Source organism: Corynebacterium sp. HS2168-gen11, from assembly GCF_024834075.1.
Lineage (GTDB): Bacteria > Actinomycetota > Actinomycetes > Mycobacteriales > Mycobacteriaceae > Corynebacterium.
This window is the reverse complement of the sequence record NZ_JANUXR010000007.1, coordinates 115,343-161,369: the sequence shown is the minus strand read 5'-3', so window position 1 is coordinate 161,369 and position 46,027 is coordinate 115,343. Positions and strand designations below refer to the sequence as shown.

At 50.8% G+C, this 46,027-nt stretch carries 35 protein-coding genes and 1 pseudogene; 11 read left to right on the top strand and 25 right to left on the bottom strand.

Going from position 1 to position 46,027, the window contains the following annotated elements:
• Nucleotides 1–705: 705 nt before the first annotated feature.
• The 7 genes from NXS99_RS06715 to NXS99_RS06685 form a co-directional block, all read right to left on the bottom strand.
• Nucleotides 706–3,723, bottom strand: coding sequence for a type I restriction endonuclease subunit R (locus NXS99_RS06715; RefSeq protein WP_259287892.1), 3,018 nt, complete (start codon nucleotides 3,721–3,723; stop codon nucleotides 706–708).
• Nucleotides 3,720–4,961: a restriction endonuclease subunit S gene (locus tag NXS99_RS06710; RefSeq protein WP_259287891.1), complete on the bottom strand. Its 1,242-nt coding sequence runs from the start codon at nucleotides 4,959–4,961 to the stop codon at nucleotides 3,720–3,722. The genes NXS99_RS06715 and NXS99_RS06710 overlap by 4 nt, the downstream gene beginning before the upstream one ends.
• Nucleotides 4,962–7,007, bottom strand: coding sequence for an N-6 DNA methylase (locus NXS99_RS06705; RefSeq protein WP_259287890.1), 2,046 nt, complete (start codon nucleotides 7,005–7,007; stop codon nucleotides 4,962–4,964).
• Nucleotides 6,997–7,248 (bottom strand): type II toxin-antitoxin system Phd/YefM family antitoxin, encoded by a 252-nt coding sequence (locus NXS99_RS06700; protein ID WP_259287889.1) that lies wholly within the window; start codon nucleotides 7,246–7,248, stop codon nucleotides 6,997–6,999. Before NXS99_RS06700 ends, NXS99_RS06705 begins: the two co-directional genes overlap by 11 nt.
• A 396-nt stretch (nucleotides 7,249–7,644) precedes the next feature.
• Nucleotides 7,645–7,971: a hypothetical protein gene (locus tag NXS99_RS06695; RefSeq protein ID WP_259287888.1), complete on the bottom strand. Its 327-nt coding sequence runs from the start codon at nucleotides 7,969–7,971 to the stop codon at nucleotides 7,645–7,647.
• 11 nt (nucleotides 7,972–7,982) lie between these two features.
• On the bottom strand, nucleotides 7,983–8,519 hold the full coding sequence (locus tag NXS99_RS06690; RefSeq protein WP_259287887.1) for a hypothetical protein: 537 nt from the start codon (nucleotides 8,517–8,519) through the stop codon (nucleotides 7,983–7,985).
• A gap of 124 nt (nucleotides 8,520–8,643) precedes the next feature.
• Nucleotides 8,644–8,949 (bottom strand): hypothetical protein, encoded by a 306-nt coding sequence (locus NXS99_RS06685; protein ID WP_259287886.1) that lies wholly within the window; start codon nucleotides 8,947–8,949, stop codon nucleotides 8,644–8,646.
• 599 nt (nucleotides 8,950–9,548) lie between these two features.
• Here NXS99_RS06685 and NXS99_RS06680 point away from each other — a divergent pair.
• A complete protein-coding gene (locus NXS99_RS06680; protein ID WP_259287885.1) occupies nucleotides 9,549–10,451 on the top strand; it encodes a GIY-YIG nuclease family protein in 903 nt (300 codons plus the stop codon).
• 1,587 nt (nucleotides 10,452–12,038) lie between these two features.
• Here the strand turns inward: NXS99_RS06680 and NXS99_RS06675 are convergent.
• Nucleotides 12,039–12,983, bottom strand: coding sequence for an Abi family protein (locus NXS99_RS06675; RefSeq protein ID WP_259287884.1), 945 nt, complete (start codon nucleotides 12,981–12,983; stop codon nucleotides 12,039–12,041).
• A gap of 568 nt (nucleotides 12,984–13,551) precedes the next feature.
• Here NXS99_RS06675 and NXS99_RS06670 point away from each other — a divergent pair.
• The gene (locus tag NXS99_RS06670; RefSeq protein WP_259287883.1) at nucleotides 13,552–13,923 is read left to right on the top strand and encodes a PH domain-containing protein; all 372 of its coding nucleotides are present in this window, start codon (nucleotides 13,552–13,554) and stop codon (nucleotides 13,921–13,923) included.
• Nucleotides 13,924–14,298: 375 nt separating this feature from the next.
• Nucleotides 14,299–14,523: a hypothetical protein gene (locus NXS99_RS06665; RefSeq protein WP_259287882.1), complete on the top strand. Its 225-nt coding sequence runs from the start codon at nucleotides 14,299–14,301 to the stop codon at nucleotides 14,521–14,523.
• Between the two features lie 243 nt (nucleotides 14,524–14,766).
• Here NXS99_RS06665 and NXS99_RS06660 read toward each other — a convergent pair whose 3' ends face one another.
• Nucleotides 14,767–16,056 (bottom strand): adenylosuccinate synthase, encoded by a 1,290-nt coding sequence (locus NXS99_RS06660; protein WP_259287881.1) that lies wholly within the window; start codon nucleotides 16,054–16,056, stop codon nucleotides 14,767–14,769.
• 265 nt (nucleotides 16,057–16,321) lie between these two features.
• Here NXS99_RS06660 and NXS99_RS06655 point away from each other — a divergent pair, with 265 nt between their 5' ends.
• Nucleotides 16,322–16,771, top strand: a complete 450-nt coding sequence (locus NXS99_RS06655; RefSeq protein WP_259287880.1) for a YbjN domain-containing protein — start codon at nucleotides 16,322–16,324, stop codon at nucleotides 16,769–16,771.
• Nucleotides 16,771–17,625 (top strand): hypothetical protein, encoded by an 855-nt coding sequence (locus tag NXS99_RS06650; protein WP_259287879.1) that lies wholly within the window; start codon nucleotides 16,771–16,773, stop codon nucleotides 17,623–17,625. Before NXS99_RS06655 ends, NXS99_RS06650 begins: the two co-directional genes overlap by 1 nt.
• Here the strand turns inward: NXS99_RS06650 and NXS99_RS06645 are convergent.
• A complete protein-coding gene (locus NXS99_RS06645; RefSeq protein WP_259287878.1) occupies nucleotides 17,622–18,788 on the bottom strand; it encodes an aromatic acid exporter family protein in 1,167 nt (388 codons plus the stop codon). The genes NXS99_RS06650 and NXS99_RS06645 overlap by 4 nt on opposite strands.
• Here NXS99_RS06645 and NXS99_RS06640 point away from each other — a divergent pair.
• Nucleotides 18,787–19,266 carry a hypothetical protein gene (locus NXS99_RS06640; protein ID WP_259287877.1) on the top strand — a complete coding sequence of 160 codons (480 nt, stop codon included), beginning with the start codon at nucleotides 18,787–18,789 and terminating at the stop codon, nucleotides 19,264–19,266. The two genes, NXS99_RS06645 and NXS99_RS06640, sit on opposite strands and share 2 nt — an antisense overlap.
• A gap of 3 nt (nucleotides 19,267–19,269) precedes the next feature.
• Here NXS99_RS06640 and fbaA read toward each other — a convergent pair whose 3' ends face one another.
• From fbaA to clpB, 7 genes are all read right to left on the bottom strand, one after another.
• Entirely contained in the window at nucleotides 19,270–20,304 is a 1,035-nt protein-coding gene (fbaA, locus tag NXS99_RS06635; RefSeq protein ID WP_259287876.1) for a class II fructose-bisphosphate aldolase, read from the bottom strand.
• Nucleotides 20,305–20,549: 245 nt separating this feature from the next.
• Nucleotides 20,550–21,704, bottom strand: coding sequence for a glycoside hydrolase family 76 protein (locus NXS99_RS06630; RefSeq protein WP_259287875.1), 1,155 nt, complete (start codon nucleotides 21,702–21,704; stop codon nucleotides 20,550–20,552).
• 137 nt (nucleotides 21,705–21,841) lie between these two features.
• The gene (locus NXS99_RS06625; protein WP_259287874.1) at nucleotides 21,842–22,555 is read right to left on the bottom strand and encodes an RNA methyltransferase; all 714 of its coding nucleotides are present in this window, start codon (nucleotides 22,553–22,555) and stop codon (nucleotides 21,842–21,844) included.
• Nucleotides 22,552–23,094 carry an orotate phosphoribosyltransferase gene (gene pyrE, locus NXS99_RS06620; RefSeq protein ID WP_259287873.1) on the bottom strand — a complete coding sequence of 181 codons (543 nt, stop codon included), beginning with the start codon at nucleotides 23,092–23,094 and terminating at the stop codon, nucleotides 22,552–22,554. Before pyrE ends, NXS99_RS06625 begins: the two co-directional genes overlap by 4 nt.
• A 239-nt stretch (nucleotides 23,095–23,333) precedes the next feature.
• Entirely contained in the window at nucleotides 23,334–24,767 is a 1,434-nt protein-coding gene (locus NXS99_RS06615) for a hypothetical protein (protein WP_259287872.1), read from the bottom strand.
• Nucleotides 24,768–24,776: 9 nt separating this feature from the next.
• Nucleotides 24,777–25,613: a sulfurtransferase gene (locus NXS99_RS06610; RefSeq protein ID WP_259287871.1), complete on the bottom strand. Its 837-nt coding sequence runs from the start codon at nucleotides 25,611–25,613 to the stop codon at nucleotides 24,777–24,779.
• Nucleotides 25,614–26,151: 538 nt separating this feature from the next.
• A complete protein-coding gene (gene clpB, locus NXS99_RS06605; RefSeq protein WP_259287870.1) occupies nucleotides 26,152–28,695 on the bottom strand; it encodes an ATP-dependent chaperone ClpB in 2,544 nt (847 codons plus the stop codon).
• Nucleotides 28,696–29,023: 328 nt separating this feature from the next.
• Here clpB and NXS99_RS06600 point away from each other — a divergent pair, with 328 nt between their 5' ends.
• On the top strand, nucleotides 29,024–30,361 hold the full coding sequence (locus tag NXS99_RS06600) for an oxidoreductase (RefSeq protein WP_259287869.1): 1,338 nt from the start codon (nucleotides 29,024–29,026) through the stop codon (nucleotides 30,359–30,361).
• A gap of 16 nt (nucleotides 30,362–30,377) precedes the next feature.
• Here NXS99_RS06600 and NXS99_RS06595 read toward each other — a convergent pair whose 3' ends face one another.
• Nucleotides 30,378–31,475, bottom strand: coding sequence for a nitrilase-related carbon-nitrogen hydrolase (locus NXS99_RS06595; protein ID WP_259287868.1), 1,098 nt, complete (start codon nucleotides 31,473–31,475; stop codon nucleotides 30,378–30,380).
• Between the two features lie 75 nt (nucleotides 31,476–31,550).
• On the opposite strand from NXS99_RS06595, the gene NXS99_RS06590 reads away from it, so the two are divergent.
• Complete coding sequence (locus NXS99_RS06590; RefSeq protein ID WP_259287867.1) at nucleotides 31,551–31,808, top strand: hypothetical protein; 258 nt, start codon at nucleotides 31,551–31,553, stop codon at nucleotides 31,806–31,808.
• 1 nt (nucleotide 31,809) lies between these two features.
• On the top strand, nucleotides 31,810–33,126 hold the full coding sequence (locus tag NXS99_RS06585) for an alpha/beta hydrolase family protein (RefSeq protein ID WP_259287866.1): 1,317 nt from the start codon (nucleotides 31,810–31,812) through the stop codon (nucleotides 33,124–33,126).
• Nucleotides 33,127–33,136: 10 nt separating this feature from the next.
• Here the strand turns inward: NXS99_RS06585 and NXS99_RS06580 are convergent, their stop codons facing one another.
• The 6 genes and pseudogenes from NXS99_RS06580 to dnaK all read right to left on the bottom strand — a co-directional run bounded on the left by NXS99_RS06580 (nucleotide 33,137) and on the right by dnaK (nucleotide 38,697).
• Nucleotides 33,137–33,553 carry a heat shock protein transcriptional repressor HspR gene (locus tag NXS99_RS06580; RefSeq protein WP_259287865.1) on the bottom strand — a complete coding sequence of 139 codons (417 nt, stop codon included), beginning with the start codon at nucleotides 33,551–33,553 and terminating at the stop codon, nucleotides 33,137–33,139.
• 34 nt (nucleotides 33,554–33,587) lie between these two features.
• Nucleotides 33,588–34,751 (bottom strand): molecular chaperone DnaJ, encoded by a 1,164-nt coding sequence (dnaJ, locus tag NXS99_RS06575; protein WP_259287864.1) that lies wholly within the window; start codon nucleotides 34,749–34,751, stop codon nucleotides 33,588–33,590.
• Between the two features lie 386 nt (nucleotides 34,752–35,137).
• Nucleotides 35,138–35,983, bottom strand: coding sequence for a glycerophosphodiester phosphodiesterase family protein (locus tag NXS99_RS06570; protein WP_259287863.1), 846 nt, complete (start codon nucleotides 35,981–35,983; stop codon nucleotides 35,138–35,140).
• On the bottom strand, nucleotides 35,980–36,141 hold the full coding sequence (locus NXS99_RS06565; RefSeq protein WP_259287862.1) for a hypothetical protein: 162 nt from the start codon (nucleotides 36,139–36,141) through the stop codon (nucleotides 35,980–35,982). Before NXS99_RS06565 ends, NXS99_RS06570 begins: the two co-directional genes overlap by 4 nt.
• A gap of 118 nt (nucleotides 36,142–36,259) precedes the next feature.
• Nucleotides 36,260–36,853 (bottom strand): annotated as a pseudogene (gene grpE / locus NXS99_RS06560) (nucleotide exchange factor GrpE); the annotation flags it as partial.
• Between the two features lie 17 nt (nucleotides 36,854–36,870).
• Complete coding sequence (gene dnaK, locus NXS99_RS06555; protein WP_259287860.1) at nucleotides 36,871–38,697, bottom strand: molecular chaperone DnaK; 1,827 nt, start codon at nucleotides 38,695–38,697, stop codon at nucleotides 36,871–36,873.
• A gap of 551 nt (nucleotides 38,698–39,248) precedes the next feature.
• Here dnaK and NXS99_RS06550 point away from each other — a divergent pair.
• Entirely contained in the window at nucleotides 39,249–40,637 is a 1,389-nt protein-coding gene (locus NXS99_RS06550; RefSeq protein ID WP_259287859.1) for an AI-2E family transporter, read from the top strand.
• 149 nt (nucleotides 40,638–40,786) lie between these two features.
• Here NXS99_RS06550 and NXS99_RS06545 read toward each other — a convergent pair whose 3' ends face one another.
• Nucleotides 40,787–42,388, bottom strand: coding sequence for an inorganic phosphate transporter (locus tag NXS99_RS06545; protein WP_259287858.1), 1,602 nt, complete (start codon nucleotides 42,386–42,388; stop codon nucleotides 40,787–40,789).
• Between the two features lie 659 nt (nucleotides 42,389–43,047).
• On the opposite strand from NXS99_RS06545, the gene NXS99_RS06540 reads away from it, so the two are divergent.
• Entirely contained in the window at nucleotides 43,048–45,987 is a 2,940-nt protein-coding gene (locus tag NXS99_RS06540) for a (Fe-S)-binding protein (RefSeq protein WP_259287857.1), read from the top strand.
• Nucleotides 45,988–46,027: the final 40 nt, after the last annotated feature.

Sequence of the window (46,027 nt, the reverse complement as noted above, 5' to 3'; positions counted from 1 at the left end):
TTACAAGTCGAGCAAGGATTGCGGTAGGATCATAAGTGGTGAAGGTATTTTCATTCTTTTGGTTCACACTCTAAGCATGAATTACCTTCGCCGTTTTGTATAATTCCCCGCTGAAACGCGAAGAGCCGTAAAACTGCTTCGCATATGAGATATGGCCAAGAAGTTGTTTTTTACGATTCCTTGAACTGAAGCAACTTCGTGATAAACCAATAACCCCGGCGGTATATCGATATTTCGCGACATTGACCACTCCGGGGTTTTCTGTGTTCAGGATACCGGTTTCAGGTAGACAAACACTTACGTGTATTGCGGACTCAGCTTCATCGCTGCACAACCAATAGCAGCAAGTCCAGTTTGTGCAGTGAAACTACGCTCAAGACATTGTGAATCTGATTAAATGAGACACGCTTAGATCAAAATGGGAAAATACGCGATCCTACTGCTCGAAGATAACTCTATGAAAACACTACTGATCTCGAGGTTAAACCGCAGGTTGTTGCACCCGAATTGATTAACGTGAAGTGATTACGACAATCGCAGCTTCTTCAGTGTATTCCTAGAATCCAACGCATTCGATGCTTCAGAACCGAGTACGCCCACATACCCACCTATCATTACCTACAACGTTTTGCACCATTTGCTATTAAGAAACAACCTCCTAACAGTGCTAGGAGGTTGTTTGAGCATGACCGATAGTGCGAGAATTTACGCGTCAGTATCCTCGTCACGTCGGTTGAGTCGCTCATGAATGAGTGGCAGTAAGATCGCATCCACATCTCCTCTGAATTCAAGGTCAGAGAGGTACTTCATGGCGAATTCTTGGTTTTGTGTCATCCGTGCGAGCATCACGTCAGGCATTTTCTCATCGTAGATGATCTTGAACAAGTCCAGTGGGTTGTGGGAACGTAGCTGGATTTCATCATCTTGTGCCAGGTCATCGGCGACTTGTTCGAGGACTTTGTCCATGTTAGTGAACTCGGTACCCCACCGTTCGTTCAAACTGTCGAGGATCTTCGAGAGCCGTTCACGCTCGTCTTCGGTAGGCATAGCAAGCTTCGGAGAATTTCCAAGTTCGCCAACCTCGTCAACCAATTTGATCGATCCTTCATAGACAGACTGCAGGCGGTAGTACTGCAAAGTTACCTCGTCGTCCAAGTGTGGCGCTGGGTCTCCGTCGATGTGTAGCTTGCGAGTCAAGAGTTTGGCATAAGCAGCGAACTTGTGCAGCTTCTCGTCATCAAAACGGATGATATGAGTAAGGAACTCGTAGTTTCGGTTGAACTTATTGAACGCCGAGCGTACCTCAAGCTTGTCTCCTTGATCCAACGCGTCAAACCGTGCCACTGCTGGGTCGAGGAAAGAGTTAAGCCTGCCGAAATCCAGATTGGTTTGCTTCGTTTGTGCGCTAAAAAACACTTTCGCGAATCCTTCGATTTCCCCTTCACTCCATAGTTGGAACGAGGCCAGGAAATGGTAGAGGTCATAGACGAGGTTCGGATCAGTTTCCTCACTGATCGTGGTCGACACATAGTAATCCTGAAACGCAGCCTGGATCTCTTCAGCAGTATTCACGAAATCCAACACGAACGTATCCGACTTGCCAGGGCACATCCGATTAATCCGTGACAATGTTTGCACTGCCTTCACACCATGAAGCTTCTTATCCACATACATGGTGTGCAAAAGTGGCTGATCGAACCCGGTTTGATATTTTTCAGCCACCAACAGGATTTGGTACTCACTAGTGCCGAAACGATCTGGCAACTCCACCTCAGGGAACCCGTTGAGACCTGCCTCGCTGTATTCGCTTCCTTGGTCTTCCACGTTGCCAGAGAAGGCCACTAAGACACCAAGATCGGTGTAATTCTTGGTGCGAATGTAGTCTTGGAATGCGAAAAAGTAGCGCACAGCATGCAGTCGAGACCCAGTAACAAGCATTGCCTTGGCATTGCCGCCGATTTTATGCATCACATTAGTGCGGAAATGCTCGATAATGATCTCGGCTTTCTGACGCAGATTATGCGGGTGCAACGCCAAGTATTTGCCGAGCGCTTTGTTTGCTTGCTTTTTCGTATACTCTGGATCGTCAGCCGTTGTCTTACCTACCTTGTAATAGGTCTTATAGGTAGTGTAATTCTCCAGTACATCAAGGATAAAGCCTTCTTCGATCGCCTGCTTCATCGAATAAACATGGAATGGGCGCGGAGTGTCGCCAGCAACCGGGGTACCAAAAATCTCCAAAGTCTTTTGCTTCGGAGTGGCCGTGAAGGCAAAGAACGACAGGTTCGCTTGGCGTCCATGTGCTGCCATATCCGTTGCGATCTGCTCGTCTAGCTCGAGTTCTTCAGCCTCCACCTGTGCTTCTGCACGAGCATAAAGGTCTAATAGCTCAGCTTCAGACTCGCTGCCAGCTTTCCCCGTGTCAGCCAGTACCTGCTTCAATCGTTCCGATGCTTGCCCTGTCTGGGAGGAATGCGCCTCATCAACAATGATCGCAAACCGTTTACCCTCGGTCGCCACTTGGGAAACATCAACGAAAGGGAATTTCTGCAAGGTTGTGATAATGATGCGTGAGCCGCGCCCGAGTGCCTCGGTGAGCTGTCGGGCATTCTTATCTACCTTCACTACAACACCTGCAGTGTGATCCATTGCAAACACCGTATCTTGCAACTGCTGATCAAGCACACGACGATCGGTAATTACGATGATCGAATCAAAAACCACCCGCTGTTCATCATCATGCAGATTCGACAAGTGGTGAGCCAGCCATGCGATCGTATTCGATTTACCCGACCCAGCTGAATGCTGCACCAAATAATTTTGCCCAGCGCCATGATCCTTCGCATCTGCAACAAGCTTGCGTACCGCATCCAACTGATGGAAGCGTGGGAAGATCACCTTGTCTTTCGTCCGAACACGCCGACCACTCCCGTCTTTACCCGGCACTAACTGCACGAAACGGTGCAAAATGTCGAGCAGTGAATCCTTCACCAGAACTTGCTCCCACAAATACGACGTCTTAAACTTGCCCTCCACCAGAGGGTTCCCAGCGCCGTTATTCACGCCACGATTAAACGGCAAGAACACAGTATCCAGCCCGGCAGGCTTCGTTGTCATCCACGCCTCATCGGTATCAACCGCAAAATGCACCACCGCACGCTTCCCCAGAGCGAAAAGCTTTGCTGACGGGGAACGGTCCATCTGGTACTGGCGGATTGCATCACGATACGTCTGGCCCGTGAGCTGGTTCTTCAGCTCCAATGTGACCACGGGAATACCATTCACCAGCAGCACCGTGTCAACAGAGTTCTCATTCTTCGTCGAATACCGCACTTGCCGCACGATGCTCATCTGGTTTTGCCAGTACTTCTCTGCCAGAACCTCATTCAAGTCCGTGCCCGGAGCGAAATAAACCAGCTTGAAGCGGGCACCAACATCCTCAACACCGCGCCGTAACACCTCAATCACGCCACGTTGATCCAACTGGTCAGCCACACGCTTTACAAAACGTTCCTCAGCACGACCGTGGTAAGCACGTTCGAGTTTGGCCCACTGATCAGGCTGAGTTGTCTTCACAAACTGGATCAAATCAGCCGGATACAAACACAGCTCACGATTAAACCCCTTTGGGTCGCGCGACTCAAAGCGGTCAAACTCTCCGCCCTGGGTAGTCAACCAGTACTCGATCTCGGATTCAAATCGACGTTCTGACGTATCCATCATGACTCCTTACTTACACGGACTTTGCCCGTCACCACATCATTAATAATTTGCTTGCGATACCGCCTCAACAACTCAACCTGGCGGTCAATATCAGCCATCAATCCATCGATCTCGGCTGTTTTCGAATCGAGAAAATCTGCTACTTCCGTTTGTATTGCTATAGGCGGGGAAGGTAATCGCATCAACGTAAATGTCCCATATGTGATGTTTTGACCATCACGCAGTTGATTTGTCAACGATGAAAGCTTTGAAATATACGGCGCCGATTTGAGAAGCCATCGGAAGTATCGTTGAGTCTCTGAATCTCTCGGAGTGATAACCGTATAGGCGGCACTGACTTTCCCAACAAAGGAAGACAGCTCTAATCCGCCTTGGAATGAACGCAAATGAATAATGAAATCACCTGGCTCAACGTGACGCATAGAACCTGCTGAAGATAGTTTGAGCATTGGTTTTGACCCGCTGATCTCAATGTATTGTTCTTGAGGAATCACACCAAATTTCTGCGACGGTGTTAAATGAACATCATCTGGTTGTTCGCTCTCTGAACGCTTTGAGAACAAAGCTTTCGCCGGAGCGACTCTCCAATTTTCGGGCACGAGTCCAATCCAATCTTCACCGCTGTCTTTCATTGGAGCATCAGGATTGAGCCCCTTGGTGACAGTGTGTGCAATCAACTCACGCCTATAACGCTCCAACAACTCCCGTTGACGCACCAATCCCTTGATCGCATCATCAATCTCAGAAGTCTTCGAATCAAGAAAGGAAGCAATAATTCGTTGCGTAACAATATCCGGGAAGGTGAGCCGAAACCCCTTGAGCATAGGTAGACGGATAGAGTCAACCGTGGATTTCGCTGATCCAGCGTCTACCTGTGTAGGGAAAAAAGATGAAAGATAGTAATATCCAAAATCTCGGTCGATGCCATCATGAAACTCAATGCAATACACTCTTTGATGACAACCGAACTTGCCATCAACCCTATGAAAAATGCGACCTGCGCCTGCACCATCGCCTGACATTAAGACGGCGTGTGTGTTGAATGTATAGCAATCTGACCGACGAATAATTGGTGATCGAACATATAAAGGATACTTTCCATTAGGCACGGCATCGACCGTGTCCATATTGCCTGTTGCAATATTGGTAAACCGCGCGAGAGAAGCAACGGTCCAGTTGCTCGGCACATTACCAACCCATGGCACGCCACTGCTTTTGTATTGCTCGTAGGTTTCCATTTAGCTCAACTGCTCGTTGAAGAGTTTGGCGATGACTGCTTGAATCTCAGCTCCGAGGGTTTGGATTTCAAGGAGGGTTTGGGTGGGATCACCGAATTCTTCGTATTGATAGAAATAACGGGTGAACGGAATCTCGTAGCCGACCTTCGTTTTTGTTGAGTCGACGTAGGCATCAGCTGCATAAGGGATCACTTCACGTTGAATGTAGGCATCGATATCCTCAGAAAGTGGGATTTGTTCGGTGTCACGCAATGCGGGGTCGGGTTCAACATTGCCTTTAGAGTCATAGCAAATGTCCGCACTTGGATCATTTTCGCCGAGCGCTGCAAAAATTGCTTTGAGCACTGGTGCGCGTACCGTCAAACCATGATCTTTGAATACGGCCTTGAGGAGTTTAGTGAACTCATCCCGGTTCTTCCACACAACTTCACTGTCAAGACTTTCCAGCACGCTGATAATCGCAAATTGGGTCTGCTTACCTGCTTCGATTTCTTCGCTGAGTGCAGGTTCACTGCGCTTCTTCGAGCTAGCGAGATTCTTGAATGCAGTTTCTTCCCATAAGCGCTCGATGCGTTCCGTGCGGGCCTGGAAGTTCAACCGCAGTGGACGCTCCACCGTAACTTCATGGAAGCCAAACTCGGTCGCGTCGAAAATCTTCGAATGCTCCCCCTCAGTGAAACTGCCATAAATCTGTGCTACATCAGCAATGTTTGCCTCAGTAAGGTACTTGCGTTTTTCACCCAGCGGTTTGCGCAACTTGTCATAGAAACTGGTGGCATCAATAAGCTGCACCTTATTCTTACGTCGAGCTTCCTTGCGATTAGAAAGCACCCAAACATAAGTCAAGATTCCAGTGTTATAGAACATCTGGTCAGGGAGCGCAATGATCGCTTCCAGCCAGTCATGTTCAAGGATCCACTGACGAATATTTGATTCACCTGAGCCTGCAGCGCCAGTAAATAGCGGTGAGCCGTTGAAAACAACCGCTATACGCGTGCCTGGAGACTGCTGAATGTCGTTCGGGTTGTAGGGCTTCATTTTCGAAATCATGTGTTGCAAGAACAAAAATGAACCATCAGAAATCCTTGGCAGTCCTGCACCAAAGCGCCCTTTCCAACCCCGCTTCTCAGATTCTTCTTTGATAGGGTCAGCGTACTTCTTCCATTCGACTCCAAACGGTGGATTGCACAGCATATAGTTGAACATCTGCCCGGCAGTCTTATCGTCTGTCAGAGAGTTGCCGAAGTAGATCCGGTCTGCATCCTCACCCTTGATGAGGGTGTCTGATTTCGCTACCGCATAGGTTTGCGGGTTCAGCTCTTGGCCATAGACTTCAATACGAGCACGGTCGTTGAGGTTGTGGGCTTGCTCGATAGCAGCGGACAACATGCCGCCAGTGCCTGCCCCTGGATCGTATAAAGAGGCCATGAATCCTGGCTTACAAATCTCATCCATATCCGGCTCGAACAAGATGTTCACCATAAGGTTGATAACCTCGCGAGGTGTAAAGTGTTCACCAGCAGTTTCGTTCGAAAGTTCGTTAAAACGACGGATGAGTTCTTCGAAGATGGTACCCATGTCGGCGTTTGAGACTGCCTTCGGAGACAGATCAACATCCGGGTCAGTGAACGCATTAAGGACCTGAAATAAGAGCCCAGATCGGTCAAGCCTTTCGATCACATTAAAGAAGTCATAAGACTCCATCACGTCACGCGCGTTCGATGAAAACGCCTGCACATAGGCAGTCAGATTGCCCTCTAGATTATCTGGATCATTCTTAAGCGTGTCGAGCGTGAACTTCGACGTATTCCAAAACGAGTACCCCGTAGCCCTCGCATACTGAAGACACTTTATTTCATCTGCCCCCCCCCCGTCACGAATCTCGGCCACTTTGTCCTTAGTGTCTACAAGAACCGAGTCGAGACGGGTGAGTACAGTGAACGGCAAAATCACGTCTCCATACTCGTGCTCCTTATAGTCTCCACGCAGCAGGTTCGCAATCTTCCAAATAAAGCTGACATAGTTCGTTGTTTTCTCAGTGCTCATTCGAGTCAACTCCATCTTCCATCAATCGCTCGTAACGTTCATGCACCATGACCACTACTCGAAACTTTCCATAACACAACGCGTAGACCACATCGTCACCATCAGCTATTGCTTTGAGTAGCTTCGATGCCTGACCACGTCCAAGGTCACCGATGTCGATGTACTGCATCAACATCTTCACCACGTGTTGCTGCCAGTACCTCATTTTCTCATAGCGGCACGGAACATCAGGTTCCAACATACGCGAGATTATCTGTGTAATTTTGCATGTATTTCTTCGTCTGATGCTTGCTCACACACCTGCCAGTGACTTTTCAGTCGCAAACGCCTGCCAAACTTAGCGAGCACAACAGTGACTGGCATGAGATCGTCAGCTATCCCAATGAACACCCACACATTAAGAGCGACAAATAATATCGATTACAACACCTTTACTTAATTCCAGATGAAGATCCAGCCCTCGGCCAGCTCACTAAATAAAACGCATAACCTCAGATCAGCCGATGCTCCAATGATGCCTACTCTTTTGCTGGCCTAAATTTTCTTCATTCGCTTTCAACCAGGCGATTCATAGAAAGGTTTACGCGAAGTAAACCGAAATCACCACAACAGGATCATTCGCACCTTATTCTCCATGCTATGGCATTAATTCTGCGATCTTAAGACGTATAAGCTCTTTGAGTACTTCATCAGAAAGCGCCCAAGATTTTTGCGTTGACTCAGTGAACTCATTGCTGATGAGTAAGCGTAGAGTCTCAAAAGAAGTTGATTCTAAATCCTTCCATTTGGTAAAGAGAATACGCTCAAGAGCACGAGCCTCTTCTGGTTCTACTCTATTTCGCAGCAAACAAATAGTATAAGAAGAAAGCTTTAGATGATCACTCAATTCTGTTATGGCATTAATAATCCATGACACTTCGACGCGTAACTCACTGACAATCTCTTCTTTAAGAAGTCCACTCATTTAGCTGCCTCCTAGACGGGAGCGATCCACTCGATTACTTTAGTTATCCAATAAGCAAGATCTCTACCTATAACTGGCGATAGTTGGTCTTGCACCGTTTGCCAAACAAGATCCTCATACCGAAGTAATGTATGCAAAGTTGGACTAATATCATAGATAACTTTTTCGACCCGTCGAGCTGGATCTTTACCTACCCATTTTTCGACGCCCTTTACAATGTCACGCTCATGATGCAAAGCCCATTGAAGCGCCTTTTTAATAGCAGCTGTTCCAACACTACGATCCTGTCCGTAGGATTGAGCTTTCTTGCCCCATTCGCTATTTTCGAAGGCTGAAATAAGTTCTGCGTATTCTTGCTCAGTTAATGTATTTGACTCCATTCCCGCCTGAGCAACAATGCTAGTCCTGGAATGAGAGCCAGAATAGGCATAGACTTCCGCAGCTCCAGCAATTGACTGTTCCACAGTAATCGCTTGCGCAACACTTGGGAATGACAGAATGAGAGCCAGTCCCGCGATACCAGACAATATTTTTCGGCAGATTTTCATGGTCTCTCCATGTGTGTCTCACTATCACAGCCCTTGGCGATAACCCTGTTTCGAGGCACTGCTGCATGCCTTAGAGGAATCACGTTATGTAACGCCTACATTATACAACTGACTGTAAATGTCATCACTCCGTGACAAGTGAACTGCTTCCTATTAGCCACGTCATAGATTCCCCACATCCCCAGAACGATGCTCGAAGCTTCAGAACGAGATGATCTTCCTGCCACTGCTGAAGGCATTCATCTCCACCTTCAAGCACTTCATCTGGAAGCTCATCATAATAAGTCAACAATTCATACAACGCTGAGGCTTCACGACGGTCTTCAATATGGTTGTGAACAATTAAAATCAAAGAAAGAATTTCTTTCGAAATTTCACTAACAAATGCCACTTGAGACAAAACTAGAGCCAACGTTAAAGAAGTAAACACACCCGTAGCTGCCTAAAATGGAGGCCTTCTTAACTTCTTTAAACCGCTCAGCTTCGAGAAACAGCATTCCAGGCAACATACGTTTTACAAACCTCACTGCACTGCAGACGAACCCAAAAGTACGAAATCCACACCTTTCAAGCGGATCAACAGTTCCAGTCCTTGGTATAGTTATCGATGAAGTCCCGGTGGAGCGCTATCTGTGAAACAGATATTCTCGCCGGGGCATTGACTTTTCTTCATTAATGAAGCGAAAGTGTCAGCGTGCACAGTTATTCCACATAGGTAAACACATGGTTGTCTACACCTCGGTGGAACTCATATCTTACAGTGGCAAATGACGATGCCATATTGGCACTTGACCCGTATGAATGGAATATACGTGTTATTCAGGCCATCATGGACGATATTTCGTACATCAAGGTTAACGTTCGTAATAGTTACGATCACGCACTCACGTTCACGCTGTCGCACCTAAAACTGCTCAATTACCGAAGCAGAGCCACCTTGTAGATGAATGTGTGAAAGGTGTTTTCGTTCAGCCCTGCTACTAAGATATTCCGTGGATACGAATTTTCTGGTTGTCGAGGAGGTTAATAATGGCTGCTGCGAAAACAGTGACATTGTTCTTAATGGATGGTTCACCTTCTGGCCGGATTAAGTGTTCGTTGACGAACTGGATTGGGCGAGTCTATCTGATTCCGCGCACGGATTTAGCCAAAAGCAAAGATCGCCCTGAGTTGAATCAGACCGGTGTTTATATTCTGCTCGGCACAGATGATGTAACCGGTGAAGAAAAAGCTTATGTTGGACAAGCCAGAGAACGTAAAAATGGTAAAGGTGTGCTGGCACGCACGATTGAACATGTGGGCGAAGAAAAACTGGATTATTTTACCCACGCAATTATGATGATCACCTCAGATGATTCTTTCGGCCCAACCGAGATTTCCTATCTAGAAAATGCGTTCTACCAGCAGGCAAGCGAGGCAGGGCGCGTCCGTACCACAAATAGCAACGACCCATCACCAGGCAAAGTTACCGAAGAAAAGGAAGCAGAACTCAACGAATTCATCAAGTACGCCAAAATCGCGATTCGCTCTCTTGGCTACCGCCTATTCGACCCTATCGATGAAACTAAAACAGCAGCAAAGCTCACAACAAAAGACAGCACACAGGTCGAACCACTGCTGTATCTGGACGGCAGGGGTGCTTCAGGTCAAGGACGCCAGACAGCCGATGGTTTCGTAGTTTTCAGCGGGGCAAAGATACGCAAAGAGATGCTCAATTCTGCACCAGATTCAGCCAAAGCAAACCGCGTGAAATATGCCGAACGCATTAGTGCCGACTTTGAACTTTTGAAGGACACCTTGTTTAGTTCGCCTTCAGCAGCGGCAGCTTTTCTCACTGGAGCGTCATCCAATGGCAAAAAATACTGGAAAAACGAACAAGGCATCACGCTTCGTGATCTTGAACAAAATGAACTTAAAGATGTGATTGGGTGATCCTCTCACCGCGTGTTGGAGCAGGCTGCCAGTACCGGAAGTATCCAAAGAATCGGTAATCATTGGCTCTCGCAAGGCACTCGATTGCACCTGTGGCGGCATCGATACGCATGCTTCGCTGGCTGAGCAATTCCACTTGTTGGCTGTATCTCAACTAATCTTTCGGCGTCAGACATTCGAGTTAAGGGACAATCTGGCAGGTATTCTCGCCGTGGCATTGTCTTTTCTTCATCGATAAAGCGAAAGATGTCGGTGCGCAAAGTTATTCCACATGAGTAAACACGCCGTTGCCTGCGCGTCGGCACAACTCATAGCTCACAACGGCAAATAACAATGCCATACGAGTACTTGAACTGCATGAATGGAATCTACGCTTAGCTCAGGCCATCACACATGATATTTCGCACATTGCAGGTTCGTGTCCGTAATATTTACGATCACACACTCACGACCTGTTAGCGCGGAGAAAACCACTGGTTGTTCGATAGTAACTCGCCAATTGTTATCCCGCTGATTCGTTCGAAGCGAGGAATCCAAATTGACCTCAACAAAAGAAACCAAGAAAGCATCGCCGAAGCAACTCATCACACCCGTTGCAAAAATCCCACGCCAGGGCAAGTGATAGTAGAACTGCCCTTTGGGTTTTGGCGGCACCTCACCGATGCTGCACATGAAAAGACACTATGGGTCCCTTACCTTAACCATGCGTTTCCTAAAGGAACTGACCGCAAACGAATCGCACATAAACTGGCACTGATAAATGTTGTACGCAACCGAGCTGCTCATCACGAGCCTCTATTTACGTCCACCCGGCGCGTACAACTCGTCGAGGTCAGTGAAGCTATCATTGATCTGGCTCCTATGCTTCTTCCAGAACTAGCTGATTACATTCGACACACCAGCACTCTACAAGAAACACTCAACAACCGGCCTGGCTAATCTTTGAAACATTCGTAGAATTCGCATCCACTTGCATTAACCGGATTGCTCAACGTGAAATGCTCGCAACAATCACAGCTTCTTCAACGTCTGTCGAGAGTCCAACCATGTGCGGATGAACAACCCTACCAAGCGTCCACGATCAGCTTCACCTGTCATGACCTAACTGTTTTGTATCACTTGATGTTTCTTGCCCAACATTTTCTGCAGAGAATCTCAACATTCGAGAATTACTTTGAATCCCCTATTGGCAATGTCCAAAGTGTAATATTAACGTCGAAGTTCTTCTTCGCCTGCACGATGCTGCCATCAAGCTTCCGGCAATACGCATGTCTGAATCGACGATTGTCTAAGTCTAAATGAATAACTGTCCAAAGCATCTACTCGAATACGCGCGAAATTAACATATGCTGCCGCCTAGGAGTATTTACGTCGCTAGTATCAGAGATGACTGCTTGCTCTCGGTAATGTGTAAAAGAATCTTTCAACACTCAATAAACCTTTTGACATCGGTTCATGCGCTCAAACCGCAACCAGAGTCGTTGTAACCAACGCGGCCACTTTGAATAAGATCTGCAAGCTGATGTTCACCATGCTCGACTAGACGGTGAGGCTGCCGCTAGCGGCAGCCATGTACGCGTGCGACTTCTACGTGAAGAACTGGTTACCAAGTATAGTAATGGAAACCTGTCCATATTCCGCCGGTTTGGTAATCCCTTGTGCAAGCAACGGATGTTTATTCAAGAACGGCTCGATGGTATCTGCCAGCCAGGCTTTCGAAATCCCTGCAGCGGTAGCGACTTCGTCGAGCATAACTAAGGTACTGTAAATCGAGTCATTCGAGTATTCGCGGTACTCGCCCTCGATATTCTGTGGTGAACTGGGAGCTTCGAACACCCTACGATTCCACAGTTGATCGCGATGGGCTATTTGGTTACGCAAATTCGCGAATGCCTCAACTCGTCCAGGCAGGCATTTGCGCTCCATACCCAATGACTTTTCAATATGCGCAAGTACGCCGGAGCTTTCGGAAGCCCTGATGAAACGAGACAAACTCCCAAATGTGAACACTTCAATGGCAACCCAAACCGGCATGCGATTATAAGCTTCAGGCTTGTATTTCTTACCTTTCTTAATCTCGTCGCGGTAATGAGCAACGAATTCTTCGTCGCTGCGGTTCAGCCCCCCAAGGATAAACTGTGGGATAGGTTTATTATATCTTTGAGGGTCTTCGTCAAACCCGTCACCATATGCAAACTTCCCTCGTTTTTTACCTTCTTCAACACATTTTCCATAGGCATAAGCGAATCGAGTACGGAGAAGAATTTCGACAGAACGCAACATTTTATCGCAAATGCTCAAAAATTCTTGCTCAACCTCATAGAGTGCACGAATAGTCTCGAATGTGGTGCCTTCCAAGAAACCATCGTCACCACCTTTCGGGTTCTTCTGCCAGTGCCGGAAATACCCAGAAAAACGATAATAATTAATCTGCGAAAGAAAATCTCTTGCACTTTCAGTATTATCGATGCGCATACCACGGTCTTTCAGCAGTTTTATTTGATCGTCGTAGCTCTGCCATTTTTTCGCCATTTGAAATTCCTCCGATAAATATGAAAAGAACTCAGATAGTTGCACATTATCCGTACAATAAAAGAGTCTCAACCAAGGATCTATTTGCCATATACCACTCTTATACCACTGCGCTAGCGATGCATAGCTAAAATCTTTTCGCACTAGCCAATTTTGGGGTATTTAGGCAACGTGAATAAAACCCCAACGCAGGCCACACTCACAGCTATTTTGAAATTCGCATCAAACCTAGCCCTCAACTCACGCAGTCATTGGCTGACCCGTATCCTCCAAGAATTCACCATCCCCGCCAACAGTCACTCTTGCACCGTTTCCCAAAAGAGCCGATAAGGTACTTCCGACATTTCAGCTTTTGAGCACTCAAAAACCACACAGCACCGACCGAACCACCATCGCCACACAGCACCACACACCCACCACCCCGGACACCCCCTTCATCGCCTCGCCTCGACCTTTCTCTCTCCCCACAAACACACACCTGCGAAATGCTTGAATTTCACCAAATCATCCTCTTACTATATGAAATCATTGTCATTCGCATTGCTAGTTTCACACGAGGAGAACAACAGTGGAAACCGCTTTTATCACTGAGTGGACATTCGTACAACAAATTCCAATCCCTGACGACGTCGCCGAGCTACTCATCAACGGTGAAGAACCGATCGCCGCATTCAAAACCTTTCGCGATTCCGCCATCTTCACCTCGAAGCGTTTAATCGTCCGCGATGCGCAAGGGATCACCGGCAAGAAGGTAGAGATCTACTCCCTCCCGTACAGCTCGATTAACATGTGGTCGACAGAAAACGCCGGAAAAATCTTTGATCTCTCAGCTGAAGTGGAATTATGGACCCGCGCAGGCCATATTAAGATCAAGATCGGAAGCGCCATCGACATCCGTCAATTCGACTCACTGATCGCCAACGCCATTTTGAATCAATAGATCCCTCCCTCACCACACCCCAAATCACGGACTCCATGCCCGCTGAAATCTGGGTGTAAACCACGCCTGACCTCAAGGCAGCGTCGATACGCTAAACGTGCCATCGCCGATCCTGTATCTGCGATGGCGCTTTGCATACCAGCTATTCGACTCAAGCCACACCGGCACTCACCGCATGAACCGCCCTGCTCAACCACGTAGCGGGCGGTGTACATGAGCGCCCTCCGCATAGCTTTACGACGCATAACTCGTGGAATGCAACCTACCGGTTTACTAAATCCTCGCAGCAAACTTGGCCGTTATTGACAATCTCCATCAATTTCATTACTGTACACTGCCAGCCAGAATACGAAATTTTCCTTAATAGGAGCACGCATGCGTGAATTCTTTCAATCGCACCGCATCCTAGCAGTCGCGCTGAGCATTCTTGCTGGATGCTGGACATATTGCTTGATTATTGCTCCTGTGCTGTCAGATCAACCATATTGGGAAACCGCTTCAGAAAAAGCGGCTGGCATCGGTATGCAATACACCATTGCGGTTCTCATAACTGGAGTTATTTGGCTGATCTTCGCTGAATACCTTGGGCGCAAACAGTAGCAATCAGCACTGAGGTTGCGGTTTGTGCGAGACTTTGCTCGAAACGTCGGCAAGCAGGAACGGCCAGGCGAGCACGGCGAGGCGCACGCAACCAGCCAAGCAGGAACGGCCAGGCGCGCACGGCTCACGCAACCCCACCCCGCAAATCCAAAAAGCTGCACCCACCAACAACGTGGATGCAGCTTTTTTCAAAGATACTACAAGAATCTCCTAGCAACGCTTCAGAGCGCCGCCGGAAAAATCTTAGTTGTCCATCACATCGTGCAAAACGATGGTCTGGTCGCGACCAGGGCCAACACCGATGTAGGAAATGCGGCAATCCGAAAGTTCTTCGAGACGACGCACATAGTTCTGAGCCTTTTCTGGAAGCTCATCAAAGGTCTTGCAGCCGGTGATGTCCTCATCCCACGCCGGCATGGTTTCATAAATTGGCACTGCGTGGTGGAACTCAGATTGGGTCAGCGGCATTTCGTCGTGACGCACACCATCAACATCGTAAGCCACGCAAATTGGGATTTCGCCAATACCAGTAAGCACGTCGAGCTTAGTCAAGAACAAATCGGTGAAACCATTCACGCGAGAGGCATAGCGCGCGATCACGGAATCGTACCAACCGCAGCGACGCTTACGGCCAGTGTTCACACCAACCTCGCCACCGGTGGTCTGGAGGTACTCGCCCCATTTATCAAAGAGCTCCGTTGGGAATGGGCCGGCACCAACGCGGGTGGTATAAGCCTTCATAATGCCCAGTGAGCTGGTGATACGAGTTGGGCCAATACCTGCGCCAACGCATGCGCCGCCAGCGGTTGGGTTCGAGGAGGTCACGAATGGGTAGGTGCCGTGGTCAACGTCAAGCATGGTTGCCTGGCCGCCTTCCATCAACACGTGCTTGCCTTCGCGCAGCGCCTGGTTGAGCACGAGTTCTGCGTCAATCACCATTGGGCGCAGGCGATCTGCATACTGCAAGAAGTACTGCACCATTTCTTCCGCCACAATTGCTTTGCGGTTGTACATCTTCACCAGAATCTGGTTCTTCACCGCAAGTGCAGATTCGATCTTTTGGCGCAGAATCGACTCGTCGAAAATGTCCTGCACGCGCAGGCCCACGCGAGAAACTTTATCCGCATAGGTTGGGCCGATGCCGCGACCAGTGGTACCGATTGCGCGCTTGCCTAAGAAACGCTCTTGTACGCGGTCGAGCACCTGGTGATATGGCGCTACGAGGTGGGCGTTTGCAGAAATCCGCAGACGAGAAGCATCGGCACCGCGCGCTTCGAGGCCATCAATTTCTTCAAACAGGGCTTCGAGGTTAATCACCACGCCATTGCCCAAAATTGGGGTGGCGTTTTCAGAGAGCACACCTGCTGGAAGAAGTTTGAGCTCGTATTTTTCGCCGCCCACAACCACGGTGTGACCAGCGTTATTACCACCATTTGGTTTCACTACATAGTCAACCAAACCGCCGAGGATATCTGTAGCTTTACCTTTACCCTCATCGCCCCACTGGGCGCCGACGATTACGATCGCTGCCATTTTTGCACGTCCTTAAAGACTTATTCGTATAGCTTTACTGCGGTCAGCACAAGACTGACACAAGACGTTTCTTTATTGTACAGGGTTACACACACTTTTCCCCTAATTCGCCTCTCCGAACGGCATCGCCAAACATCGCCTGCCAGTATCGCGCCAACCTTGTATGATTAAGCACAAGTACGCATGCTGTGCACCAAAACCGCAGTTTTGTCATCATCCGTCTCAGTTCACACTTTTGCTCTGAACAGAAAGTAGTCACTTCATCATGAAAGATCTCACACCATTAACAATGGATCGCGTGGCCAAATATTTCGATGCCCGCGGATTTCAGTACACCACCGACGAAGATGGCGATATCTACGCTGCTTTCGAAAACCACAAGTTCATCTTCGTTGCCCAAGGCCCAGAAAAAGAAGTTCTCGCAATCCACAGCGTCTGGCGACTTCCAGCACCTGAAGATGGATTCTTCCCGCTCATGCAGTACTGCAATGAATGGAATAACGAACGGCTGTGGCCAAAAACTTTCGTGAAGAAGACCAAAGAGAACATGGTCGAGGTTCACACCGAGGTCAATACCGATCTTGCGCACGGAGCTACCGATGAGCAGCTCATTCAACTGGTCAACTGCGGTATTGCCACGTCCCTGGCCTTCTACCAAACATTAGAGAATGAATTCATCGAAGCAAGCAAGGCACAACGGGCCGCCGAGCAGTAATGCGCCACGTATTCATCCACGCTGATTCGACACACCGCAGTTTGCTGCCGGATCACGCTGAGGTGATTCCTACCTCGAGCATCCCAACTCGCAAAGAGCTGAAGCTTCTCGACGCAGTCACCACCACGATTCTCCCGAACGATCCCACTCCCAGTTTGGAGGATATCGCCAAACAACCCGATGTCGCTCACTTAAGTACCCCAGTGGTTGCACCACAACGTGAATATCTTGAGGATGTTTTGCGCGTGGTGGTGCTCGGCTCGGATGCCGCCCTTGCCGCAGTTTTAACCCGCCTGATGCGCAGCGACAGCTTGTGGTGTGAGGTTGGCTATGTGCCAACGGATCCACAATCCTATGTGGCCTTAGGGTGGGACCTTCCGAAATCGGCGCAAGAGGCCTTGGACTTTGCCGCCGAAGCCCCCATGCGGCCGTTGCCGCTCATTCGTGACGACGCAGCGCAAGTGGTGGCCGGCCATGCTGAAATTACAGCCTGGGATGCACGCGAAATTACCGGAGAAATTATTGTTGATGATGCACAGCTCTTACTGCATCAAGCCGGACGCCGCACGCCGCGCACGGGAATCTTCGGTGCGCGTTTAGTACCAACCTTGGATGCTCCAGGGCTAGCTGCAGTGGTGCTCAATACCCCGGTCCAACCTGTGACGCACGGTTTCTTCCGTCGCCCAAGCAAGGTTATTGGCAGTGCAGATGCCACAACCCTTCGCACCGGGCGAGCCTTGCAAGCTGGTGGCGTTGAATTGCGCGTCAGCATCGACGGGGTTTCCCGGAAACGGGCGGTCGAACGAGCCACGTTTTATCGACACCTTCGCGACTTGCAAGCCGTGCGTCGTTAAGCAGGATCCTGCGGCTTTTCCCACAGTTCAGGGACTTGCCCAGGATGCGTGGAAGTCGGGCACAGCGCGGCGATGGCGCTGCGCCGACTCCAACCGCAAATCTGCAGCATATCGACAATAATCGAACGCGACTGACCCAAAATGACCTGCGCGGAAAGCACATTTCCAGCAGCCGCTTCCAAACCGGCCTGCACGCCTAGCATGCGCAACCGGCGAACCACATCTGCCGTTGCCTCATTGGTTTCCGCGCCCTTCCCTGCAAAAATAACGTGCAGCTGGTAGGAAATATCGGCGAGTTCCTCGATGATGTGAATCTGAGTTGCCGAGACTTCATCGTGATCTTCCGCTAATACCAGCGAACGACGCGCTAATACGCGAGTGTTGCGCAAGGCGTTATCCACAGGATTCAAAATGCGCAGCAAGGAACGAATCTTGTATTTCTGACGCCACATCAATGGCGAAACATTCAGATTTTCCTTGCCCTGATGAGCAGCGGCAATCATCGCATTAATGGTTGCTTGAGTACCGCGAGCGTTTTGCAAGGCCTGCTTAATGCGGTCTTGATCATGAGTAGGCAAGGCGACTGCTACTTCGTGAAGCACTTGGGAGGTCACCAGCATTAAGCGCGAAACCTCGCGGCGACCTTTCTTTAATGGGGATTCCGGCAAAATCGCCATCGCAAGCATACCGACCAAACCGCCAATTAACGCATCGGTCATGCGATCGGTCGCACCAGAGGTTTCCGGCGGCAGCAAGGTGGCCACCAAAATGGCGGCAAAAGCCGCTTGGTTCGCCACCAGCACACCGCGATCAACAAACGTGCCAAGTGCCACCGCAGCGGCCACGCCAACCGCGATCTGCCAGATACCTGTACCAAACGTCCCTATTAAGAGATCACCAAGACCAACGCCTAGTGCAACACCGGCGATCAGTTCCATTGCGTGTCGATGCCGCTGGCCACCTGTGGTGGAAAGCACGATCACGGTGGACATGGGCGCGAAGAACGGTTGCGCGTGCCCTATTAAGGCCTGTCCGACCCAAAACGACGCGCCTGCCGCCAGCCCCACCTGCAGAATATAAAACCAGGTGTCTTGCAAGCGGTTGATTCCATCACGCACTCGCTTTTCCAAATGCGAACGTGCCGCTCGAGGTGAGGCATTCATGAGTGAAAACTCCCAATTCAGAAATAATCAAATATCGCCCTTGCCAAAAGGACAATACGCGCAACGATGCTGTTTTGTTCCTTCTTGTTCTACACGGTTGGCACGCGGTTGTTCAACATCGAGCGGCTATCTGGCCAGCTATACAGGCAAAATACTGCATGCGATGCGCGTATGCAGCAGCGAGGTGTGCCCAAATCGCAGGCTGGTGTGCGCTTGCGTAGTGGCATCCTGCTTGACGACGCTTCGTTGCCGGCCGCATGTAGCTGCCGCGCTGCCGCGTAGTTTCAAGGTCAGCCGGTGCGCGCTGCTTGTCGCACAACTTCAGCCGGTGCGCGCCCGCGCGCCACACAACTTCAGCCACCGTGCAACCTCAGCGCCTGATAGCCTCAATCACCCAGCAACCAGGCCTGCAAAGCTGCAAAAAAAGTTCCTCTGCAAAGGTTTTGCAAAGGAACTTTTTATTCAAACGTATCTGTGAGGATTACTTCGAAAGAGTGGTTCCAACAGAGTGCAGATCCTGGCAAGCTTCGATAATGCGCTCTGCCATGCCCTGCTCAGCCTTCTTCATGTAGGAGCGTGGGTCGTAGACCTTCTTGTTGCCGACTTCGCCGTCAACCTTCAGCACGCCATCATAGTTCGAGAACATGTGGCCAACGATTGGGCGGGTGAATGCGTACTGGGTGTCGGTATCAACGTTCATCTTGATAACGCCGTAACGCAGTGCTTCTTCGATCTTTTCCTTCTCGGAGCCGGAGCCACCATGGAAGACGAAGTCGAATGGAAGTGCATCATCACCGAGACCGAGCTTCTCACGTGCAACCTTCTGGCCCTCAAGCAGTACCTCTGGGCGAAGCTTCACGTTACCTGGCTTGTACACACCGTGTACGTTACCGAAGGTAGCTGCGAGCAGGTAGCGGCCCTTTTCGCCGGTACCGATTGCGTCGATGGTCTTTGCGAAGTCTTCTGGGGAGGTGTAGAGGTTTGCGCCAGCTTTTGCTTCAACGCCGTCTTCTTCACCGCCGACAACACCAATCTCGACCTCGAGAATGATATTTGCCTTGCGAGCCTTCTCCAACAGTTCTTGTGCAATCACGAGGTTCTCGTCGATGTGAATTGCAGAACCGTCCCACATGTGAGACTGGAACAGTGGCAGTTCGCCGCGGTCGACGCGCTCTTGAGAAACAGCGATCAGTGGGCGAACGTACTCGTCGAGTACTTCCTTCTGGCAGTGGTCGGTGTGCAGTGCAACGTTGATGCCGTAGTGCTTTGCTGCCTCGTGTGCGAATGCTGCAAGAGCCATAGCGCCGGCAACCTTGTTCTTGACGGAAAGACCAGAACCAAACTCAGCACCGCCAGTAGAGAACTGAATGATACCGTCGGACTCTGCCTCAGCGAAACCACGCAGTGCTGCGTTAATGGTTTCAGAAGAGGTGCAGTTGATCGCAGGGAAAGCGAAGCCGCCTTCCTTTGCGCGATTGAGCATCTCGTTGTACACCTCAGGAGTTGCGATTGGCATGTGTCATCCTCCAAGAAAAATTGTTGACGTATAAAATCAGTGATGAAAGTTTCACTATTTTTCATTATGCCAGTTCTGATTGAAAAAGGCAGTGCCCGAGTGACGTGAAAATCCACACATACGGACATTTTCCCAAGATCGCCGCGAATCTCGCCCACATACTCCCAAAAGAATCGCCATCAACAACTGCTCGCTGCCACCGCACGCGAAGCTGCGTCGCCAAGGCCAGTTGCCAACCTGCCGATTTATGACTCCGTCTGTGCTGCTTGCGCAATTCGCGCTGCAGCTTCTAGGAGCATCCAACCAGAAAGTTGCACAGATAAATCGCGCTCATCAATGCGCACAAGCCGAACTAAATCGGAAAGCGTGCTTGAAGCCAGCCCCGAATTATGCGGCAGACGTGCATCTTCTTTCCAGTCGGTTGCAAAGACTGGCAACCCATCAACTTCCAAGCGATGATTCCACACCGACTCCGCCGAAGCGAAAATCATACGTTTCGCAACTTGAATACACTCGCGGTTTGCAGCATTATCAGCCGGCAGCCTGACGACGACTTCCGCAAGGTAGCGCGCCAAAATACCCTTAAATAAGCCACCATCACCGTCACCGGTACGCCAATCAATCACACCTTGACTCGTTGCCATTTCCCGATTCACTGCATGAATCAGTGCTCGCATACGCGCAAGATATGTCACCGCATCCTCAGCGGTTGCTTCAACCTTGCGTAATTGCAAGGCAATTTCCAAGCACGCGCCAATGACTACGCCTTGACAGTACGGATGAATATTCTTCACAACCTCTGGCCCACTCATCGACATGCGAATACCATCCATCACAAGGCCTTGGTCATTGATGAGATTATCGAAAATCCAATCAACTAAGAATCTAGCATCAGTTAAGTTCCCATTGCGCGCAAGCATAATTGCAGCCGGGCCGTTTGTTGGCACATTAAAGAAGTTCTCTCCCACACGCCACGGAAATACCTCTGCGATCTCATCTTTCCCAGCAACAATATTATGCTCGAGTTTCCGCAGGTATTTGCGCTTTTTCTGTCCCAAGACCTCTTGCCCGCGTCGCAAAGCAAGCGCTAACCAAAGTTTGTCATCGTAATACTTATTCCGATTAAACGAACCAAAATTACGGACGCGAATACCACGAATGGTTTCGCGTATATTTTGCTTGCGAATTTTCGTCGGACGGCGTTTGGCAGCATCAATCAAGCAGTCCAGATAATGTGCTTGCCACCAGTAGTGCCACCGATAGAAGAGTCGTTCTTTCGTATGCGGTGGCCATGCCGCAACAGCTAAGTTAGTGCGCGGTAACGCCCAGACTCTTTGGGCATGCCGCTCCTGTATCGCGGATTCCGCAAGGTCGGCGCGGTGAATCCACACTTCATTCACAAGAACAACTCTCCTCAAATGGAAATTGCAATATTTCTTTATGTATCGAGATTATGACAAAAGCGTTACTGCTACAGGCGTGGGCGCACATCGCCTATCCACCAGCAGTTCTTCACTCGTGACATATCCACCAAGTGCTACCAACTCGTGCTGAGATCAGCATGTTGGCGGATCCACGCATGCATCGCAATCCCAGCTGCCACTCCAGCATTAATGGACCGAGTCGAACCAAATTGCGCAATAGAGCAGGTCATCATGGCGTTTTCCTGCGCTTCATCAGTCACACCTGGCCCTTCTTGACCAAAGAGCAACAAGCACTTCTGCGGCAACTGCGCGGTTTCTAATGGCACTGAACCAGGCGTGTTATCAATCGCAACGATTGTCAGCCCCTGATCCTTCGCCCATTCCACAAGCTGTGCTGTGGTCTCGTGATGCATCAAGTGCTGATAGCGATCGGTGACCATCGCACCTCTGCGATTCCAGCGCTTTTTACCAACGATATGTACCGTTGCAACAGCAAAGGCATTCGCAGTTCGCACAACCGTGCCGATATTGGCATCGTTTTCAAAGTTCTCAATGGCAATATGCAGCTCATGTCGCCTGGTATCAATATCTGCCACAATCGCTTCACGAGTCCAGTAGCGATACGCATCAACAACGTTGCGACGATCTCCTTCAGCAAGCAGCGTTGGATCATAACGCTCATCGTCTGGCACAGGCTGATCGGGGTATTCGATTTCCCACGGCCCTACCCCATGCCGACCCGCATTCCATTCAGTTGGCCCTGGTGGATACGGCGAGTTCGGGACATGCGGTAACGGTGACAGTGCGTGACCATGTGTATCGGTCATGACAGGTCAAGATCCTCCAGGCCCAAAACATACCGGTATTCAAGCCCCTCAGCTGCAATCACATCGCCAGCACCGGTTGCGCGATCTACCACAGTTGCCACACCAACGACCTCTGCGCCAAGCTCGCGCAGGGCTGCTACAGCGGTCAATGGTGAATTGCCAGTGGTGGTGGTGTCTTCAACGACAAGCACTTTCTTTCCAACAACATCTGGGCCTTCCACGCGACGCTGCATACCGTGTTTCTTCGCCTCTTTGCGAACAACGAAGGCATCAATATCACGACCATCTGCATGCATAATTGCAGTAGCCACTGGATCAGCACCTAAGGTTAAGCCGCCAACTGCAACATAATCCCAGTCTGCGGTGAGTTCACGCAGAAGTTGACCAATGAGTTTCGATGCCTTGTGGTGCAAGGTTGCGCGCCGCAGATCAACGTAATAATCGGCTTCTTTCCCGGAAGACAATGTGACCTTGCCATGAACAACCGCAAGTTCTTTCACCAATTCTGCTAGTTCTGCTTTAAGAGTCGCATTTACCATTCTGCGCATGCCTTCCTTCATAGCGATGATAGTTAACGATGTGAAAATCACCGAACCTACAAGCCAGCTTCGAGCTGTAAGCACTGCAACCAGCATGCGATGATTTTCAACAACAATACTTCATTATCTTAACCTAGGACCTTAACATTCCAGATTGCAGCCTCTAGCTGGATGTTTCCAGACTTAAGGTATGCATATCCCCCGCACTGTATGCAGCACCCGCGCTCTAGGACGCACGCTTAGTCCTGCTTCGGCTCCTGTTGGATACGCAGCACGTTCGCATCTTCGCCAGTACTCCCCTGCGTATTCGCATCACCGCTTGCCGCAGCATCGCTTGCCCCAGCATCACCGCTCGTCCCAGCATCACCCTGCTGATTGTCAGCAACGCTGTCTTCAAAGATTTTCGAACGATGTGCTTGGAATCGCAGCACCCGCGTGCCATGAAAGTCACTATGTTGCAATGCCGAATCAAAAGATTCCGCAATTGGAGTGACTTCATCAACACCCAAACTATGCGGCGTCACCACGCCGAGGGCTTGTCCCTGGGAACGTGTTGGGAACACTACAGGCGGATCAACGCTCACCATTTCATCGGTAATTTCAGGCAGCTGTGGTGGCGCGAAATCTTCATCGCTGCTTTCTGTATATTCCATAATCGCAACCGGCGGCGGTAACGGACGCGATGGATCATTGTCATGGAAATCGAGCGGTTGCCGCGCCTGCGCACGCGGTGGAAGCACAGCTGCGGCATCAGCAAGAATCGACAGTGGCTCTAAAATCGCTTCCCAAATCTTATGCTCAGAAGTTTTTTGGGTCGCGGCCAGAATCCACTCACTTTCCAGCCACACTCCAACTACCTCTTGCGGCAGCTTCGGCAAGCACTCGCGCACGCGTTGATCCACAAACCGCATCGCGGCACCTTGATTCGTGGCGAAAAGCGTAAAACCTCCCAGCGAAATCACATCTACTAAGTCAACGGCAAGTTCTGCAGGTGGGACTCGATAGGCTTCAATTGCGATATCGCTACTGTGGTTGCGTCGCATCGCCAACAACGTTTTACCAGCAAGATCACACACATGCATTTCATAGCCAGCCGCCATACCGCTGACAACATCTCGCGCGGTTCCTCCCTGTGCCGCCCAGGTACGTTCCCATTCATCAGTTAAAAACGCATCTGATTTGGTATAGCCATACCCACAATATTCCGCCCAGGCTTTTCGCACGCGACGGTGATACCCTGGCAGATTCGGCAGTAATGAGGCTGCCTCAAAGTCAGTATCAGTGGCAACTGCTGGTTCACTCGCTTGCGTTAATTCCAGCTGCTCAAGATCCTCCGCGCTTTCAACCTCGAGCTCAACCACCGATTCTTGCGGCGGAAGCTGATCGTAGGTTGGCACAGTTTCTAACTCAAGCAGCTCTGCTACCGCTGGCTCGGTTTCCAGGCGCTGATCTTCACCAGCAGCGAGATGCTCAGTACTCGTTGGATCAAGCGCAGTATCTTCTTGATCAACAAGTTCTGGTGATTCTGGCAGCAGTTTCGATACTTCTTCTTCCTGCTCACGAGCCGGAAGCGATGGTGTTTGTGCCACATTTGCGTGACGACGTCGTAAAGCATCCACAATCAGCAGCGTGCCGCCAATTCCTGCAAATACTCCTGCCAGAATAAAAACCATACGACTAGTTTAATCTCCTGTTTCAACTGGATTGCGAGAATCCGCGCACCATTGACTCCAACCACCAACAAAATGACGTGGAACCGGCAAGCCAGCTCGCACCATTGCCGCGATGACCTGCGCCGAGTGATTACCAGAACCTGAGTACACAATCACATCATCAATTGTTTCTGGTGTCACACCCATACTTGTAAACAGTTCACGCAGCTGCTCAGGGGAGCGGAACGTATAATCGTCTTCCAACACCAGACGCGTTGCAATATTTTTCGCGCCTGGAATATGGCCAGCTTTTAAGTCCAAGCGCTCTTTACGACCAGCAAAACGGTTACGCTCACGGCAGTCAATCAAAATGCCCTGATGTGCTTTAACATCGGCAAGCGTTGCCACTGGCAGATGGCCGAGCTGAGATTCTCCACCTTGAATCACACGCGGATTACCAGGGCCACCTATGAGCTTATAGCCAGACGCTTCCCACTTGGCTTGACCGCCGTCAAGAATACGAACATTCTTCACGCCCGCCCAAGTCAGAATCCACCATGCGCGCGCTGCGAAGAGGCCTTTGAAATTGTCATACACAACTACTTCACGGTCAGTGGTCAAGCCCCACTTCAAAAACCACTTATCCAAGATCGCTTTGGTTGGCAGTGGATTGCGGCCTTTGTGCACCATGGAAACCGAAGACAGCGCAAATTCGGTGTCGCAGAAGAAGGCATCTGGGATGTGCGCTGAATTGTACAGGGCATATCCGCCGCCTTCACGTGCAGACCAAAGGCTTGCCAAGATCAGTGGTGGGCGGCCGGCATGAATCCGGTCGGCTAGTTCCGTGACGTTCATTGTGATACTCATAACCTTCTATTCTATGCGGTTATGCATAAAAATTGCCATCACCACTGCATGCCCTCTAGCAATTGCGCTGGTAAACAATAATACGGTGATCTAATTTAGCAATATCAGGTGGCTCTTGCCGCCATAATCATGGCACAACGCCTGCGTATGAAATTTTTCACACCGACATCTCCAATACTCGCACAGCTACCCACCTTCGTGGTCAATCGTCACTTCAGGCCACTGAAAAATCCCCTGGGTGCGGACGCACGATGCACTGCTTATCGACGCATACCCACGCTGCACACCTTCGGAATCAACGCTTGTAGCATCTGTTGGCGGGCACGTCTTTACCCTGCCCTGCAGCACGTTGCAGCTGTACGGAAAACAACCCTTGCAAGCATGCTATTGTTGCATGTTCACAAGGGTTGTCTGCGATATGGCGCCACGCACAATGAGGTGCGATTCAGTGTCGCACCGCGCCACGCAACCAGGTGCAGTTCGGTGCAGCAGTGCAGTTCGGTGTTACGCCGCGCCTGACATCGCGAATCTCAAGTACCTATGCACCTGCGACTTCCAAAGCATCATCCACCAATGTCACCTTCACGGTATCGCCATCGTGAATCACACCGGCAATGAGTTTCTTCGCCAAGGAATCACCAATTTCTTTTTGGATCAGCCTACGCAGCGGACGCGCGCCATAGGCTGGATCATAGCCACGTGCTGCCAGCCATGCTTTGGCATCATCAGAAACTTCCAGCTTGAGGCGACGGCCTTCCAGACGCTTGGCAAGACTTGCAATTTGAATATCCACAATGCTGGTCAGTTGCTCAGCGCTTAATGCATCGAAACTGACAACATCATCAAGGCGGTTAATAAACTCTGGCTTAAAGGCACGCTTGACTGCATCCATCATCGCTTCTTGAGTACCACCGGCACCAAGATTCGAGGTCAGAATCATTACGGTATTGCGGAAATCCACCGTGCGCCCTTGGCCATCAGTCAAACGACCTTCATCTAATACCTGCAACAAAATGTCAAAGACATCCGGATGAGCTTTTTCCACCTCGTCGAAAAGCACAACGGTGTACGGGCGACGTCGAACCGCCTCGGTAAGCTGCCCACCTTGGTCGTAGCCAACATATCCTGGAGGCGCACCAACAAGACGTGCAACGGAATGCTTCTCACCGAACTCGGACATATCAATACGCACCATCGCGCGTTCATCGTCAAAGAGGAACTCTGCCAAGGCCTTGGCCAGCTCTGTTTTACCAACACCGGTTGGGCCAAGGAAGAGGAAGGATCCAGTTGGGCGATTCGGATCGGCGACGCCTGCCCGGGCACGACGAACCGCATCAGACACAGCCGCGACCGCCACATGCTGGCCTACCACGCGTTTGCCTAGCTCTGCTTCCATCTCTAGCAGCTTTTCCATCTCACCTTGCATCATCTTGCCGGCCGGAATACCCGTCCACGCCGATACAACTTCAGCAATAGTATCTGGCGTGACTTCTTCGGTAAGCAAGGTGGCATGCGTTTCGCTGGCATCGGCTGCCGCCAACTGCTTTTCCAGCTCTGGAATACGGCCATACCGAAGCTCCGCAACCAAGCCGTAGTTGCCATCGCGCTCTGCAATTTCCGATGCCGAACGCAGCTGCTCAAGTTCTTCCTTCACGGCGCGCACACTATCGATCGCACGTTTTTCATTCGTCCACCGCGCGGTAAGTTCACCTAAGCGCTCGCGCTCATCGGCAAGCTCAATACGCAATTTCTCCAGACGATCTTGAGAAGCTGCATCAGTTTCCTTTTCCAACGCAACTTCTTCAATCTCGAGGCGTCGCACAATGCGCTCCAGCTCGTCGATTTCTTGCGGTGAAGAATCAATTTCCATTCGCAACCGCGATGCGGCTTCATCCACTAAGTCAATAGCCTTATCCGGCAAGAAACGCTGACTAATATAGCGATCCGATAAGGTAGCGGCTGCAACTAATGCAGAATCTTGAATTCGCACGCCATGATGCACTTCATAGCGCTCTTTCAACCCACGCAAAATGCCAACAGTATCTTCCACCGATGGTTCCGCCGCAAATACCTGCTGGAAACGACGCTCTAATGCCGCATCTTTTTCAATATATTTGCGGTACTCATCCAAGGTAGTCGCACCAACCAGGCGTAATTCACCACGCGCTAAGAGCGGCTTGATCATATTGCCAGCATCCATTGCGGAATCACCGCTTCCACCTGCGCCAACAATGGTATGCAGCTCATCAATAAAGGTAATGATCTCGCCTTCGGCTTCCTTGATTTCATCAAGCACAGCTTTGAGGCGCTCCTCAAATTCACCGCGATACTTTGCACCGGCCACCATTGAGCCTAAATCAAGACTAATCAGCTTCTTGTTCTTCAGTGATTCCGGAACGTCACCTGCCACAATGCGTCGCGCAAGACCTTCAACGATCGCGGTTTTACCCACGCCAGGCTCACCAATAAGCACTGGATTATTCTTCGTGCGGCGGCTTAACACCTGCACCACGCGTCGAATCTCGGCATCCCTACCGATAACGGGGTCAATCTTGCCTTCCCTGGCACGCTGGGTCAGATCCGTTGAGTATTTTGCCAATGCTTGGAACTGCGTTTCAGGATCCTGGCTTTGCACCTTCTTATTGCCACGAATCACAGGAAACGCTGCCTTTAACGCATCATAGGTGGCCCCCACCTGGCGCAACAGCTCTGCCGCATCCGAATTGCCCTGCGCAATAGCGGCAAGTAACACTTCGGTCGAAACATATTCATCACCTAATGTTGCCGCTAATTCTTGGGCAGCGGTAAATGCATTTAAACCATCTCGGTTAAAGGTTGGGTTTGCCATCGAGCTGCCAGTTGCACGCGGATAGCCAGCAATTAACGCATCTGCCTTGGTACGCAACGTTTGCGCGTCCACACCGACTGCCGCAAGTACTGGAATCGCAATGGATTCTTCCTGACTTAAAATTGCCGCTAATAGATGCGCCGGCCGTATATCGGGATTACCTAAGGCAGAGGCCTTTTGTAATGCAATTTGTAAAGCTTCTTGAGTTTTCGTAGTTGGGTTAAAAGCGTTCATGATTGTCCTTTCATTTCAGAAGTTGAGTTCCATAGACTCAACTTTTAGCACCACTATAGCACCGCTTGGCAAAAAGTTAAGTCTAGTAGACGCAACTTTGTGTGAATCTGAAAGAAACCCGCAGGTAGACGTCGTCAAGCAACTGTAAAAAATCTTTCCGCTTCGCTTTTCGACGCCGCCACGCGCTTCACCGTCTGTCGTGCAAACATCGCTACATCATTTTTTTTACTAACTGCCACGACCTGCATCATTGCAGCATGTTTGGCACAGCACTTAAGATGAAGTCGTGACCAGGCATGATCCTTTCAAGCCGCCTGCATGGCAACACATGCTGGAACCAGGCTTGCAGAAACACGCAGAACTTGTTGCCCACTTGCACCACTGCCCAGAAGTGTTTGCGCCGATCATGGCCCATTTACTCGCCCACGAAGACCACCTGCAAACACAACTTTGGAAACATTTTTTCCAACGCGCCCCTCACGCACGTGCCTATATCGCAGCAGAATATCCGCTCATTCGCACCCTCGTTGCAGCACTAGCAACCTGTGACGCACAAGGCCAACCAAGCGTGGACACGGATCATTTCCTAGCCCAGCTTGGTGTGCAGGCAGTTTCTTGTGGATTTTATGATTTTGTTGCCCTAGAAACCACGCTGATTGAGGTTCTGCATCCGCAACTGGCCGATTTTTCCTACTTAGAAGTTTTTACCTTTGAAAATCTGGTACACCACGGCACTGCAGCAATGGCGCTCGCTGGGCAGCGGAGTCAAACGCAGATGATTCCAGCCACAGTCGTAGAGGTAGAAAAGCGCTGCCGTGCGGTTTCCGTGGTGCGCGTGATCAGCGAAACCCCTGTGAACTTTGCTGCAGGCCAAGCATTAGGCGTTGCAACACCGTTTACCGGTGGTGTGTGGCGAGATTTGTGCCCGGCGATTCCTGCCAACGATGCCGGTCAGATCGAGTTTCATATTCAAGAAACTGCGGCGACTTCAGCACTGTTGCGCAGTTCAAAACCTGGAGATACCTGGCACCTTTCTTTAGCACGCGGTGGTTTCAGCGTGGATCCTGCCAAAGACTTGCTGTTGATTGCGCACGGCACAGGTCTTGCTGCATTGCGCGCAATTATTTTAGAACTGCTCTTACACACCAATCCACCGCATACGCATGTGTTCGTCAGCGCGGAATATCCAGGAGAACTCTATGAGCTCCAAGGATTATGGCAGCTTGCGGCGTTTTGTCCGTGGCTGTTTATTATTCCGGTGAGTCGTCATGCCACAGATGCGTGGTGGGTGAATCCAACTGAGTTTTGCCAGGCGCCACGTGGGTTACATCTGCGTCAAACTGGTGAAGTTGGCGATATTGTCACCAGTTACGGCACGTGGGAAGGCCATCAGGTGCTGATCAGTGGTCCACGAGCGTTGACGAAAGAAACGTACCAACGGCTGGTAGAAGGTGGAATTCCGGCAGCAAATATTCAGATTCAGGATTATCAGCACGAATATTTGTATGAAGCGGTATTCACTGCACGCTTTCTTCAGGAACGTGACGATACTTCCGGAGTCAGCGAAGGCGGCGTGAGTGGTGAAACAGATACGTTGAACGAGGCTGCGTCGTCAAGCGATGCGGCGGACAATAGTGCCAACCAGTTGCCTGATACACCGCAATAACCTTGCATAACGCCGATTATTGAGCAGGCGATTGCTGGATGCTGCCGGTGTCGAATGCTGCGTAATCGTAGTTCACCTGCAACACTGGCAGCTGGGCACGCACTTGCGTAATCGAGTCGGGATCAATATCGACAATCGCCAACTGCTCAGTAGCATCAAGCCGTGCCAACACTTCCCCATTGGCAGCGATCACAGTGGATTCGCCAATGCCAGTCGGTGCAACGTGCAATGCCGCTGGTGCAGTTTTTGCGGTTCCTGCTGCGGCCGTTGTGCATGTTGCGTCTGTTGTGCCTGTTGCGTCTGTTGTGCCTGTTGCGACGTCTCCTGTCGCTGCGCCTGCTGCCTCGGCAGACGGCAACGGGTGATCCACCACAACAAGCATGCTGGTACTATCCAACGCTCTGGCCTGCGCCAATACATGCCGCTGCATTGCTTTCCCCGGACCTGCCGCCCATGAAACCGGCACAACAATGATCTGTGCACCCCGGCGCGCAAGTTCGCGAAACATCTCTGGAAACCGTAAGTCATAACAGATCGCAAGCCCTATCGTCACGTCTTGATACGGCACAAGCACAAGCTTCTGACCTGCAGTTACTTCCTCAGATTCGCGGTATGCAAACGCATCGTAGGTATGAATTTTCTCATATCCAGCGACTCGGCCATCGGGCAAGCACACAACCGCAACATTTGCCACAGTATTCGCCGCGTTCGTCGCCTGCGACCCTAGCTTTTCGACGCTACCTTGACCACCATTTCCGCTGTATCCAACAGTTGTGGCAGGTTCGGCGTCTGCGGCACCGGTGCCATCGGTTGGTGGGGTGAAGATTCCAGCGACAATCCCAATCTGATATTCCTTGGCGCAACGTGCCAGCGCCTGCACAAATGGCCCATCCAAAGGCTCTGCCGCCTGGTACAACGGGCCTGTTCCAAAGGCCTGCATGGTCGCTTCGGGGAAGATAATCAAGTCTGCGTGTTGTTCTGCTGCACGTTTGACCCATGCACAAACAGTTTCCAGATTCGCTGCTTTATCACCTGTGGTGGCTACTTGTCCAAGGGCTAGACGCATATCACACATATTACGTGGAATTCTTTCGCGAATAGAAAAGTTATCCACAGATTTCACTGTTTTGAGCATGAATATGTACCTCACCCTTGCCTCATATGAAGCGGTTGATGTTCACTACCTTCCATGAATCTTCTCTACACATCATCAACAACTCCATTACCGAGGTTCCAAACTATTGCAACACCTCAGGTGCAGTTACCAACCAGCTTGACCAATGCGGCCTTACAGCAAGAATTGCATGACAGCATGCAAGTGCTAGATACAGTTCAGCAACGATATGCACATCACCGCGATGAGGTGCAAGCATTTGTTCGCACACTCATCGATGTGAATACTGATCTTGGCATGCAGCTTGGTCATAACACTGTGGCAGGTCAGTGATATGTTTCAATTCTTTGCACAACAGTTACAAGCTGCCAGTGCCACACTTGAACGGTATATCGCCAGCATGCAGCAGCAATTTCACCATGCTCATACCAGCTTAAGCACGTGGTTTGAGCACCAAGCAGGTGATGGTTTTACCACAGCCCACCAGCAGTTTCGCAACATTTTGCAGCACGGTGGCACTGAATTAGATATTCTTGCAGAACATGCACATATTTTGGCGGTAACTGCCAGCTATCAAGCAGAGCTTGAATCATATTTTGCGCAAGTACATGACACTATTCGATCCTTAGGTGGCGACGTTGAGGATCATCGTGTGCTTGCTCGTCTCGATGAGTTTTTAGAGTATCAGCCATTATTTCAGATCATTGTGGATGATTTGTATCAACGCTCCCAATTATTAGATCAAGCCTGCGCACATGCGCTCGCACAAACTCGAATATGTACTCCAGATCCGGTTCCACCACTGTTGGCACCGCTTGATCCAGCATCTGATACGTCTGCACGGCCAGTAGCGCAGGCACCGCTTGTATCTGAAGGAGCTGAAGGATCCAAAGGAGAAGTGCTGAGTCGAGATCAAGTGGCAGAAGATGCTGCACTTGCCGAGATTTTCCAGCACTATCCAGCAGCCAAACTATTACAACGCTCGCCAGCAGGTGTCGTGATCAGTATTGGCGATATTGATGCTGCTGATGTGATTACGACGTTGGTGCCAGGAGCTGGATCACATGAGCCGCAAAGTTGGCCAACCTATATTGCCCGCGCACAAGGGATCCATGAGGCGGTTACGCAAGGCCCATCTGGAAGACTCAACCACGCCACGGTGATGTGGCTGCACTATCGGGCACCGCGCACGTGGATGCAGGCGGGATTAGCGGTTCCTGCATTAAGCGCAGGTGCGCGGTTACAGCAATTTCACAGGCAGCTGCAGGCGCGAAACCCGCATGCGAAACATCTGGTGGTTGCTCATTCCTATGGCAGTGTGGTTGCTGGTGTGGCGGCACGTGGGAATTGGAATATTGATACCTTGGTGGTGGCAGGCAGTCCTGGCATTCGAGCGATGCATCGCCAAGAGCTGCATGTACCTGACTCGACTCGATTGGTTGCGGCAACCGGAACGGCTGATCCTATTTCCTTACTCAGCACGCAGCACACCGGTATACATGGCAAAGCTCCAGAAATGCTCGCTGATGAGCATTGGCGCTACCATAGTGATCACTCTGGATACTTCCACCACCAGCAGTTTTTAGCAGACTTGCGCGCGGAGGTACAGCGATTACAGACCCGCCATCGCGAGCCTGCGTCGCCTCAATAAGTGGTCGTGCTTAGCGACGCTTGCCGCGACGTGGTTCCCACATAACAACTGCAGAGGAACGCGGCACGTGCACGATTTCACCGCGAGGCCGTACCATTTCTCGCTTGAGTTGTTCATTTTCGCGTTGCATCGCGCGAAGTTGTGCCCTCAGGCGTTCATTTTCTTTCTTCAAGTCAATGATTGCTTTAATACCTGCCAGATTGACGCCATCTTCTTGGCTTAAGCGTTGCACCATTCGCAAGAGTTCAACATCTGCCTGGGAATACCGCCGACCACCACCGCTGGTACGTTGCGGCGTCACTAAGCCCATGCGGTCATAGGTACGTAAGGTTTGCGCATGCATGCCAGCAAGTTCAGCAGCAACAGAAATCACAAACACTTCTTCAACGAACTCATCATCGTGGGGAAACTCATGTGAATTTCGCATTTTCCAACTCCTTTGTCCCGACACTTGCGATGGATTAGCGTGCGTTTGTAATCTTCGCGCGTGGGTCAAAGCCTCCTGCTGCTTCTGCTTCTTGGTAGCTCCGCAGCGTTGCTTGCGCTTGTTCGCTCAGCTGTGTCGGCACTTCGACAACAACCGTGACATGCAGATCGCCAACAACTCCACCTTTTTTCGCAATGCCGCGACCGCGCACACGCAAGACTCGTCCACTTGGAGTACCAGCTGGAATCTTCACCTTTACGCTGCCACTCAGCGTTGGCACTGAGATGGTGGCACCAAGGGCTAATTCGGCAAAGCTAACGGGAACGGTGACAAGCAGATCGTTCCCATTGCGGCTAAAGAGTTCATCTGGGCGTACGTGAACGGTGACGAAAAGATCCCCTGCTGGCAGACCATGTGGGCCGGCTTCACCTTTTCCTGCCAGGCGTACTTTTTGGCCGTCTTCAACGCCTCCTGGAATACGGACAGTAATTGTGCGTGACCTGCGCACAGTTCCGCGTGCGCGGCATTCCTGACATGGATCCTTTGCGGTTTTACCGGTGCCATCACATACGGTACATGGTGCGGAAAGACCGAATGCACCGCGTTGTTCGTTGGTAAAACCAGTGCCGTGGCAAGTACCACAGGTGGATAACGCGCCAGTTCTTGAGCCGGAACCATGACAGGCGGCACATGGTGCATCACCAGTTAATTGCACCGGGAATTCAGTGCCAAGGGCTGCTTCTTGGAAGTCTAATGTCACTTCCGTTTCCACATCGGCCCCTCGCGTCGGCCGAGTTGACCTGCGAGAAGTACTACCGCCGCCGAAACCGCCACCGAAGAGATTCCCAAAACCACCTGCTTGGCCGCCCATTCCAGCGTGTCCAAAGAGGTCTGAGAGGTCGAAGTCGGCGCCGCGAAAGCCTCCACCGCCGGGGAAACCACCTCCAAATCCGCCTGAGCGGAGCATGGTGCGGAATTCATCGTATTCTTTTCGCTTGGCTTCATCGCCAATGACGTCATAGGCTTCTGCGACTTGCTTAAATCGTTCTTCTTTGACCTTATCTCCTGGATGGGAGTCGGGGTGATTCTCGCGAGCTAATTTTCGATACGCTTTTTTAATTTCTGCTTCAGTAGCAGAAGATTGTAATCCCAAATCGGCATAATAATCTTTTTCTGCCCATTCATTTTTTGCAGCCATGATGTCCCCTTTAGCCAATAAGTTGAGTCTATGTGACTAAAGTTTAGCGCAAGAAGGATATAACGTCACCAATGTTCGCCACCAGCAAACGCGCACAAAACAAGCAGCATACTGCCACCATTCAGGCGTGATCTGCATGGGTAGATGCCCACGTAGCTGCAAATACTTTTCACACTGCTCGCAGATGTATTTCCACAAACACGCAGCGCTGATTCCAGAGCGTGACATGCGCGAACGCAGTTGTTCGCACATTTTATGGTGCAGCCGCCAACGCAACCATCCGATCGCCGCCAACCTTGGCAAGGTATGGAGATGAACAAGAACTCGGTAGGCTGGCGGCGTCGTCAAGCATGCAGGTGGAGCAATATCTGCAGGTGGGCCACTATTTATGCAGCAGGAAATGGAACCATCGGGTGCTCGGTGGCAAGTTGCAGCAGGCGGGTTGGGTAGTCAGAAATCATGCCATCGACGCCGAGATCCATCAACCGGGTTATATCGGCAGGTTCGTTGACAGTCCATGGCACCACAACCATGTCGTAGGCGTGTGCGCGTGTGATCAATTGCGCATCAACTAAATGAAAGTCTGGGCTTAATACCTTAATATGGTGCTCCAACGCAGCTTCGAGAATATCTTCGTGATACGGTCCCCACGGTGTGCCCGGATACCAGGTCGTGGTATCCCACAACGCAACCAGCGGAATGCGCGGATCAATGGCATGCACCAAATCAAAGGTGCGCCAGTCGAAGGACTGAATCATCACTTTTTCTTCGAGTCCATACTCAAAAATTGGCGTGAAGATTGCGTCGACGAACTGCTCAGGGGTTGCGCACATCTCAGGGTTTACTGCTTCAATTTTTGTTTCAATATTAAAGTGCACATCGTAATCGCGTGCCAGCTCAAATACTTCAGACAGCTGAATAATGCGATTATCTGGAACTACGTAAGCCTCTGGAAATTCTTTGAGTTGCTTCGCACATGGCACAGTTTGCAGCTGCTCAAAGGTCAGATCGTGGACAAGTTCACCAATATGGCTGGAACATTTTTCGGCCAAGAGTACTGGATCATGCCACACAGCTGGCACGTTATCGCGGGTGAGCACAATATCAAGTTCAAGGGTTGACACACCCATTTCGAGGGAACGGCGAAATGCGTAGGCGGATTCCTCGGTAAATTGGCCACGGCCGCCGCGGTGGGACTGGGCATCGAAAACTGGAAGTGGATAAGTATTCACGGTTGCCATTCTAAACCCAAAATGGCTTCGACTTGGGGTATCCGCGCAGCGCGACGACCGGACGCTCGCGCAATGCGATAGCGCGAAGGCCTGACGCTCGTATCACGACGACCCAACGCGCGCACTGCAACCACCTGCGCAGCGCGACGACCCGACACGCACGATATTTCCTCAATACTGCGCGCAATACTTCGCCAAATAAAAAGCAACACCCCAACCTGTGCTGATTCCTTTTTCAAGGATGCACTGTTGGAGTGTTGCTCAATTAAGCAGATTTTATGCTTCAGATTCAGCGTCTGATTCTGATGCTTCTGCGTCTTCACCTGGTCGTGGATCTGCGATAATCACCATTGCGGTGCGCAGCAAGCGACCATTGAATTCGTAGCCTTTGCGTAGAACCGTTCCAATGGCTTTGTCATCACCAGTGGACAGATCCTGCACTGCCTCGTGACGTTCTGCGTCAAAGACATCACCTTCGACACCGAATGCTTCTACTTTCAGCCCTGCAACAGTACTGACGAACTTGTCGCGGAAAGCCTTCAGTGGGCCTTCTGCCAGGTCACCGTGCTTTTCAGCCAAGTCAAGATCGTCAAGAATTGGCAGGAGGCTGGTCAGAACTTGCGCCTTCGCAGAGGTGATAATGCCATCACGTTCTTGAGCAGTGCGGCGACGGAAGTTGGCATACTCGGCGGTGATGCGCTGTAAATCTTCCGTGCGTTCTGCAAGTTGATCGGCAAGTGTTGGCTCTGCTGCAGTCTCTTCGGTGGTTTCCTCTGAGAGTGCATCAAGATCAACATCAACCAATGCTTCGGCGAGATCGTCGGCAAGCGTAGGATCTAGGACGTCCTCCGGCTGCTCGTCGCCATGTGGATGGTCCTGGCTCATGCTTACTTGTCTCCTTCTTCGTCAACAACCTCAGCGTCAACAACGTTGTCGTCAGCTGGAGCGCCTTCGCCTGCCTGTGCCTTTGCTGCCTCAGCCTCGTAGATAGCCTTACCCATCTCCTGAGCCTCAACGTTCAGCTTTTCGACGGCTTGCTTAATAGCCTCGATGTCGTCACCCTTCAGTGCCTCATCAACGGCATCAGCAGCTGCGATGACCTTGGTCTTGAGTGCTTCATCAACCTTGTCGGTGTTCTCATCAACAAACTTGCGAGTCTGGTATGCAGTAGATTCAGCAGAGTTGCGAACCTCTTGCTCTTCACGACGCTTCTTGTCTTCCTCAGCGTGAGCTTCCGCATCCTTGATCATGCGATCGATCTCTTCCTGGGACAGGCCAGAACCATCTTGAATCTTGATGGTGTTTTCCTTGCCGGTGCCCTTGTCCTTCGCGGTGACGTGCACGATACCGTTTGCGTCAATATCGAAGGTCACCTCGATCTGAGGCACACCACGTGGCGCAGGTGCGATACCACCGAGTTCGAAGGAACCAAGCAGCTTGTTGTGTGCTGCAATTTCGCGCTCACCCTGGAACACCTGGATCTGTACAGATGGCTGATTGTCATCTGCAGTGGTGAAGGTTTCGGAACGCTTGGTTGGAATGGTGGTGTTACGCTCGATCAGCTTGGTCATCACGCCACCTTTGGTCTCAATACCCAAGGAAAGTGGGGTGACGTCGAGAAGCAGCACGTCCTTAACTTCGCCGCGCAGCACGCCAGCCTGCAATGCAGCACCAACTGCCACAACTTCGTCAGGGTTCACACCCTTGTTTGGCTCACGGCCACCGGTGAGTTCCTTCACCAAGTCAGATACTGCTGGCATACGAGTGGAGCCACCGACGAGCACAACGTGATCGATCTCAGCGATGGAAACACCTGCGTCTGCAATCACCTGGTTGAATGGCTTCTTGGTGCGATCAAGCAGATCCTGGGTAATGCGCTGGAACTCGGTACGAGTCAAGGTCTCGTCCAAGAACAGTGGGTTCTTATCAGCATCAACGGTAATATATGGCAGGTTGATATTTGCCGACTGAGAAGCAGACAGCTCAATCTTTGCCTTTTCAGCAGCCTCACGCAGACGCTGCATTGCCATCTTGTCCTTGGAAAGATCAACACCAGAGGTGGACTTGAACTTCTCTACCAACCACTCAACAACGCGCTGATCCCAATCGTCGCCGCCGAGCTCGTTATCACCAGCGGTTGCGCGAACTTCCACAACGCCATCGCCGATTTCCAGCAAGGAAACGTCGAAGGTACCGCCACCAAGGTCGAAGACCAAAATGGTTTGTTCCTTCTCGCCCTTCTCCAGGCCGTATGCCAAAGCAGCTGCAGTTGGCTCATTCACGATACGCAGCACGTTCAGGCCTGCGATCTGGCCAGCTTCCTTGGTTGCCTGGCGCTGTGCGTCAGAGAAGTAAGCAGGAACGGTAATAACAGCGTCGGTAACATCCTCACCGAGGTATGCTTCTGCATCGCGCTTGAGCTTCATCAAGGTACGAGCGGAAATTTCCTGTGGGGTGTACTTCTTCTCGTCAATGCTGACGGTCCAATCGGTACCCACGTGGCGCTTCACGGAGCGGATGGTGCGATCAACGTTGGTAACAGCCTGGTTCTTTGCAGACTGGCCAACAATAACTTCGCCGTTCTTTGCGAATGCAACAACAGAAGGGGTGGTACGTGAGCCTTCTGCGTTGGCGATCACATTTGCTTCACCGCCTTCCAAAACGGCTACTACCGAGTTGGTGGTTCCGAGGTCGATACCTACTGCGCGTCCCATGATGGGCCTCCTTATGAAGTAATTTATTTGCTATTTGTTTGAAAGTTGATCTTCATTGACTCAACTTACCTTCGCTAACTTAGCACCTTTTCCAAATTCGTGCCAAGAAACTTGAGTAACCTAGGCTCAACTTTGATCTTGTCGCCATAGTAACGCAGAAACAAACTTATGTCTAGTAGACTCAACTTTTAAGAAAGGTGGCAGGTCAACATGTTGTTTACAGGTGTGGGATAGTTGGGAAAGGAGAAGTGGAAAGGAGATAGCAAAATTTCAAGTCTTATGAAGGAAATATACAGTTTGGGATACTGTGCACGTTGTTGTTCACAACGCTAAGGCAGGCTATAAGGTTGCAGCATTGAGGTCAGGAACATCGCCATCCCCGGCGCGGCACCACTGCACTCAATCACCCAGCACCACACCTCATCCACCGTAACCGCCCACCAGCGACGAAGTTTCCTCAAGGTTCCCTTCAAGGTTCCCTGCACATTTGCAGATAATTTCAGTATTCTCCCTAACAAAGACGCAAAGACTATGGCATAGTAATAATTCTTATGAGTAAACATAGAAATGATTTGCCACCGGAGTCAGAGCCTACTGACAATTCGGTTGATGCGTTTATCGAAAAAACAGTCGTTCAAGACGACGCCATCCTCGAGCACGGCACCGACGCTGCTCCTTCTGGCACGCTTGTTGCCGATGGAGCACAAACTGCCGAAGGCACTCTCGACGAGCCAACCGTTGCGCATATCGACCGTGCAATTATTTTGGGTCAAGATGGTCGTTGGCTTGCAGGTTGGGCACTGCGCTTTATCATTATTGTCGTCGCAGGTTATTTGCTCCGCCAAGGCTTAGGCATAGTTTGGACAGCACTGCTCCCAATTATTATGGCTTTGTTAGTGTCGACCGTTTTGTGGCCACCAGTTGCATGGCTGCGCGCACGCAAAGTTCCAGGAGCACTGGCTGCCGCGAGCGTTCTCCTTGGCTTCTTCGCCATCATTGGTGGCCTCTTTAGCTTCATGGCACCATCGGTTGCATCACAATCAAAAGATCTCGCGCGTGAAACCGTCGAAGGTATTCGTCAGCTGGAATCTTGGGTCAAAGGCCCACCACTAAATTTCAACCTCGAAGCACTTTCTGAGTTCATTCAAAAGATCACCACCTTCATTCAAAATCGACTCTCTGATATTGCCGGTGGCGTGTTCAGCGGCCTTGCAACCGCTGGTTCGATCGTCGTAACCTGCGTCCTCTTGCTTCTGCTGACGTTCTTCATGCTCAAAGACGGCCCTGGCTTCTTGCCGATGGTCCGCCGCATGACAGGTCCAAACGTCGGCTGGCATCTTACCGAACTCTTTACTCGCATTTGGAACACCCTTTCGGGATTCATCCGCACCCAAGCCATTGTTTCGCTTATCGACGCGGTGTTCATCGGCATTGGTTTGTTAATTCTTGATGTGCCACTTGCCTTCGTTCTGGCGGTCATTACCTTCGTTGCAGGATTCATCCCAATTGTCGGTGCCTTTACCGCAGGCGCATTAGCCATTATCATCGCGCTGGTTTCCAATGGCGCAACCAATGCACTGTTCGTCTTGATTCTGATCGTGATTGTGCAGCAGTTGGAAGGCAACGTTTTGCAGCCAATGTTGCAATCACGTGCAATGAATTTGCACGCGGCGGTAGTGTTGTTGGCCGTCGCACTTGGTTCAAGCATGTTCGGTGTTATTGGCGCATTCTTATCTGTGCCAATTGCGGCAACCTTGGCCATTATGATCCGCTACCACCAGGAACTTGTTGCGCTTCGTGCAGGTGAAATCACGTTTGAAGATATCACCCTCTCAACTTCCCACGAGGCGCTGCCGACCAAGAGTCACGAAGCAGCGTTCAAACTGTTCTCCGAAAAGCTGTCTTCCTTAGGCGGCTCAACACACGACAAAGAACAGTAGCGATTCCTCGCATCAGAATCGAAAACACCCCGAGGAAATGAACTGCTCCCCATTAGTTGGACTGAAAAATCAGATACCGAATATTGGGGAGCAGTTCAAAATCCTCGGGGTGTTTTGCGTCGTCAAGCATGCTTCACGACGCTTTGCATTTAGCCCCAAATAAAGTTCAGAGCCAGTACTGATACAGCAGAGACCGTGGCCGCCGCAGGCAAGGTAATGACCCATGCCAGTGCAATTGGGCGCATCAGCGACCAGTTTGCCGCCCGGTTCACAATGCCAACGCCGAGCACCGCGCCAATGAGAATATGGGTGGAAGAAACTGGAAGTCCGAGCATCGAAGCCGCCATCACCACGCCGGCAGCGGACATTTCAGCGGCGAAACCTGAAGCTGGGTGCATACGTGTCAGGCCAGATCCAACGGTTTGAATCACATAGCGACCAATGAACCAGAGGCCAGCGATCAGCGCAACGCCACAAGTAAGCATCGCAGCAGTTGGCACTGGAGCTTTTTCATTAATCGCGTTGGTTTTCAAGACGTCGAGCACCGCAGAAAACGGGCCAATCGCATTCGCAATATCATTCGAACCATGCGAGAACGCGAAGGCAGAAGCGGTAAAGACCTGCATCCAAGAGAACAAGATGAAGGTAGCGCGATCGACAGACTGACGCTTGAGTGTGCGCGCGAAGATTGAAATTGCCATCCACACCACTACGGCGATCATAATCAAGATTAAGGCGTTCTCCAGTGACGTAAGTCCAAGATGGAGATTCTTTAGGCCTTTGAACAGCATCATCGCGCCAATTAAGGCTGCGCCGGCAGCTGCAAGTGGTGGTACCCAGTTTTCCAGTGCTTTGTGAGTATTTAACGAATCACGTCGAGAGTTCAGCCGATGCAGATCACGATAATAATCAGATTCCAGGCAATCCGGATCAAAGTCCTTTTCCGCAATCAACGCAGCATCGCGCGACATTGCGTTGGTATAGGCCAATTGTTGCACCTCAGAGAGGCGCTCGAACGAGGATTTGAAATCTTTATGCAACTTCGCGCGCTCTTGCTTAATGGCACGAATTTCTTGATCGGCCTTTTCGTTATAGCCCAAGATACGGCGCTTAATCGCACCGAAGACGAAATATGCGACTACACCGCCAAGGACTGGTGAAAGTACCCACGATAACGCGATCGAACCGATTTTGTTCCACTGCACCATGTTCCAACTGCCGATGCCCTCATACAGGCCTAAGGCCAGTGCCGCACCGACGATACCGCCGATGATGGAGTGCGTGGTTGAAACCGGCCAACCCATACGTGTTGCGATCAACAGCCAGATAGCTGCACCAAGCAGCGACGACATCATAATGAAAGCGAAGTCGAGTGGCTGCAAGGCCACGGAATCAAGATCAACGATGCCTGATTTCACGGTGTCGGTAACTTCACCGCCGGCAAGCACAGCACCTGAAACTTCGAAGATGGCAGCCACAATCAGGGCTTGTTTCATCGTTAAGGTGCCAGCGCCAACAGAGGTGCCGAAAGAGTTAGCGACGTCGTTGCCGCCAATATTGAAGGCCATAAACACACCGAATGCGATGGCGGTGAGCAGCAATGCTTTATTTGCTTCAGGACCCACAAACCCAAATGACCAAAGGATGAACAGTAGAAGTGTAATTGCTAAAAGTCCACCAAAAGAGATATGCCACCATTTGTCGTTGGTGGCACTCGGTGGTGCAGGAACCGTCATCGTACTGTTAGACATGAAGTAATTGAACTTTCTCGTTTTCCTACATAGACACGAAATGGGTAACTAAGCGGGTTATAGTGCACCCGTGTGAGGAGTCTACCGCCCACGGGCAATAGGCGTCGAGCATGCAATGATTCCCAATAATGGCCAATTTTGGATTCTTTTTATGCTCAGCGACTGTCATGTTTCAACAAGACAGTAAGCTATCTCACTTTTTACTCGAATCGGATTGAGCATCACTCATGCAAGGATTAGCGCCGTTTCGTGCAAAAACGAAGTGATGATGCGAATAAAGATGACACCTCCAAAAGACCTATATTTCCTGCACAATATACCAATAATGGGCACGTACCCACCTTTTCTTGTCCCCCAGCAATGTGAAAAACATTACCCCCATTATGGTGGGGATTTGAGACGGTATGGTTGCCTTGATGGGTTTCTAGTTGCCAGAACACTTTGAGTTCGGAAACGGTGCAGTAGCGCAACCAGACCAGGCAGTAGCGTAGGTGAACGAAACAGTAACACCGGACAAACAACCTTAAAATCCCGTCAACTCACACCCAAACCCCAGTTCAATCCCGTATTTAGCCTAGGGCAAGTGGAAACGGAACTGCTGCGTACTAAGGTATTAAGGAATCTAGTTCTTCACACCTACGAGCCTGAAAGAGTCATTCATGCCGCTTGCACTCAGTCCGACAACGATACTCGGTATCCTCGGCGTACTGTTATCACTGCCTGCTTGGTGGTATTTCGCACGCGCAGTTGCTCGCATCTTCAAGCTCATTTCCTCTGGTCAGCCAACCCCAGGGCGCACGAACGCCTGGACGAAGCGACTGACCACCTTAATAATTGAGGTGTTCTTACACAAAGAACTTCTGCGCAAACCGGCAGTTGCACTGGCGCACTGGTTTGTCATGCTTGGATTTTTAATTGGTTCACTTGTGTGGTTTGAAGCGTATATCCAAACATTCGCACCACATTCCGGCTGGCCGATCCTGGCGAATCTGCAGCTGTATCACTTTGTCGAGGAAGTTTTAGCTCTTGGCACGGTCGTAGGCATTAGCTTCTTAATGGCACTTCGCCTAAAAATCTCCAACCGGGATCGCTTAGCCAGGTTTTATGGTTCAAATTCCAAAGCCGCCATCTTTGTTGAATTCGTTGTCCTTATCGAAGGCATCGGCATGCTGCTGGTCAAAGCCGGCAAAATTGCAACCTACGGACACGCCTCTATCTGGGCAGATGCGTTCACCCGCCACCTTGCCATCCTCCTGCCTGCTTCACCAATAATGGTGAGTGCATTTGCGCTGCTCAAACTCTTAACCGGCATGATTTGGCTCATCGTCGTGGCCCACAACATCCACTGGGGTGTGGCATGGCACCGTTTCTTAGCCTTTTTCACCATCCTCTTTGGCCGCTACCCCACTCGCGCCAAAGCCCTCGGCGCCCTCCCACCACTTGTTTCCGCAGGCAAGAACGTCACCATCGAAAACTTTGATGACTTCGAGGATGAACCAACCCTTGGCGTCGGCAAGCTTCACGACGCACCGTGGAAGATGCTTCTCGATTCCACCACGTGCACCGAATGTGGTCGCTGCCAGGAACAATGCCCGGCGTGGCACACCGAAAAACCGCTGAGTCCGAAGATGCTTATGACTGATATTCGGGATGCTGCAGTTCGGCACTCGCGGTATTTGGATGATCCTGAAACGTTTGCCGTTGACACGAGTCATGCGGGCGTTGATGTGCTGAAATTAGTTGGTGAGCATGCAGTATCTGCCGAAGCATTGTGGAGCTGTACCAACTGTGGTGCATGCGTGGAACAATGCCCAGTTGATATTGAGCATATTGATCACATTGCGAATTTGCGCCGCTACCAGGTACTTAGCGAATCGGCATTCCCAAATGAATTGGCCGGAATGTTTAAAAACCTTGAGGCCAAAGGCAATCCGTGGGGTCAGCCGAAGCAAGAGCGGCGTTCGTGGATTGAGCAGGCTCGTCAAGATGGGCTTGAGGTACCAATTTTTGGGGAAGATATTACTGACTTCTCCGATACTGAATATTTATTCTGGGTCGGTTGTGCTGGAACGTTTGACGAAGCAGGCAAGCGAACCACTCGTGCCGTCGTCGAATTGCTGCACACTGCGGGTGTAAAGTTCGCAGTGCTTGCGCAAGGTGAAACCTGTACTGGCGATCCAGCGCGTCGTGCCGGTAATGAATTTTTGTTCCAGCAATTGGCCATTGAAAATATCGCAACGCTGAATGAAGCCTTTGCTGGTGTAGGAAAAGGTCAGCGCAAAATTATTACCAGTTGTCCGCACTGCTTTAATACTTTGCGCAATGAATACCCTGATTTTGATGGTTATTTCGATGTTTTCCACCACACGCAACTGCTGAATCGTTTGGTTCGTGAAAAGTTGCTGACTCCAATTCCGCGTGGTCCTGAAAACCGCAGGCCAGTGACGTATCATGATCCGTGTTTCTTGGGTCGCCACAATAAAATCTATGATCCACCGCGCGAACTGGTTGCAGCAACTGGGGTCGAGCTGGTTGAGATGGCTCGCAGCAAAGGCACCGGCTTCTGTTGTGGCGCCGGCGGTGCACGGATGTTTATGGAAGAAAAAACTGGCACACGCATTAACGAACATCGCGCACAGGAAGCTGTTGCAACGGGTGCCGAAACCATTGCCGTGGGATGCCCATTTTGTAACACCATGATGGCAACCGGCGTGAAAAACACCACGCCTGAGCGTGCCCCTGAAATTCGTGATGTTGCGCAAATGCTTCGCGACGCTATTCTCGTGGACGATAAGCTGCCACCAGCACGCGCCAAGCAGTTTATTGAACAGCCAAAACGTAGTCAGGCTGGTGCATCGACAGCGCGAGTAGAAAAAGACCAATCAGATGTTGCAGTCAGAAAAGATGCGGACGCTAAGGCTGCTACGGCTACCTCGACTACAACGGCGACTTCGACTAGCACGGCGAAATCACATGATACAAGTGCGGCGGCAAGTGCGGATTCTGTTCCATCCGTATCTGTTCCGCCAATGCCATCCGTAGCTGTTCCACCAGTGCCGGGCGGTGCGGTGCCGACTGTGCCGAAAGTACCTGGAGTCGCGGTGCCGACGCCGGGTGGTGCGGTGCCGACCGCACCGGGTGTAGCAGTACCAGCAGCGCCAGGTGTTGCAGCACCTCCTGTTCCAGGAAATGCTGTACCAAGTGTGCCAACGCCAGCCACGCCACCTGCACCAAAGGTACCGACTGTGCCAAATGCTGCAGTACCACCTGTGGCAACGCCACCTGTGCCATCAAACGTAATGGTTCCAGCTGCACCAAAGGTTCCAACGCCAGCAGTGCCAAAAGTACCTGTACCCCCAGCAACCCCAAGCGTTGCAGTACCACCAGTACCAGGAAGTGCCGTACCAGCTGCAGCCACACCACCTGCACCAAAGGTACCGACTGCACCAACGACACCAGCAGTGCCAAAAGTACCTATACCCCCAGCAACCCCAAGCGTTGCAGTACCACCAGCACCAACGCCACCTGCGGTACCAACTATCGCTCCGCAACCACCAACGGCACAACCACCGCAACCACCTGCGCCACCAACAAGCTAAACTAAGGAATATTTCTACAGACTAATGCCACACAACGTTG

What these genes read in the sequence shown, in the direction of transcription:
- NXS99_RS06715 (WP_259287892.1), bottom strand. Translation starts at nt 3,723, where the DNA reads ATGATGGATACGTCAGAACGTCGATTTGAATCCGAGATCGAGTACTGG.
- NXS99_RS06710 (WP_259287891.1), bottom strand. Translation starts at nt 4,961, where the DNA reads ATGGAAACCTACGAGCAATACAAAAGCAGTGGCGTGCCATGGGTTGGT.
- NXS99_RS06705 (WP_259287890.1), bottom strand. Translation starts at nt 7,007, where the DNA reads ATGAGCACTGAGAAAACAACGAACTATGTCAGCTTTATTTGGAAGATT.
- NXS99_RS06700 (WP_259287889.1), bottom strand. Translation starts at nt 7,248, where the DNA reads ATGTTGGAACCTGATGTTCCGTGCCGCTATGAGAAAATGAGGTACTGG.
- NXS99_RS06695 (WP_259287888.1), bottom strand. Translation starts at nt 7,971, where the DNA reads ATGAGTGGACTTCTTAAAGAAGAGATTGTCAGTGAGTTACGCGTCGAA.
- NXS99_RS06690 (WP_259287887.1), bottom strand. Translation starts at nt 8,519, where the DNA reads ATGAAAATCTGCCGAAAAATATTGTCTGGTATCGCGGGACTGGCTCTC.
- NXS99_RS06680 (WP_259287885.1), top strand. Translation starts at nt 9,549, where the DNA reads ATGGCTGCTGCGAAAACAGTGACATTGTTCTTAATGGATGGTTCACCT.
- NXS99_RS06675 (WP_259287884.1), bottom strand. Translation starts at nt 12,983, where the DNA reads ATGGCGAAAAAATGGCAGAGCTACGACGATCAAATAAAACTGCTGAAA.
- NXS99_RS06665 (WP_259287882.1), top strand. Translation starts at nt 14,299, where the DNA reads ATGCGTGAATTCTTTCAATCGCACCGCATCCTAGCAGTCGCGCTGAGC.
- NXS99_RS06660 (WP_259287881.1), bottom strand. Translation starts at nt 16,056, where the DNA reads ATGGCAGCGATCGTAATCGTCGGCGCCCAGTGGGGCGATGAGGGTAAA.
- NXS99_RS06655 (WP_259287880.1), top strand. Translation starts at nt 16,322, where the DNA reads ATGAAAGATCTCACACCATTAACAATGGATCGCGTGGCCAAATATTTC.
- NXS99_RS06650 (WP_259287879.1), top strand. Translation starts at nt 16,771, where the DNA reads ATGCGCCACGTATTCATCCACGCTGATTCGACACACCGCAGTTTGCTG.
- NXS99_RS06640 (WP_259287877.1), top strand. Translation starts at nt 18,787, where the DNA reads ATGAGTGAAAACTCCCAATTCAGAAATAATCAAATATCGCCCTTGCCA.
- NXS99_RS06645 (WP_259287878.1), bottom strand. Translation starts at nt 18,788, where the DNA reads ATGAATGCCTCACCTCGAGCGGCACGTTCGCATTTGGAAAAGCGAGTG.
- fbaA (WP_259287876.1), bottom strand. Translation starts at nt 20,304, where the DNA reads ATGCCAATCGCAACTCCTGAGGTGTACAACGAGATGCTCAATCGCGCA.
- NXS99_RS06625 (WP_259287874.1), bottom strand. Translation starts at nt 22,555, where the DNA reads ATGACCGATACACATGGTCACGCACTGTCACCGTTACCGCATGTCCCG.
- pyrE (WP_259287873.1), bottom strand. Translation starts at nt 23,094, where the DNA reads ATGGTAAATGCGACTCTTAAAGCAGAACTAGCAGAATTGGTGAAAGAA.
- NXS99_RS06615 (WP_259287872.1), bottom strand. Translation starts at nt 24,767, where the DNA reads ATGGTTTTTATTCTGGCAGGAGTATTTGCAGGAATTGGCGGCACGCTG.
- NXS99_RS06610 (WP_259287871.1), bottom strand. Translation starts at nt 25,613, where the DNA reads ATGAGTATCACAATGAACGTCACGGAACTAGCCGACCGGATTCATGCC.
- clpB (WP_259287870.1), bottom strand. Translation starts at nt 28,695, where the DNA reads ATGAACGCTTTTAACCCAACTACGAAAACTCAAGAAGCTTTACAAATT.
- NXS99_RS06600 (WP_259287869.1), top strand. Translation starts at nt 29,024, where the DNA reads ATGCTGGAACCAGGCTTGCAGAAACACGCAGAACTTGTTGCCCACTTG.
- NXS99_RS06590 (WP_259287867.1), top strand. Translation starts at nt 31,551, where the DNA reads ATGAATCTTCTCTACACATCATCAACAACTCCATTACCGAGGTTCCAA.
- NXS99_RS06585 (WP_259287866.1), top strand. Translation starts at nt 31,810, where the DNA reads ATGTTTCAATTCTTTGCACAACAGTTACAAGCTGCCAGTGCCACACTT.
- NXS99_RS06580 (WP_259287865.1), bottom strand. Translation starts at nt 33,553, where the DNA reads ATGCGAAATTCACATGAGTTTCCCCACGATGATGAGTTCGTTGAAGAA.
- dnaJ (WP_259287864.1), bottom strand. Translation starts at nt 34,751, where the DNA reads ATGGCTGCAAAAAATGAATGGGCAGAAAAAGATTATTATGCCGATTTG.
- dnaK (WP_259287860.1), bottom strand. Translation starts at nt 38,697, where the DNA reads ATGGGACGCGCAGTAGGTATCGACCTCGGAACCACCAACTCGGTAGTA.
- NXS99_RS06550 (WP_259287859.1), top strand. Translation starts at nt 39,249, where the DNA reads ATGAGTAAACATAGAAATGATTTGCCACCGGAGTCAGAGCCTACTGAC.
- NXS99_RS06545 (WP_259287858.1), bottom strand. Translation starts at nt 42,388, where the DNA reads ATGTCTAACAGTACGATGACGGTTCCTGCACCACCGAGTGCCACCAAC.
- NXS99_RS06540 (WP_259287857.1), top strand. Translation starts at nt 43,048, where the DNA reads ATGCCGCTTGCACTCAGTCCGACAACGATACTCGGTATCCTCGGCGTA.